This is a genomic window from Polaribacter sp. 2405UD43-2 (assembly GCF_058147125.1).
In genome coordinates this window covers 1-40,693 of record NZ_JBYVJX010000015.1, presented here as the reverse complement: position 1 = coordinate 40,693, position 40,693 = coordinate 1, and the positions used below count along the sequence as shown (strand labels likewise).

The 40,693-nt window shown below is 31.2% G+C and carries 45 protein-coding genes; 44 read left to right on the top strand and 1 reads right to left on the bottom strand.

Annotation, left to right across the window (positions count from 1 at the left end; translation table 11 throughout):
- The first annotated feature begins 141 nt into the window (after positions 1 to 141).
- The 7 genes from ACY2RX_RS14160 (at position 142) to ACY2RX_RS14130 (ending at position 7,138) form a co-directional block, all read left to right on the top strand.
- Positions 142 to 852 carry a hypothetical protein gene (locus ACY2RX_RS14160; RefSeq protein WP_490104635.1) on the top strand — a complete coding sequence of 237 codons (711 nt, stop codon included), beginning with the start codon at positions 142 to 144 and terminating at the stop codon, positions 850 to 852.
- Positions 853 to 1,253: 401 nt separating this feature from the next.
- Entirely contained in the window at positions 1,254 to 1,784 is a 531-nt protein-coding gene (locus ACY2RX_RS14155) for a hypothetical protein (protein WP_490104634.1), read from the top strand.
- Between the two features lie 165 nt (positions 1,785 to 1,949).
- Positions 1,950 to 4,154, top strand: coding sequence for an AAA family ATPase (locus tag ACY2RX_RS14150; RefSeq protein ID WP_490104633.1), 2,205 nt, complete (start codon positions 1,950 to 1,952; stop codon positions 4,152 to 4,154).
- A gap of 212 nt (positions 4,155 to 4,366) precedes the next feature.
- Positions 4,367 to 4,909 carry a hypothetical protein gene (locus ACY2RX_RS14145; protein WP_490104632.1) on the top strand — a complete coding sequence of 181 codons (543 nt, stop codon included), beginning with the start codon at positions 4,367 to 4,369 and terminating at the stop codon, positions 4,907 to 4,909.
- A 307-nt stretch (positions 4,910 to 5,216) separates the two neighbouring features.
- Positions 5,217 to 5,657 carry an SMI1/KNR4 family protein gene (locus tag ACY2RX_RS14140; protein ID WP_490104631.1) on the top strand — a complete coding sequence of 147 codons (441 nt, stop codon included), beginning with the start codon at positions 5,217 to 5,219 and terminating at the stop codon, positions 5,655 to 5,657.
- A 152-nt stretch (positions 5,658 to 5,809) separates the two neighbouring features.
- Positions 5,810 to 6,409: a hypothetical protein gene (locus ACY2RX_RS14135; RefSeq protein ID WP_490104630.1), complete on the top strand. Its 600-nt coding sequence runs from the start codon at positions 5,810 to 5,812 to the stop codon at positions 6,407 to 6,409.
- Positions 6,410 to 6,565: 156 nt separating this feature from the next.
- Positions 6,566 to 7,138, top strand: coding sequence for an HNH endonuclease (locus ACY2RX_RS14130; RefSeq protein ID WP_490104629.1), 573 nt, complete (start codon positions 6,566 to 6,568; stop codon positions 7,136 to 7,138).
- Here the strand turns inward: ACY2RX_RS14130 and ACY2RX_RS14125 are convergent.
- Positions 7,099 to 7,377 (bottom strand): hypothetical protein, encoded by a 279-nt coding sequence (locus ACY2RX_RS14125; protein WP_490104628.1) that lies wholly within the window; start codon positions 7,375 to 7,377, stop codon positions 7,099 to 7,101. The genes ACY2RX_RS14130 and ACY2RX_RS14125 overlap by 40 nt on opposite strands.
- Positions 7,378 to 7,602: 225 nt before the next feature.
- Between ACY2RX_RS14125 and ACY2RX_RS14120 the strand changes: the two genes are divergently transcribed.
- The 37 genes from ACY2RX_RS14120 to ACY2RX_RS13940 all read left to right on the top strand — a co-directional run bounded on the left by ACY2RX_RS14120 (position 7,603) and on the right by ACY2RX_RS13940 (position 40,411).
- The gene (locus tag ACY2RX_RS14120; RefSeq protein WP_490104627.1) at positions 7,603 to 7,923 is read left to right on the top strand and encodes a hypothetical protein; all 321 of its coding nucleotides are present in this window, start codon (positions 7,603 to 7,605) and stop codon (positions 7,921 to 7,923) included.
- A 169-nt stretch (positions 7,924 to 8,092) separates the two neighbouring features.
- On the top strand, positions 8,093 to 9,277 hold the full coding sequence (locus ACY2RX_RS14115; protein WP_490104626.1) for a type I restriction enzyme HsdR N-terminal domain-containing protein: 1,185 nt from the start codon (positions 8,093 to 8,095) through the stop codon (positions 9,275 to 9,277).
- A 367-nt stretch (positions 9,278 to 9,644) separates the two neighbouring features.
- Complete coding sequence (locus ACY2RX_RS14110; protein WP_490104625.1) at positions 9,645 to 10,244, top strand: hypothetical protein; 600 nt, start codon at positions 9,645 to 9,647, stop codon at positions 10,242 to 10,244.
- A gap of 442 nt (positions 10,245 to 10,686) precedes the next feature.
- Positions 10,687 to 11,085: a type II toxin-antitoxin system tRNA(fMet)-specific endonuclease VapC gene (gene vapC, locus ACY2RX_RS14105; protein ID WP_490104624.1), complete on the top strand. Its 399-nt coding sequence runs from the start codon at positions 10,687 to 10,689 to the stop codon at positions 11,083 to 11,085.
- A gap of 322 nt (positions 11,086 to 11,407) precedes the next feature.
- The gene (locus ACY2RX_RS14100; protein ID WP_490104623.1) at positions 11,408 to 12,022 is read left to right on the top strand and encodes a toxin-antitoxin system YwqK family antitoxin; all 615 of its coding nucleotides are present in this window, start codon (positions 11,408 to 11,410) and stop codon (positions 12,020 to 12,022) included.
- A 325-nt stretch (positions 12,023 to 12,347) separates the two neighbouring features.
- Positions 12,348 to 12,905, top strand: coding sequence for a hypothetical protein (locus ACY2RX_RS14095; RefSeq protein WP_490104622.1), 558 nt, complete (start codon positions 12,348 to 12,350; stop codon positions 12,903 to 12,905).
- A gap of 319 nt (positions 12,906 to 13,224) precedes the next feature.
- On the top strand, positions 13,225 to 13,608 hold the full coding sequence (locus tag ACY2RX_RS14090; RefSeq protein ID WP_490104621.1) for a DUF3997 domain-containing protein: 384 nt from the start codon (positions 13,225 to 13,227) through the stop codon (positions 13,606 to 13,608).
- 148 nt (positions 13,609 to 13,756) lie between these two features.
- A complete protein-coding gene (locus ACY2RX_RS14085; protein ID WP_490104620.1) occupies positions 13,757 to 14,350 on the top strand; it encodes a hypothetical protein in 594 nt (197 codons plus the stop codon).
- Between the two features lie 157 nt (positions 14,351 to 14,507).
- Positions 14,508 to 14,999 carry a hypothetical protein gene (locus ACY2RX_RS14080; protein ID WP_490104619.1) on the top strand — a complete coding sequence of 164 codons (492 nt, stop codon included), beginning with the start codon at positions 14,508 to 14,510 and terminating at the stop codon, positions 14,997 to 14,999.
- Between the two features lie 303 nt (positions 15,000 to 15,302).
- On the top strand, positions 15,303 to 15,854 hold the full coding sequence (locus ACY2RX_RS14075; protein WP_490104618.1) for a hypothetical protein: 552 nt from the start codon (positions 15,303 to 15,305) through the stop codon (positions 15,852 to 15,854).
- Positions 15,836 to 16,549: a hypothetical protein gene (locus ACY2RX_RS14070; RefSeq protein ID WP_490104617.1), complete on the top strand. Its 714-nt coding sequence runs from the start codon at positions 15,836 to 15,838 to the stop codon at positions 16,547 to 16,549. Before ACY2RX_RS14075 ends, ACY2RX_RS14070 begins: the two co-directional genes overlap by 19 nt.
- Before the next feature lie 806 nt (positions 16,550 to 17,355).
- Positions 17,356 to 17,760 (top strand): hypothetical protein, encoded by a 405-nt coding sequence (locus ACY2RX_RS14065; RefSeq protein WP_490104616.1) that lies wholly within the window; start codon positions 17,356 to 17,358, stop codon positions 17,758 to 17,760.
- Positions 17,761 to 18,210: 450 nt separating this feature from the next.
- The gene (locus ACY2RX_RS14060) at positions 18,211 to 18,915 is read left to right on the top strand and encodes a hypothetical protein (protein ID WP_490104615.1); all 705 of its coding nucleotides are present in this window, start codon (positions 18,211 to 18,213) and stop codon (positions 18,913 to 18,915) included.
- A gap of 160 nt (positions 18,916 to 19,075) precedes the next feature.
- Positions 19,076 to 20,209, top strand: coding sequence for an FAD-dependent monooxygenase (locus ACY2RX_RS14055; RefSeq protein WP_490104614.1), 1,134 nt, complete (start codon positions 19,076 to 19,078; stop codon positions 20,207 to 20,209).
- Complete coding sequence (locus ACY2RX_RS14050) at positions 20,206 to 20,637, top strand: DUF3995 domain-containing protein (RefSeq protein ID WP_490104613.1); 432 nt, start codon at positions 20,206 to 20,208, stop codon at positions 20,635 to 20,637. The genes ACY2RX_RS14055 and ACY2RX_RS14050 overlap by 4 nt, the downstream gene beginning before the upstream one ends.
- 213 nt (positions 20,638 to 20,850) lie before the next feature.
- A complete protein-coding gene (locus ACY2RX_RS14045; RefSeq protein WP_490104612.1) occupies positions 20,851 to 21,894 on the top strand; it encodes a hypothetical protein in 1,044 nt (347 codons plus the stop codon).
- A 150-nt stretch (positions 21,895 to 22,044) separates the two neighbouring features.
- Entirely contained in the window at positions 22,045 to 22,743 is a 699-nt protein-coding gene (locus tag ACY2RX_RS14040) for a hypothetical protein (protein WP_490104611.1), read from the top strand.
- Positions 22,744 to 22,889: 146 nt separating this feature from the next.
- Complete coding sequence (locus ACY2RX_RS14035) at positions 22,890 to 23,405, top strand: hypothetical protein (protein WP_490104610.1); 516 nt, start codon at positions 22,890 to 22,892, stop codon at positions 23,403 to 23,405.
- Between the two features lies 1 nt (position 23,406).
- Complete coding sequence (locus ACY2RX_RS14030; RefSeq protein ID WP_490104609.1) at positions 23,407 to 23,715, top strand: hypothetical protein; 309 nt, start codon at positions 23,407 to 23,409, stop codon at positions 23,713 to 23,715.
- A gap of 219 nt (positions 23,716 to 23,934) precedes the next feature.
- Complete coding sequence (locus ACY2RX_RS14025; protein WP_490104608.1) at positions 23,935 to 24,690, top strand: DUF2971 domain-containing protein; 756 nt, start codon at positions 23,935 to 23,937, stop codon at positions 24,688 to 24,690.
- Positions 24,691 to 25,152: 462 nt separating this feature from the next.
- Positions 25,153 to 25,494, top strand: coding sequence for a type II toxin-antitoxin system RelE/ParE family toxin (locus tag ACY2RX_RS14020; RefSeq protein ID WP_490104607.1), 342 nt, complete (start codon positions 25,153 to 25,155; stop codon positions 25,492 to 25,494).
- A gap of 3 nt (positions 25,495 to 25,497) precedes the next feature.
- On the top strand, positions 25,498 to 25,827 hold the full coding sequence (locus ACY2RX_RS14015) for a helix-turn-helix domain-containing protein (protein WP_490104606.1): 330 nt from the start codon (positions 25,498 to 25,500) through the stop codon (positions 25,825 to 25,827).
- Positions 25,828 to 25,982: 155 nt separating this feature from the next.
- Positions 25,983 to 26,588 (top strand): hypothetical protein, encoded by a 606-nt coding sequence (locus ACY2RX_RS14010; protein ID WP_490104605.1) that lies wholly within the window; start codon positions 25,983 to 25,985, stop codon positions 26,586 to 26,588.
- 165 nt (positions 26,589 to 26,753) lie between these two features.
- On the top strand, positions 26,754 to 27,008 hold the full coding sequence (locus ACY2RX_RS14005; protein ID WP_490104604.1) for a hypothetical protein: 255 nt from the start codon (positions 26,754 to 26,756) through the stop codon (positions 27,006 to 27,008).
- Between the two features lie 368 nt (positions 27,009 to 27,376).
- Entirely contained in the window at positions 27,377 to 28,294 is a 918-nt protein-coding gene (locus ACY2RX_RS14000) for a T9SS type A sorting domain-containing protein (RefSeq protein WP_490104603.1), read from the top strand.
- Between the two features lie 160 nt (positions 28,295 to 28,454).
- Complete coding sequence (locus ACY2RX_RS13995; protein ID WP_490104602.1) at positions 28,455 to 29,036, top strand: hypothetical protein; 582 nt, start codon at positions 28,455 to 28,457, stop codon at positions 29,034 to 29,036.
- Between the two features lie 11 nt (positions 29,037 to 29,047).
- Positions 29,048 to 29,461, top strand: a complete 414-nt coding sequence (locus ACY2RX_RS13990; protein ID WP_490104601.1) for a hypothetical protein — start codon at positions 29,048 to 29,050, stop codon at positions 29,459 to 29,461.
- A 207-nt stretch (positions 29,462 to 29,668) separates the two neighbouring features.
- The gene (locus ACY2RX_RS13985) at positions 29,669 to 30,451 is read left to right on the top strand and encodes a hypothetical protein (protein WP_490104600.1); all 783 of its coding nucleotides are present in this window, start codon (positions 29,669 to 29,671) and stop codon (positions 30,449 to 30,451) included.
- Between the two features lie 287 nt (positions 30,452 to 30,738).
- A complete protein-coding gene (locus ACY2RX_RS13980) occupies positions 30,739 to 31,725 on the top strand; it encodes a bacteriophage abortive infection AbiH family protein (RefSeq protein ID WP_490104599.1) in 987 nt (328 codons plus the stop codon).
- 393 nt (positions 31,726 to 32,118) lie between these two features.
- Positions 32,119 to 32,736, top strand: a complete 618-nt coding sequence (locus ACY2RX_RS13975) for an energy transducer TonB (protein WP_490104598.1) — start codon at positions 32,119 to 32,121, stop codon at positions 32,734 to 32,736.
- A gap of 173 nt (positions 32,737 to 32,909) precedes the next feature.
- Positions 32,910 to 34,004: a DUF695 domain-containing protein gene (locus ACY2RX_RS13970; RefSeq protein ID WP_490104597.1), complete on the top strand. Its 1,095-nt coding sequence runs from the start codon at positions 32,910 to 32,912 to the stop codon at positions 34,002 to 34,004.
- Positions 34,005 to 35,065: 1,061 nt separating this feature from the next.
- Positions 35,066 to 36,844: a hypothetical protein gene (locus ACY2RX_RS13965; protein ID WP_490104596.1), complete on the top strand. Its 1,779-nt coding sequence runs from the start codon at positions 35,066 to 35,068 to the stop codon at positions 36,842 to 36,844.
- Positions 36,845 to 36,939: 95 nt separating this feature from the next.
- The gene (locus ACY2RX_RS13960; RefSeq protein ID WP_490104595.1) at positions 36,940 to 37,239 is read left to right on the top strand and encodes a hypothetical protein; all 300 of its coding nucleotides are present in this window, start codon (positions 36,940 to 36,942) and stop codon (positions 37,237 to 37,239) included.
- Positions 37,240 to 37,399: 160 nt separating this feature from the next.
- Positions 37,400 to 38,041 carry a hypothetical protein gene (locus tag ACY2RX_RS13955; RefSeq protein ID WP_490104594.1) on the top strand — a complete coding sequence of 214 codons (642 nt, stop codon included), beginning with the start codon at positions 37,400 to 37,402 and terminating at the stop codon, positions 38,039 to 38,041.
- Between the two features lie 86 nt (positions 38,042 to 38,127).
- Positions 38,128 to 38,658: a BRCT domain-containing protein gene (locus tag ACY2RX_RS13950; RefSeq protein ID WP_490104593.1), complete on the top strand. Its 531-nt coding sequence runs from the start codon at positions 38,128 to 38,130 to the stop codon at positions 38,656 to 38,658.
- A 121-nt stretch (positions 38,659 to 38,779) separates the two neighbouring features.
- On the top strand, positions 38,780 to 39,487 hold the full coding sequence (locus tag ACY2RX_RS13945) for a DUF2971 domain-containing protein (RefSeq protein WP_490104592.1): 708 nt from the start codon (positions 38,780 to 38,782) through the stop codon (positions 39,485 to 39,487).
- 204 nt (positions 39,488 to 39,691) lie between these two features.
- Positions 39,692 to 40,411 (top strand): hypothetical protein, encoded by a 720-nt coding sequence (locus tag ACY2RX_RS13940; protein ID WP_490104591.1) that lies wholly within the window; start codon positions 39,692 to 39,694, stop codon positions 40,409 to 40,411.
- Positions 40,412 to 40,693: the final 282 nt, after the last annotated feature.

The following is a 40,693-nucleotide window of genomic DNA, read 5'->3' as shown; positions in this document are numbered from 1 at the left end:
GGAATTGCTAACGCCTGTGCTAAACCGAAAATTAACGCATATTAACCCGTAACTGACGGTTATACGAGACCGTTGTGCTTCATTATGACCAACCATTAACCAATGATAAAATTTTTTAGAAAAATTAGACAAAATCTGCTGATGGAGAACAAAACTGGAAAGTATTTTAAATACGCAATTGGAGAAATTGTACTTGTTGTAATTGGGATTTTAATAGCATTATCAATCAATAATTGGAATACTAATAGAATTGAATATAACACTATCAAAAATTATTATGAACGAATAATTGTTGAGTTAGACCAAGAAATTAATGAAGCAATGTCTTTAAAAGTTAAAATAGATTCATCTATTCATAAAAACAAAAGAATCTTAAAAATAATAAATTCTAAAAACACAGATTCAATAAACGTAATTAAAAACCTATTAGGAAATACGGCAACATATTTGGTTACTGATTACAAATTTCCCATTACAAAAGAATTTATCAGTCAGAATTATTTATCCAAAATAAAGAATGATTCAATCAAAATGGATTTTGAATATCTCTCGAGTTTATTCAATTATTCTGCATCAACTCTAAATTATGCGAATTCGCAATATGTAAACACGATTGAACCTTTTTTTATTAAGAATATAAATTATAGCGAAGTCGCTTTACCACAATGGAAAAAAGGATTGATTCAAGGTGGTCCTATAATAAATTATGAATCATTGTTTACAAATCTTGAGTTATGGAACATAGTTACATTTAAACTTGAATCCTTAAATGGAGAATCTTTAAAGCTAGAGTATTCTATTGAAGATTTTCAAAAAATAAAAGAACGTTTAAAGGCAGAATTAGATAATTAAAACCCATTTATTCTGATATATAAAAATAACGAAAGCACAACAACGTGTATAGCTCATTGCGGTTGAATTCCTAATCGGAATTCAACGCTTATTCGCTATCTTTGGGTTATGGCGGAAAGAATCCTGCGGATTTTTCCGCAACAAGCCATACACAGAGACGTTCGGCGGCATCAAGCCCTAGCGGGCTAATGCCGCCGAACGTCCGCGCAGCTACGCTGAGCATTCTACGGCGTTTGACGCCGCAGAACACTCAGCTATACGCAATTTGCACAAGTCTAAAATACTCCGTATTTTCACTCGTACAAAATGCGCATAGCTGCGCGGACGTTGTAGGTAATTTAAGAAATACGAGAACCTTGAAAAAACAGATAATATTTTCGCTGATAATCTTATTTCTATTTTTGACTATAAACACGAGTTATTTATGGGAAGATAATAGCGGAGTTTTTGCTTTTTTTTGGGGAGCCTTTTTAATGATTTCATTTTTAATAATTGGAATTATCCAACTAATAAATATTGGAATAGTCATTTTTAAGAAAACGTTTGAACTAAAAAGAATCTTTCTGAATATTTTTAATATTGGACTTTTAGCAGTTCTATTCTTTAACCCAAATGGAATTATTAAACCGAAAGAAACTCGTGAAATATTTTTAGAAGCATTTGGAGAAGGAGCTGCAAATTGTACGACTACTCTAAAATTATTTAAGAATAATGAATTTAAGGAATTGAATATTTGTTTTGGAATTACAAGTGCAAAAGGAACATATCGAATTGAAAATGATACTGTTTTTTTTGATACCAAAATAATCCCAAAACATTCTGATAGATATTTTGACTTCGCTGTAATTAAAAAAACAGAAAAAGAATCTGAAATTATTAGATTCTATGAAAAAGATAGTATCGGAAGAGAACTGAAAATTAAACTGAATTAAAAAACTACCTACAACAATGGCTATAAGTAATTGCTTGTTCTCGCCTACTTCTGAAAATCCTCTCGGATTTTCAGTTTGGTGTGTACTTGCAAAGTTTAGTGCTAACCCACGCAACTACTCATAGCCGAACCGTTACCAACAAGCTAAAAATCAACCATACCTTAAATGATAAAATCTATATCCATAAAACAAATTGCAACATTTGACAATGATGGAACTACAATAGATGATCTAAAAAAAGTAAACTTTATTTATGGAGCAAATGGTTGTGGAAAAACAACTATTTCAAACTATTTACAGGATGCAGAGGAACCAAAATTTGAGCATTGCTCATTAAATTGGGAAAATGACCCAATAAAAACCTTAGTTTATAACAAAGAATTCAGAGAAAGAAATTTCGGAAAGGGAAAACTTGGTGGTGTTTTCACATTGGGAGAAGCAACCGCAGAGCAAATACAAGTAATTGAAGAAAAAGGAATTCTTTTAAAAGAACTAAAAACCGAGAGAATTAAAAAAAATGAAACTCTTGAGGGTTTAATATTAAAGAAAGAAGAATTAACAAATACTTTCAAGGAATTTTGTTGGTCAAATATTTATAAGAAATATGAAACCACTTTTAAAGATGCCTTTGTCGGTTTTCAAAATAAAGAGAGATTTAAAACAAAAATTTTAGTTGACAATAGTAGCAACACTTCTGATTTAAAACAACTTGACTACTTAAAAGAGAAATCAAAAACTGTATTTGGAGAAAGACCAGAAAATTTAACATTACTAAACTCTATCCAATTTAGCAGAATTATTGAAATTGAAAAATCTAGTATTTGGCAAAAAATAATTATCGGAAAGGCTGATGTTAATATTGCAAAATTAATACAGAAATTAAATATTAACGATTGGGTTAACCAAGGTCAAAGTTATCTTCAAGAAGATGAAACTTGTCCTTTTTGCCAAGAAAAAACCATAACAGAAGATTTTAAAAAACAGTTAGACAGTTTTTTTGATGGAGAATTTATAGAAGATATTAAAACCATTAAAAGTTTAAGAGAAGAATATCTTGCATTAACTTCTAACTTGATAAATGAACTAAATCAATTAGAAACAAATCAAAAGAACGACAAAAACAACAAACTAGTATTAGAAAAATACTCTGCATACTTAAAAACACTTATAAGTCAAATTGTAGCAAACAAGGAATTATTAAGCAATAAAGTTAAAGAACCTAGCAGAAGTGTTGACCTAATTAATTTAGAAGAGCAATTTGGTCTTATTTCAAGTCTTATTGACAATGCAAACTCTGAAATAACTAAAAACAATCTTATTGTAAGTAATTACAATTCCGAGCGAGAAACATTAATAAAACAAGTTTGGAAATACTGTTGTAACGAATTTACAACTCAAATAACAAAATTCAATTCGGACAGCACAGGTATTGAAACTGGGATTTCGGCATTAAAAATACAAATTCAAGAAAAACTAAATGCCTATAATTCATTAGATACTGAAATTAAAAATTTAAGTAAAAATGTCACTAGTATTCAACCAACTATTGATGAAATCAATAGGCTTCTAACAAACTATGGTTTTGTTAATTTCAAAATTGTACCAGCCACAGAAGATGGATTTTATCAAATACAACGAGAAGATGGAACAGTTGCTGAAAAAACTTTAAGCGAAGGAGAAGTTACATTTATCACCTTTTTATATTACCTACAATTAACCAAAGGCGGACTTAATGAAGAAAGTGTAAATGACGAGCGAATACTTGTGATTGACGACCCAATATCAAGTTTAGATAGTAATGTTCTTTTCATTGTTAGCACATTAGTAAAGGAAATAGCAAAGAAAATAAAAACGGATGAAGGGAATATTAAACAATTAATCTTGCTCACTCATAATGTCTACTTCCATAAAGAAGTATCTTATGAAGGACTTAATCGAAAAGGTCAAAAACCCTCTTTTTGGATTTTAAGAAAGAACAACAATCAATCTATAATCCATTCATATGGAGAGCAAAATCCGATTCAATCTTCCTACGAATTATTGTGGCGTGAAATTAAAGAATGGGAACACAATTCAGGAATAACTATTCAAAATACTATGAGAAGAATTTTAGAAAATTTCTATAGTATATTAGGTAATAAAAGAGATGATTTTCTAATTAACAAATTTGAATCTAGAGAAGAAAAAGACATTTGTCGTTCACTTCTAAGTTGGACTAATGAAGGTTCTCACACTCTTCCTGATGACTTATATATTGAAGCACCTGATGATACGATTGTGAAATATATTGACGTTTTTAAAAATATTTTCTATCACACGGAAAACAGAGGACATTACTTAATGATGATGGGAATAGAAGATGAAGAATAAAGCCAGTTGGTAACAATGTATAAAAATAATAAGGGTTAAGTGCCAAACCCAAAGTTGGTTCATATTAACAAAGTCCGCCAAATTTACAATTTGACGGTTAAAAGAAAAATAACGTTAAAATTGTAAATTTAGCTAAGTGCAAAACCGAAAAGTAAGTGCGTTTTTAATCCCTTACTATTCTTATACTAAACGTTAGCATTAATTAAAACCGAATGTTTAGTTTTCTAAAAAAAGACATAGGAGAGAGATTTAAAACAGAAGCATCTGAATGGTTAAGTTTCTATCCTGAAATCAAACATAAGTGGAATGATGGACAATTAGCAATATCACATCCAAAAAAACTGAACGAACAGATTTTATTTCAATTTAACTCAAAAAAGCTGACAATAAAACATCAAAATAAATCCAAAACCTTTTCTGACGGAATTACAAACAAAGTTCCGATTTATGAAATATTAGGATTTATGACAAATGAAATTCTGACTGAAAAAGACACCGAAATTATAAAACCAAGCCTGATTGAAAAAGAAGTTGCTCTATTAATGACTAATGAATACGGACAAGTTTTAACGAATGATTTGAATCAATTTAACGGATGGGGAAATGTTTACAGAAAATTTAAAAATATCGAATTAGCGAAAGAATATCTTAGAGAACTAAGACCTGAAAAGAAAATAAATCTTGAGGTAAGTATTTTTGACAAGAATTATAAAATCATAGAACAACAAAAAATAACTAATGCTAACAATGTATAACCGCAATTACGGCGGATTCGACTACGTCCGAATCCACTCGGAATTGCTAACGTCTGTGCTAAACCGGAAAATTTGAGTACTTTAACCCGTAAACTGACGGTTATACGAGTCCGTTCGGCGGCATCAAGCCCTAGCGGGCTAATGCCGCCGAACGTCCGCGCAGCTACGCTGAGCATTCTACGGCGTTTGACGCCGCAGAACACTCAGCTATACGCAATTTGCACAAGTCTAAAATACTCCGTATTTTCACTCGTACAAAATGCGCATAGCTGCGCGGACGTTGTGCATAATTTAACCAAACCGTGAAATGCCATTTCCATTAGACGAAAAATATATACAAGAAACTGAATCGGAATTGAACGTAAAATTCCCAACTGAATTTAAAAACCGAATGATGAAATCAAATGGCGGTGAATTATTGATTTCGGACGAGTTTGAATTTGAACTGTACCCATTTTTTGATAAGACTGACCGAAAAAGAATAAGTCGGACTTGTAACCACATCGGACTTGAAACAAAAAATGCGCGTGAATGGAATGGATTTCCTGACAATGGAATCGCGATTGGAGCGGACGGATATGGAAATCAATTAATCTTGACTCACAGCGGAAATGGGAATTTAACTGACGAACTGTTTTTCTGGAATCACGAAACAAGAAAGGTGGAAAAAATAGCTGATTCGATTAATAAACTTTACGTTGAAAAAAGCTCATTTTGGAATAAAATAAAGTCAAAATTTAATGGGTAAAAAACTATGCACAACAATGTATAACCGCAATTACGGCGGATTCGACTACGTCCGAATCCAATCGGAATTGCTAACGCCAGTTCTTAACCGAAAATTAACGCATATTAACCCGTAACTGACGGTTATACCAGACCGTTGGCAATAATTAACGAATGAACTTAACGCACGAAGAATTTCAGAAAGCAAGAAGAATTAGTCGTGAAATTCAAAACCATTTGGAAAGTACAAATTCTGACGGTTTGAGAAGTACTGACTTATATCCAATTTTAGCAAGAAAAAAACTCATTGAAAAAGATAAATATAATGGAATTCATTTCCGAAGGTTTTTGAGAAAACTTAAAGAAAACGATTTACTAAAACTTATTCCTCAATGTAAATTCCAGTACAATCAGAAAAAACCTGAATTTCTTGAATGGTATTTCTATCAAATAAAAAAAGAACCTGAATTGACTGAAAGTGAGGAAAAAAGTGAGCGAAAGATTATTTTACCAAAACTACCAGAGAATGAAATTAACGAACTAATTGAGAAAGCAAAACCCCATATTGAGAAATTACCGAAAAAGGAAATAGGAAAATTTACAGTACCACAATTAGAAACAAGAAAATTATACCAAAGAGCCTATGAATCGTGGACTGAAAGAGAAATTGAAATAATGACAAGAGCTTATAAAAAATTTGGAAGAATAGATAAAGTTGCAGAATTGTTGAAAAGACAACCAAACGTAATTAAAAAAAGATTGAATATTAAATAAAAACTATTGCCAACAACGTGTATATTTTATTGCTTTCTTTTAGCCAACTTACGAAAATCCTCGCGGATTTTCTATTCGGTTTTTATTTGCTAAATTTACGCTAAACCAACGCAACAAAGCATACACAAACACGTTGGCTGTAATATACCAGAACCTATGGAGGAATGTGAAAAATGTGAAAGCAGAAATATAAGTGTGGTAAAAAGTTATGAATACCATAATATTTATGAATGCCAAAATTGTCATTTTTGGAAATTTTCAGAACTGAATGATTGTTGTAGAAATTCATATAAAATTTATGTTATTGACAGAAAAAATGAAAGCTTATATTTCATTAGAGAACAATGTTTGAATTGTGGTGCTTGTAAAAACAAGAGCAAACCATTAAGTAAGAAATATCTTCATTTGGTTGAAAGTGACTTGAATTTAGAACGAGAACAGGAATACAAAGACAATTTTCAATTTGAAAAAAACTCTCTATCTGAATCTTTTTACAATTCCAGAAAGGGAAAATATAATGAATACTTACTTTCAGAAGAATGGAAAACGACACGAAACCAAGTATTAAAAAGAGATGGCTCATTATGTAAAGTTTGTAAAGAAAAAAAAGCGGATGATGTACATCATTTAACATATGAAAATTTATTTAATGAAAAACTTGAAGATTTAATCAGTGTTTGCAGAGAATGTCATTTAGAAATACATTTTCCTTCATCGTCAAATTTGTGATACTTTTTAGGAAATGAAATATTTAGTTTAAAATTATAATTATCAGTTTCAACTTTAATTTTTGAAAAATCATTATCAAAAGCCATTTGCAACCAAAACTGGAATTCACTTGAAAGAACTGTTAATTTTGCGTGAATTATATGATCTTGTGCTTCTGTTGAAAATTTGTAAAAATCTTTAAGTCTTGAATTAGGATTATTTAAAAAGTCAGTATAATCTTGAATATCTTTTTTAGTCATAATAATAAAAATTTGAAAATTGAAAAAAATACTACAGCCAACACCGTATAAACTTTATTGCTGGCAAATAGCTTACTTGCGAAAGTCCTCGCGGACTTTCTTGGTTCTTAATTATTTACTAACTTTACTGCAAAACCAACGCAACAAAGATTATACAACAACGTTGCCACCAATATGAAAAAACTGCTTGCAATAATGATAATTCTGACTTTGAACTCGTGTTTTATGTTCAAAGAAAACGGAATTGAAATGAAAGTTAAAAATGACTCAAGCGAACCAATAACAAACGTGGAATTTACTACGACCGAAAAACTGGACGTGATAAAAATTGACCGAATTGAGCCGAATGAAAGCGTGACTGAATTTTTATCGATGCGGAAAAATAAAACTGACGGAGCTTACTCGTTGACTTTTACTCGTGCGGACGGAAAAAAGGAAATAACTGGTGGCGGATATTATACAAATGGAGGCTCGTTAGACCATTGGGTTGACTTTACTGTGAAAAACGACACAACGATTGTGAAATTTGATGGACCGATTTACTGAAAAAATACTGGTGGCAACAATGTATAACCGCAATTACGGCGGATTCGACTACGTCCGAATCCACTCGGAATTGCTAATGTCAGTGCTAAACCGAAAATTAACGCATATTAACCCGTAACTGACGGTTATACGAGACCGTTATGTGCAAGCCGACCAAAAATTTTACAAATTGAAGAAATACTTAAAAGACGGAAAGGAATGTGTTCTTTGCTCAACGAGGAAAAAACTAATTCAAATCACACCTGAAGAAATTGTTCGGCAGGAATTTGTATCTAAACTGATTACCGACTATAAAGTGCCACCTGCTTTCATCGATGTTGAAGTACCACTTTCACACTATCAAAAAGGAAAAAGAGTAAGAGCAGATATAATTGTTTCAGGTTTAGACAAAAAACTAAATGAAAAAATTCCACTCATAGTAATTGAATGTAAAGCACCGTCAGTAGCTTTAACGGACAAAGTCTTTGAACAAGTTTCAAGTTATGATGATTTCTTATTACCTAAAATTATGACTATGACTAATGGACTGAATACCGAAAGTTACACTTGGAATGAAGAAAAACAAGACTATAGAGAGATAAAGCAATTACCAAAATATGCAGATTTAATAAAAGGTAATGGAATTGAATTTGTAAAACAATTTGTGAATAATTGGAAAAGACCAAATCACAAAGGCGATTTAACAGTTAATCGAGATTTACTTTTATTGGATGGTAATATTGGTGAAGATACAGAAGTAAATTTAGTTCCATTTATAACGAATTTAGTTGGTCTCATTTATGACGAAAATGATAAGACCAACAATCTGGAATTGACAGAAAAGAAATTTATTACAGATGGTGGTTTGAGATTTACAACTTTCGGCAATTCCGCAGGTGGTGGATTTACAGGAGAATATCGTTATTTCATTGTCGAAAACGAAAAACAAGAAAATGAATTGGTAAGTATTTCAATTATGGGGAAAATTTCTGCAAGAAATCATCCGAAATGGGGAAATAGTAAAGGATATACTTTATTCAATGTTGCAATAGATGATTTTGAGAATAGTCATATGTCTCTGGAATACGCTCTTGATAGATTTGTAAAAATTGAGAATAACAGTTACTCTTTTTGGCACGATGGAACATTAACTGTTGGGAATTTGGGTCGTGCTAAAAATATTGATGTATTGAATTTTATCAAAGAAAATTGTCCTCACTTGATTAAAGAGAACAAAATTTATTTAGGAACAATAGACAACTCTAAAACTTTCACGTGGGAAGATAAAGATGTAAAAAAACTTATTGCAAATTTCATTGATTACGGATTTGTGAGAGATAAATTTAGACAAATCAGGAAAATGGCCAGCACATAACAACGTGTATAGCTCATTGCTAATGAGTTGTTTAAACCGAAGTCAAGGCGTATTTGGAAAGTCGCCAAATTTTTAAATTTGACGATTTCCAACAAAAAAGATAAATAGTAAAATTTAAAAATTCGGCTTGTGCCTAAACCGAAAAATAATCGCTAATTTGCACGCAACGAGCCATACACAAACACGTTCGGCGGCATCAAGCCCTAGCGGGCTAATGCCGCCGAACGTCCGCGCAGCTACGCTGAGCATTCTACGGCGTTTGACGCCGCAGAACACTCAGCTATACGCAATTTGCACAAGTCTAAAATACTCCGTATTTTCACTCGTACAAAATGCGCATAGCTGCGCGGACGTTACCACACATTAAATGGAAGATTTAAACGAAATTAGAGAGAATTATAGAACTTTTGAGGATTATCAAATTGAACAAATGGCATCCGAAGAAGCTGATTCTTTAATTCCAGAAGCTATTGGTGTATTAAAAGATGAAATTAGGAGAAGAAACCTAAATCTGAATTTGATTGAAAGTATTGATGCGCAAAGAAGAGAATTGACAAATATTGAACTTGACGAATATTGTGAAATTTTGAGAAACCATACTTGTCCAAAATGCAAATCTAAAACAAGGAAAATCAATGCTACTTTAGTCGGTAGAGTTGAAAGTATATTAATAATAACAAATTACGATAAGTTTTTGAGAGTTGCCTGTTCTGATTGCCTCGATGAAATGCACAAAAAAGCGAATAAAAGGTCAGCACTTTTAGGTTGGTGGGGAATTCCTTGGGGACCAATTCATACAATTAGGTCTTTTATTTTCAATTCAAATATGAAAAAATATAATTGGACTGAAAAGCCGAATGAAATATTTGTAAATTTTATAGTAAATAATGTCGGAATTATGGAATCAGCGAAAAAGAATCCTAAAGAATTAACTGATTTTATAAACCGAACAAATAGTCTGATTTAAAAAAACGTGTGGTAACACCGTATATAATTTATTGCTGGCTTCTTACCTACTTGCGAAAATCCTCGCGGATTTTCTATTCAGTTTTTATTTACTAAATTAGGTGCTTAAACCACGCAACAAACCATATACACCCACGTTGTAAATAATGCTGAAAAAGCATTGTGCTAAAAAATAAGTATCTTGCATAAAAAAGAATAAAAATGGGAAGTTTAACCATATCGAACAAAATTTTAGACAAGTATTTCGGATACTTGAAAAGCTTGGATAATAGTGCCAAAAAAAATTTGATTATCAAATTGACTAAATCAATTGAGATAAAATCAAAAGAAGCATTTGACATTAACTCTATTTTCGGTGCGTGGGAAGACGATAAGTCTTCAGACGAAATAATCAGCGAAATAAAGTCTTCGAGAATTGAAAAAAGAAATAATCCGAGTTTAGGATGAAATATCTTTTAGATACGAATATTTGTATTCACCTGTTTCGTGGAAAATTTAATTTGATTGAAAAATTCCGAGAGGTTAACTTGAGTGATTGTGCTATTTCAGAAATAACTCTTGCCGAATTGATGTTTGGAGCGGAAAATAGCTCAAACCCTAAAAAGAACTTCAAAATAATTGACAGTTTTTCAGAACAAATCAAGATTCTACCGATTTTTAATTCATTACAAATTTATGCGTCAGAAAAAGTACGCTTGAGAAAAAAAGGTAAAATGATTAGTGACTTTGACCTTTTAATTGGTTCGACAGCAATTGCGAATGAATTGATAATGGTAACTGAAAATGTTAAAGAATTTGACCGAATTAAGGGAATAGAAATTGAAAATTGGGTTCAGCGATAAAGCACTATTTACAACAACGTGTATAATTAATTGCTTGGGCAAGTGCTTACTTGGAAAATTCCTTCGGAATTTTCTCTGTTTCGTGATAGTTTACTAAATTACAGGCTAAACCACGCAACGAGCCATACACAAGACCGTTCGGCGGCATCAAGCCCTAGCGGGCTAATGCCGCCGAACGTCCGCGCAGCTACGCTGAGCATTCTACGGCGTTTGACGCCGCAGAACACTCAGCTATACGCAATTTGCACAAGTCTAAAATACTCCGTATTTTCACTCGTACAAAATGCGCATAGCTGCGCGGACGTTAGCTACAATGCCGAAAATGAGAATCGCAATTATCATATCACTATTAATTTTCCAATGTCAGATAGCAATTGGACAAGAAGACACTATCTATATTTCGGACAATAAACTTTATGGAGAATTAAAAGATGGACTTCCTGAAAACGACACAATTATTGAATTAAAAAAAGACGGAATAATTATTGGAAAAGGAGCTCTAGCTCTTGCAGTTAGTAAATACGGAGTTAGTGACTTAAAAGTTGGATATTGGAAAGAATACTGTGAAAACGGAACTTTGCAAATGGAAGGGAATTATAAGTTAGGTTCTTACATCAGTTGTTGTACTGGAGGTGCTTGTCGACAATTCCATTATTATCGGACTGGACTCTGGAAAATCTATGATGATAATGGAAAACTGAAATACGAACTGACTTTTGAACCGACCGAATTAAGTATTGACACTACTTGTGAAGGCGGAGATAAATTACTGTTTGGAATAATTAAGGAAATACCTCTAAAATATTGGGGAGACTTGACCAGCGACAAAGTGTTTGAATTACAAAGAATCCGAACTGAAGATGATTATGCGATTGGAATTTGGACACCGCTAAACGGACGAATATTTATTGAATCAAAAAGAAAAAAAGCACAGTAGCTAACAATGTATAACCGCAATTACGGCGGATTCGACTACGTCCGAATCCACTCGGAATTGCTAACATCAGTGCCTAATCGAAATTTAGTAAATTTAAACCCGTAACTGACGGTTATACGAGACCGTTCGGCGGCATCAAGCCCTAGCGGGCTAATGCCGCCGAACGTCCGCGCAGCTACGCTGAGCATTCTACGGCGTTTGACGCCGCAGAACACTCAGCTATACGCAATTTGCACAAGTCTAAAATACTCCGTATTTTCACTCGTACAAAATGCGCATAGCTGCGCGGACGTTAGCGGTCATTTAAAACGAAAATTGAGAAAGAATGAAAAATGTGATAGTATTTATACTAATAGCTTTAGTTTCTTGTCAAAATAGAAAAAAGCAGAAAAACATTTCAAATGAATCGAGTTCCATACAAACCAATACTTCTATAAATAACAAAGAGAGTCTGTTTATTCTCAACGAAAGGATAAGCGAAAATTTTGTACAGATCATTAAACCTAAAAATTCGGACTTTGAATTACCTGACAGTTCTGCGAAAACAGAACCTTATAAAAATGGTGATTTTAATGCTGATGGAAAAGAAGATATATTAGTTTACTTAGGTGCTTGTGGAACAGGAGGCTGTATGTATGGTTTATTTTTAAACCAATACGATAATTTTTACAAATTAGTTTTTATGGATTATTTGAAGAATGCTGAATTTGAAGTAGAAAAAAATGGTTTATGGACTATTGAATCATCTGAAGAACTTAAACCGTACAACCCTTCAAAAATCCAAATAACCACTTTTAAGTTTGACAAAAGTAAATATCAGTATGTAGTAGACACCACTTTTGTTTATTATGACAAAGAAGTAGAGCAAATAATAAATAAATAAAAACGAACCAACCGCTAACAAAGTGTATAGTTAATTGCTATTTCTTGTTAAACCAAAGGTAAGTGAATTTTTATAAAGTTAGTTTTTAACTAAAAAATTGTACATTTAAACACGCAACAAACCATACACCGAACGTTCGGCGGCATCAAGCCCTAGCGGGCTAATGCCGCCGAACGTCCGCGCAGCTACGCTGAGCATTCTACGGCGTTTGACGCCGCAGAACACTCAGCTATACGCAATTTGCACAAGTCTAAAATACTCCGTATTTTCACTCGTACAAAATGCGCATAGCTGCGCGGACGTTGTGTGTAATTAAAAAATGAAGAAAACTTCCATACATATATTGATTTTATTGTTCATCTGTTTTTCTTGTAACGACAGAGAATTAGGAAACGACTACTACTTTCTTCCAAAATACGAATCAATTGACGTTGGATATCCCAACAGTGAAGCAATTGTTTACAAGTCGAATCAAGAATATGTTTATAGTGATATTAAAATTCAAGGTGACGTTTTAGAGGTTAATTTTAATTCAAAATATATTATTGCCAAAAGAGACCCATTAATAAATCGAGACGAAAATTTAGGTGTTATTGAATATTACATTATTGAAAAGAAAAGAGACAAAATCTTTGGGCCACTGACTGAAGAAGGTTTTGATAAAAAAACTGTTGAATTAAAAATAAACCTTGAATTTGAATAAAAAAAACTACACACAACAAAGTGTAAAAATAATTGCTTGGTTCTAGCCTACTCGGAAAATCCTTCGGATTTTCCTCTGGTTCGTTCCATTTTTGTTAAGTTAGTTACTTAATCACGCAACTATCCTTACACAAACCGTTGTAGCACATATGAGAAAAGCAAAATTCATAATACTAACTCTTGGAATTTTCACATTTTTTTTCTCTTGTGGAAAAAGAACAAAAATTCCTGAATATGCTTACGGAATAATTCCTTACAAAGGAAATGAAACACTTGTGTTTAAGTCATCAAACAATGATAGAGATACAATCTTTCTTAAAGGATTTGACCGATTTATGGCTGGTGGAAATCCATTAGATTTATTTCCAGATAAATCAGAAACTTATCAACTTAAATGTGTTAGGTCTGACCCGAATCCACCAAATGGAGAACATAGATATTTAGAAGGAAAGTATCTTATGGAACTTTATCCAGTTGGAAAAAATGATTTTGGTGTAAATTTTGACATTATTGCAAAATGGTCTTGGTATTATGGAAAAACACACTTTTCGAAAACTGAATTAGATAGCATTCCAAACTCTAAAATTTCAATAAACGGAAAGGAATACGATGATGTCAAAATAATAGAAGCGGACGGTTCTTATTCTAACAGAGACGATAGAATTGAAAAATTCTATTGGAGTTTAAAAAATGGACTTTTAGGTTGGGAAAAGAAAAATGAAAAATGGGAATTAATAAAATAATACGTGCTACAACAATGTATAACCGCAATTACGGCGGATTCGACTACGTCCGAATCCACTCGGAATTGCTAAAGTCAGTGCTAAAGCGAAAATTAACGCATATTAACCCGTAACTGACGGTTATACGAGACCGTTGTGCAACATTTGAAAAAAAGCGATGACATTAATATTAGAAAACACAAAACAAGTTGAATTTCACACGGATTTGTATGAAATAATAGAACCGTTTGAAAAGGAGTTTTCTGAATTAAATTGGTTATTAACAAATCAAGATTATCGAATTTTAGATTACGACCAAAAAGGCGGAATTGAAAAACTGGATTTTGAATCGGACAGAATAACTTTTAGCGGAATTGAACTTTTGGAAATCATAAGAAACCGCAAAATTGATTTTACTTGGTGTGTGTTTTGCGGATTTAAAAATGACATTCCAAAACTAAAAAAATCGGAATTGCCTTTTGCGGACTTAAACTCTGATATTTGGAATAAACCGAATGAATTTTTAAATAAACAAAGTGAAATTGAAATTATAAGTTTTGACGGAACAGCAACAATTTTTAAAACAAAAAATGTGGAAATTGAGAATAAGTTTCGTGAAAAATTTACTGATGCGATTGAATTAAAAAAAACGTTGCACAACAACGTGTAAACGCAATAATGGCTGAATTTCCTAATCGGAAATTCTAGCCTTTTTAATAAATTAGTAGCGTCAGCGGAAAGTACTCGCGCACTTTCCCATTACTGACGCTTACACAAAACCGTTCGGCGGCATCAAGCCCTAGCGGGCTAATGCCGCCGAACGTCCGCGCAGCTACGCTGAGCATTCTACGGCGTTTGACGCCGCAGAACACTCAGCTATACGCAATTTGCACAAGTCTAAAATACTCCGTATTTTCACTCGTACAAAATGCGCATAGCTGCGCGGACGTTACCCACAATTAATACCAACTTTATGGCTGAAACAATATACATTATAAAATTGAGTGGTTATGGCTACAAAAATGGAAACATAACTATAAATAAAATTATTGAATATGATAATGTTAACGACTATCAAAAATTTCTTGGAGCAAATAGACTTGACGAAATAACAAGGGTAATATCTTATCATTATCCTGGAGTAGAATTTGATCCAAATAAAATTATAGTAAATACTGACTCAAAGAATAAACCAAAACAAAAAAAGGAAACAAATACATTACTAGCAGGAGCTGTAATTGCAGGTAATTTATTAAAGAAAAAAGGTGAAAAAACTCAAAAAAAGGAATTAAGTGCAAGTGAAATAAGGAGGCAAAACGCGAGAAAAAGGTCAGATGAAAGAGTAAAATTAAGAAAACAAAATAAAGGAAGTAATGAATTTGAAAAAATTATAAAAAAGAAAATTTCTGAAACTGTATTTCAAAATAAATCATCAAAAAAAGGAATAAAAAAACTATTCCCTTTATTTGGTCTAATATTAATGTTCCTGATTTTATTATTGCTTTTATGGTTTCAGAAAAATTAAATAATCAGAAAATATATTCAAGACTTGAGGAAATTTTTAATTATTCTTCAGATAATTATGAAATAAATAATATTATATCTAGAGGTTTTGTTTGTTCTAATTTAAAAAAAGCAAAAGCATTATTTGTTGGTATAAATCCCTCTTTTACTGCAAAAGCAGTTAAAGAATCATATATGTATGATATTGAAAATGCTGTAAAAGAATATTCAAGACATTATAAGAAATTTCAAGAGTTAGTTACAAATACAAAATATGAAAGTGATTGGTCTTATATAGACCTATTTCAATTTAGAGAAACAAATCAAAAAAGAGTTTATGACTTTTATGAAAATGATGTAGAATTTCTTGTTTCTCAATTAAAATTAACTCACGAAATTATTTGCGAGATAAATCCAGAAATTATTATTGTTTGTAATAGTGGTGCATCTGATTTTTTTGGAATTAATAAAAAACAAAAGAAAGAGGATTGGGAAAATATTTGGTTCGGTTACGAATTTAACTACGATAAATCTTTTGGTATAGATGTTATCTCTGGAATACATAAAGACAGTATAATCAAAGACCAAAAGCTTAAATTGAAAAATATACCTATATTATTTACGAGTGCTTTAACTTATAAAAGTAGATTTGACAAAAAAAGACTGAATTGGCAACTGAATTTAGTAGCTAAAAATTATAATCTGAAAGAAAAATAACTGTGGGTAACACCGTGTAAAAAAAATTGCTGGTAAAAGCCTACTTACGAAAATCCTCTCGGATTTTCTTGGTTCGTGTTTTATTTACTAAATTTACAGCTTAAACCACGCAACTTTCCTTACACAACAACGTTCGGCGGCATCAAGCCCTAGCGGGCTAATGCCGCCGAACGTCCGCGCAGCTACGCTGAGCATTCTACGGCGTTTGACGCCGCAGAACACTCAGCTATACGCAATTTGCACAAGTCTAAAATACTCCGTATTTTCACTCGTACAAAATGCGCATAGCTGCGCGGACGTTGGCTTTAATGCTGAAGCAAGTTTACGCAATTGAAAAAAAGTCAGTTTTTTTTCGATTTTTTTTTTGAATTTTAAGTTAGGAAAATCAGAAAAACTCTCGTGCTGAATTTCGAAAATCACGCTGAATTATCACTCAAACGCTGACTGAATTGCTGAACGGAATTTGGTAAAAAACGGAACTGAACACAAATAAACGTCTGACTTCCACTCTACCGAACAAAAACTTTAATCGGAATTTGAGCAAGTTTGCGAAATCGGAAACGGGCGAATTCAATCAAATTCAAAAAAACTTAAATCAACGGAAAGCCAAAAATGCAAAACGGAATTTTAAGCGGACAAAAAAGCACTAAAAGCCAACAACGTGTATAATTCATTGCTTCTGATTTTCCTATCGGAAAATCCTTGCAATTTTGCTATCTTTGAGTTTCGGCGGAAAATCCTCGCGGATTTTCACGCAACGAAATCATACACAATACCGTTAGCAACAAACTAAAAACCAAATTAATATGAAAACAACACTAACAGGACGAGATGGAGTAGCTATAATTATTCCAGATGGATATATAGGACTTCAAGGTAATGATGGTAGGATGGTTCCAATTCCGCCCGGCGGAACAGGATTACAAGGCAGAGATGGAAGAATGGTTGCTATAAGAGCAGGTGCTATGGGACTTCAAGGTAATGATGGCAGAATGATCGAAATACAATCTGGGTCAATGGGACTTCAAGGTAATGATGGTAGAATGGTGGAGATTAGTTCAGGTTCAATTGGATTACAAGGACGCGACGGAAGAATGGTTGAGATTAAATCTGGTTACATTGGGCTTCAAGGTAGCGATGGGAGAATGGTTGGAATTGCACCTGGAAAGGTAGGTGTTGAAGATAAAAACGGAAGAATGCGAAATAAATAGAGTTATCCAATACCTAAAAACAAAATTGAAATCACAGAGATTTAAAGATAGGTACTGCGAAAAGCCAGTTGCTAACAATGGCTATAATTAATCCGGGTTTTGGTGTTTTACGCCAAGTACAGTTATATTTATAGTGTCCGCCAAATCTTTTGGATTAGGCTTTTTAAATAGAAAAATAAAAACAAACAAAAAGATTTGGCTAATCGCTTAAACGGAAACAAAGCGCTCTTTTATTCCCGTACTAATCATAGCCGAAGCCGTTCGGCGGCATCAAGCCCTAGCGGGCTAATGCCGCCGAACGTCCGCGCAGCTACGCTGAGCATTCTACGGCGTTTGACGCCGCAGAACACTCAGCTATACGCAATTTGCACAAGTCTAAAATACTCCGTATTTTCACTCGTACAAAATGCGCATAGCTGCGCGGACGTTGTGTGCAATTTGACAAAACCAATGAAACATCTTTTTCTAATCATATTTTTTCTCACTTTTTTGGCTTGTAATTCCAAAAAGGACAATGCGGTTTCTAAAATCAAAAACCCGAATCCAGAGAAAGTAATTCAAAAGAAATTAAGTGGAAAAGAAGTCGTAGCGGAATTAGAAAAATTAGGGTATTTCAGTCTGACCAACGAATCTGAATTGGATACAGTTAAAACCGACTTTCAAAAGGCTTATACGGACTTGAACTTCTTTCAAGGACCAATGCGTGGCGAAACTCTGAATTTTATGGACAATCGCTATCATTGGGTAGACTGCGAGGAATTATTTGAGGTTGGCGGATTGACTGAATATTTGAACCAAGTCAAACCGACTTTTGACAAACTTGGACTTGAATTAAAATTTGCAAACGAAAAAAGCGAACAAGACCAAAATAGTTGGAAACACACAATTGAATTGAACGGAATCGAATACACCGCATTTGACGGACAATTTTCCGACTTGGATTGGGGAATTGCTTATGTGAATTTTATAGAAATGTTGAACGCTGAATTAAGGCGTCAAAATTCAGACGAGCAGTTTTATCCAATAAATTGTGGAAATGATGGAATGTTCGTCTTACTAACACCAAAACAGTTGGACTTTGTAAATCGGAATTATCCAATTGACAATGAACATCCAACAACAATGAGTAATTGGAAAACCAGAAATGGAATATAAAAACTGCACACAACAATGTATAACCGCAATTACGGCGGATTCGACTACGTCCGAATCCACTCGGAATTGCTAAAGCCTGTGCTAAACCGAAAATAATCGCTAATTTAACCCGTAACTGACGGTTATACGAGACCGTTACCACCAATTAGAACGAACAACTATGAACATTGATATTATTGGAGCAGGAATAGGAGGATTAACTACTGCAATTGCACTTGAACAAAAAGGAATTAAAGCAAGAATTTTTGAACAAGCTGAACAGATAAAATCAGTTGGAGCGGGAATAATTCTAGCCAATAATGCAATGCAAGTTTATGAAAAGTTAGGTTTACGAAAGGTTATTGAGGAAAATGGAAATCCAATCTCTTCAATGAATATTACCAAATCCAACCTAAGACCACTTTCGAAAATTGACTTGTCCTATTTTGAACAAAAACACAACACAAAGAACATTGCAATTCATAGAGGAAAACTACAACAGATCTTGATTAACGAATTAAAATCAACTGAAATTAATCTTAATAATAAACTTACTTCAATAGTTAAAAGTGAAAATGGGTACGATTTAAACTTTGAGAATGGGAAACAAATTCAATCCTCAACCATTTTAGGAGCTGATGGACTAAATTCAGTAGTTAGACAAGAACTATTTCCTAACAACAGTATTCGAAATGCTAATCAAATATGTTGGAGAGGAGTTACAGAATATGAATTGCCTATAAAATTTAGAAATGAATTGAATGAGGCTTGGGGAAAATCAGAACGCTTTGGATTTGTTCAAATCGCAGAAAATAAGGTGTATTGGTATGCTTTGAAATCATTCAAAAAAAACACAAACGAATTTTCAATCAATGATTTACACCAATATTTCAACAATTACAATTCAATAATTAAGGACATCATAAATTCAACTAAAAAAGAACAAATAAATACTGCCGAAATTTCAGATTTAAAACCGACCAATATTTGGCATAAAGAAAATGTATGCTTAATTGGAGATTCTGCTCACGCAACAACACCAAATATGGGACAAGGTGCTTGTCAGGCAATAGAAGATGCTTTTGTTCTCTCGGAATGTTTATCCAAATATGGAATAACTAAAGCATTTTCGGAATATCAAAAATTAAGATTACCAAAAGCACATCAAGTTGTTAAAGCAAGTTGGATTGTTGGAAAAATGGCACATCTTAAAAATCCTATATTAATTGGTTTACGTAATCAAATGTTAAGATTAACGCCTTCTTCAGTTAATAGAAAACAGAATGAACAAATTTTTCAATTGGCAGAAATATGATATCAACAATATTATCTATTATACTAATAGCCATTTTCACTTCACTTGGTTTTATACATTTTTATTGGCTTTTTGGTGGAAAATGGGGTCTTGAAAAAGCTTTACCTACAAAAGAAATTGGAGTTAAAGCAATAGAACCACCAAAGACTGCTACTGCAATTGTTGGTCTTGGTTTAATTTCATTCGGTTTATTTTATTTGATAAAATCGGGTTTTATCAATTTTCAAGTTCCGAATTGGATAATCACCTACGGGAGTTGGATAATTCCTTCAATTTTTATTTTAAGAGCAATTGGAGATTTTAGATATGTTGGATTTTTCAAAAAAATAAAGAATACTGAATTTGCTAAAGCTGATTCAAAATGGTTTGCCCCTTTGTGTTTGACAATTGGAATATTTGGAATACTGATACAACTTATGAATAAATAACTGGTGGTAACAATGTATAAAAATAATAAGGGTTAAGTGCCAAACCCAAAGATTGGTGCATATTAACAAAGTCCGCCAAATTTACAATTTGACGGTTAAAAGAAAAATAACGGTAAAATTGTAAATTTGGCTAAGTGCTAAATCTGAAAGTAAGTGCATTTTAATCCCTTACTATTCTTATACGAACCGTTAGCAAATATTAAAAATAACAATTTGAAACAAAATTTTCTTACGATATTGACCTTACTAATCTGTTCAAGTTCTTTCGGACAGTTTGCTTTCAACAACATTGAATTTAAACTAAAAGAACCGCCCAAATCAGCTTACCGAATTATCCAAACTGAAAAGGGGCAATTAAAGAAAATTCTTGAATTCAACTTTGAAAACAAAATCATATTTGACTACCGAGAAACTGAAATTCCACCTTTTTTCAAATGGAAAGAACCTCATAGATTTATTTACGCAAATGAATATGACAAAAATGGTAGAATTGTAAAACGATATGACTTTAATTCAAATGCAGGCTTGTCAATTTACACTTATGAGTATGGACAAAATCCGGTAACAAAAACATTATTTACTCAAGAATATCCAGAATCAAAAGATTTCAAGAAGAATACTAATGCCTATGCTTACATTTCAAAGTTCAAAGATTTTAAGCAATTAAAGAGTTCAAAAGAAGTTGAAAAAATCATTTCCTCACCTAAAATAAAAGGTTATACAGAAATCCTTAACTCTCAAAACAAACCAATCGAGAAAAAAGAGTACAGTAAAATGTATCGTGATACGATTGTGACTTCTTTTCTATACAACTCAAATGGAGATGAAACTTTTAAGAAAGTAGTCGGGACTAGTAATTATGAAACCAAAAGAGAAATAAATAGCACCTTCGGACAAAACTCTGAAACAACGGAAATAAAGAATTTCAGAGATGGAGAAGTAACTTCGATTTATCGGTTTGCTAATTCAAAAAATCAAGATAAGAACACAAAGACAGAATATTCGGAAAGAAAAGGGATTTTGAACATTCGCCATTACGAATATGACCAAGACGATTACTTGATTAAAGTTTCGGTTTACGAAACAGAATACAATGGCAATCTGATAGTGCCAATTACATCAGACTTACAAAAAACATCTGAAATGATTTACGAATACAACAAAGATGGGCTTCTTGAAAAAGAGAAAATGACGGATTTTAAAAAGAATAAGAAAGACATCAGAAAGTATAAGTATAGAATTGAAATAATTGAATAAATAACATTTGCTAACAATGTATAACCGCAATTACGGCGGATTCGACTACGTCCGAATCCACTCGGAATTGCTAACTTCAGTGCCAAACCGAAAATTATCGCTAATTTAGCCGTAACTGACGGTTATACGAGACCGTTGGGTTTAATACGAATGAAACATACAATCTACATTTTAGTTCTTTTAATTTTAGTTGGTTGTTCGTCAACAAAAAAACTGACCGAAAATAATTCTAAACCGACAAAATTTATTTTCAAGAAATCTATAGTTGCCACCCAAAGTGGAATCTCGAATTTGGAATCAAAAACAGATTCTTTAATTGATGCTTCTTACAATCCGAATGGAACAGATTCTTTGATTAACAAAAAGATCAAAGGAATTCAAATGACGGATTTTCTAACTCAAACCCCTCAGACAGAAATTTACGTGGAAGTCATTAACGATTCTATTTGGCGGCATACTAAACAAAATGGAAAAATGATAGGTGATTACTTTATGATTAATAGAAGTAATGGAATTTTATATTATTACGATAAATCAAAATCTGTTAATTATAGGAAATACGATTTGTTTGCCCAAAATGATGAATACATAGTAACTGAAAACAGAAAAGATAGAAAAGATATAAAAGGTTTTGATTGTTATAAATTAACTTTAATAAGAAAGGATTTGGAAAGTGATTTGGGCAATACGGTGTATGAAATGTATGTAACGGAATTGATTGATTTACCTGCTCATTCAGTTATAAATTTAACTAAGCAAATTTCAAACATCTTTCCAATGGAAATAAAAGTCTCGGAAAAAAATCTCCCTGGAATGACAGAATCGTATGAACTAATCGAAATAAAATAAAAGTACTAAACCCAACAACGGCTATAATTCATTGCGGCGGAATTTCCTAAACGGAAATTCTTATCTTGCAATGATGGCTAGGTTCTCTCGGAATGTCCTTGCGGACGATTCCGCAACGAAACCATAGCCCAACCGTTAGCCACAATATGAAAAAAAATCTCGAAGAAATTAATGACCAGTCTTTAAATCGACTGATTGAGTTTTTAAATTCGGGATTTGAAATACTAATGGAATCGGATTTAGTTGCTCTTCTATTCCATTGTTATTTGCTTACCGAAAAGGAATTGCTGAATAAAATCCATATTGAAACTCGGATTTTAAATATTGACCGGAAACGAATTGATTTTGCAATTGGAAAAGTAACAAACGAAAATAAAAGACCATCTATAAAACCAGAGTTAGTAATAGAATGTAAGATATTTTCAAACGGCTTTACAAATAGTCAATTAAGTAAGCGATTTAAAGAATTGAAAACAGACATCGAGAAACTCGGACTTCTCAAACTGAATGTTCCTAAATTTATTTTAGTTTTTGATTATCACGATTATTTAAACAAAATCCGAAAGACAGAGATAATCGAATTGAGAAACTTAACGGACAAAAAGATAAAAATCATCCGAATTTTAAAAGAAAATAATCAATACATAAAACAAGAATTTTAAAATGGCAATAAGGAAAAGTAAAGAACAGAATTTCCAAGTTAATGGAAACGTTTCCGAAATAAAGGAAAAGTGTTTGAATGCACTTAATAATGACGGATTTAGCAAAATATCATCGAATGATTTACTAAACGAAATTTCAGCAAATTATAAAAAAGCGACAGTAGTTGGAAAAATACAAATCGTATTAGCTGAACAAAATGACAAAACGAATATAAACGTTAAATCAACTGCGAATTCGGACAATATTTTTGCTCTATTTTCATCACCAAATGACAAAATAATGAACGTATTTAAAGACAACTTGGGATAAAATACTGTGGCTAACAACGTGTATAGTTCATTGCTAATCAGTTGCTTAATCGAAGTTAAGGCATATTTGCAAAGTCGCCAAATTTTTAAATTTGACGATTTCCAATAAAAAAGATAAATAGTAAAATTTAAAAATCTGGCTTGTGCTCAACCGAAAAATAATTGCTAATTTGCACGCAACGAGCCATACACAAAACCGTTGTGCGCAAGCTAAAAACCAATGATAATCAAAAACAAAAATTTAGATATTCCACACGGAAATACTGTCATTTGGCGATATGTTGGAATGGATAAATTTTTAGATTTATTAATCTCTCAAGAACTGTTTTTTACTAACGCAGGAAAAATGACCGATAAATATGAAGGGCTTGTTCCCAAGAGAAACCAAGAATATATTTTAAAGTCATTTAAGAATAGTGGTTTAAACAGAGAAGATGCTGAAATAGAAAGACAAATAAGATTACGTAAAATTCACTCTTTACGTGAATTGACTTTACTTAACTGCTGGACGATAAGCCAAACTGAATCGTATGCCTTGTGGAAAATTTATTTGGGTGGTTCAAAATCGGGAGTAGCAATTAGAACAACTGTTTCTAAACTACTAAAGTCTATAAAACAAGAAAAGAATGAATATCAAGATGATATTTACTATTCAAAAGTAAAATATACCGACTTTATAAAAGAAGAACCTGAAAACAGATTTAATGTAATTACAACTAAAAATAAGTTTTATGAATATGAAAAGGAGTTAAGGTTGTTCATATTTCATTATCCATACTCAGAAGGTGGAATGAAACCGCCATATGATGTTTCAGTCGGAAGAAGACTAAAAGTAAACTTAGACGAACTAATTGATGAAATATATTTAAGTCCATTTGTTGGAAGATGGTTCGATAAAACATTGATTGAAATTATAAATAAGGTCAATCCAAAACTAAGCGAACGAATTAAAAACTCGGAAATACTGGATGCATAAGCCAGCGCACAACAAAGTATAAAAACAATAGGGCAATTAGTTGTTAAACCGAAAGGTTCGGGCGCGTTTGCCAAGTCGCCAAATTTTTAAATTTGGCTATATTTAAAGAGAAAAATAAACATAAAAATTTAAAAATTCGGCTTGTGTTTAACCGAATGGTTTGCGCTCATTTTCAGCCCTACTGTTCTTATACAGAGACGTTCGGCGGCATCAAGCCCTAGCGGGCTAATGCCGCCGAACGTCCGCGCAGCTACGCTGAGCATTCTACGGCGTTTGACGCCGCAGAACACTCAGCTATACGCAATTTGCACAAGTCTAAAATACTCCGTATTTTCACTCGTACAAAATGCGCATAGCTGCGCGGACGTTGCCTGTAATACGATTGAAAACCGTAAAACAATAAAATGTTTCCATATATTGAAACTTTTAACTAACTTTGTCGTCTAAATAGTAAGAAAAGGAATGAAACCTAAATTTGATGTTATATTTTTAGAACAAGCTATTGAGTTTGTAGAAAATTTAGACAATAAAACAAGAATGAAAATATTCTACAATATTGATAAAGCTAAATTGATAAATGACCCGAAACTTTTTAAAAAACTAAAAGATGAAATTTGGGAATTCAGAACTAAGTATAACGGAGTTCAAATTAGACTTTTTGCTTTTTGGGACAAAACAGAGAAAACTGAAACGTTAGTAATATCAACTCACGGAATTATTAAAAAAGTAAGTAAAATTCCAAAAGGAGATATTGAAAAAGCTGAAAAATTGAGAACAGAATATTTTAATCAAAAAAAACTTTAGAAAATGGCAACTACTAAAAAAATGAGAATGATGAGTTTAGACCAACTTAAAGATAAACATCTTGGAGAAGTTGGAACTATTGAAAGAGACAAATATGAGTTTGATTTAAAGATTGAAGTTCTTGGAGATATGATAAAATCTGTAAGAAAAGAAAGACAGTTAACTCAAGAACAATTAGGAGATTTAATTGGAGTACAGAAATCTCAAATATCTAAACTTGAGAGAAATACGAGAAATGTTACAATTGAAACAATTTTAAAAGTATTTCGAGCTTTGAAAGCTAATGTAAAATTTAGTATAGAAATGAACGAAGGAGAATTTAAAGTAGCATAAGTACTACAGGCAACAATGTACATAAAAAATAGCTTCATTTAGTTAAATAGAATGTTTCTAAAACAAAAAAATATTAAATTTAAACATCGGAAAAGAACGTTTTCATAAACGCTACTTTTCATGTACTAACCCGTTACCAAACATAAAATTCTATTATGAAAAGAACATTATTATTTCTCACTATGATATTAACTATAAGTTGTTTGAATAAAAAAAAAGAAACTCAATTTCTTGATTTTTATTTAGGAATGTCTAAAAAGGAATTTTTCAAAGTTAAAGATACTCTGAAATCCCAAAAAAAGATTTTCGATAAAAGTTATTCTAATTATCCAGACTTTTATTACAGTTTTGAATTTGGAGATGATAAAATTTTTACGTCAGTAGATTCAAAATTTTTATTAAAGGAATTAAGTTCTATTAAAATAAATATTGGAAAATACTCAAAACCTAAAAACTACGATTCAAATGGATATGTAATGTTTTATATGTCAAGCAAGAAAGATGTTGAAAAAATATATAATTTATATTTAAGCAAATATGGTGAACCTGAAAAGATATCTAACTATCAAATTCCGAATCAAATCAAAGAGTGGTATTTTGAAAATTATGTTTTGAGATTTGATACAGGTTATTCTGAAGATAAAAATTCTTATTCAGTAAAAAACGCAAACGTTGAATATGAATATACTTCAGAATTTTTAGAAAATAGGAAAAATGAATTACTTGAGAAAGGAAAGAATAAAAGTCTGAAAGATATATAAAAACGTTTGGTAACAACGCATAAAAAAAATTGCTACATTAGGCTTTAGTTAAGATCGTTGCTTTTTTACCAACTTCTGATTTTCCTGCGGAAAATCCTCGTCGATAAAATCGCAACTATTTTTATACAAAACCGTTGCAAGTAATTAACCAATCAAACTTTTGAAATGAAAAAAACAGGAAAAAACAATTGGAATGTTGACTTTGATAGCATATTTCTAATAGTTCCTTTTTTTCTATTTACAATTATTGGTTCTTTAATAAAATTCACTTTTTTAAATTTAATTGCCTTATTATCTTTTAACAATTTTATAAAGTTTAATGATTTGTGGAAAAAGGAAAACATATCAGAATATTTAGGCAACACAATGAATTTTATTTTAGGTTTAGTTTTGTTAATTGGTATAATTGTATGTTTTTAAAATCAAAGAATAAATTCAAAAATGCTGAACAGACTCTCGCTCGTGAAATTCTAAATTGCGGATCTTTCACTCAAATGTTGAATTTAGAAAGTTTGCGGAATTGAATAAAATATGGAAAAACAAAAATGCGGAATTTTTACTCGAAATCTGAATTATAAAATTGGCGGAATTATTACTCAAATGAAAAAAGGAAAATAAAAAAGGTTAGAAATCGAAATTACAAACTGAAAAAAAAAACTACTTGCAACACCGTATAAACTTTATTGCTGGTTTTAGCTCACTTGGGAAATTCCTCCGGAATTTCGCCGTTCGTGTTTTATTTAGTAAATTCATTGCTTAAACAACACAACAAAGCTTATACAACAACGTTGGCATTAATTAACGTGAAATCCCAAGAAAAACTAAAAGATTATTTAAAAACATTTAGAATAAAAATTATGAACTTAAAAAATACCGAAATGAAAAAGACAATTTTAACAATTACAACAATCCTAATTACATTTTTATCTTATTCACAAATTACATTAGAAAAAACAATCGAAAAAAATGAAAAAATAAATTTTGTGAAAATTGATAATGATATGAAATATTTCATATTTGATTTGAATACATTAGTTATGAAAATATACAATTCTAATCATTCAATATTCAAGACTATAGCTATTGATACTAATAATTTAGGTTTTTCATATGACGTTAATGACTATTATTTTTCCGAATATTTTCCAATAATCGGTTTGAGTAAAAATATTTTTGATACAGATTCTGAACTTGAGTTTTTATTCACTTTATACGGAAATAACTCCAATACAAAAACATTGGTTGTGAATGAGGATGGAACTATAATATCAAATATTCCGAACAAAGTAGGACTTTATAGAAGTGATATTGATACGCAAAATCCTACTTGGATAAAGAATACAGATTCTGGAATTAAAATGATTTTAAGAGATGTTAATTCTTCAGATAATAAAAAATATATTTACTCATTACCAGGAAACGCCACTCTTTCTTCAGCAAAAGCTAATTTGAATAATATAAAAGTGAAAGCCTATCCAAATCCGAGTAATGGTTTTATAAATTTAGATTATAAACTTCCTGAAAATATTGAAAATGGAAAAATTTTAGTCTACAACTTAAATGGAATAAAAGTTAAAGAATATAAAGTAGATAATCACGTCAATTCTTTGAAACTTAATAATGAAAACCTAAGTTCTGGAACATACATTTACTCAATAATAGCTGGGAATTATAAATCGAAACCTTTGAAGTTAATAATAAAATAACTAATGCCAACAACATATATAATTTATTGCTGGCTTCTTGCTTACTTACGAAAATCCTCGCGGATTTTCTTTGTCAGTAATTATTTACTAAATTAGGTGCTAAACCACGCAACAAACCATATATAAACACGTTGGCAGTCATTAACACAAAACTCAATCTATGAAAAGAAACATTGGAATGATAATTTTATTTTTAGGAATAAGTTTTGGATTTTCTCAACAACAACCTTCAGAAAAAGAAACTTTTAAATTTATTGCACATTTCATAGAAAATGAGGTTGTAGACGATATAAATACAACTTTAAAGCTTCAAAAAATAAAAGTGGATAATGAAAAACTAACAATTGACTTTGAGGATAGTTGGATACAATTACCAAGAACACCAAAGTCCTTTCGAATAACAGAAAGAAATGTTATAGATTTTAACAAAATTAAAAGTGCAAAAATAAAATTTAATGATTGGAGTGAATTCTCTAAATACAATTTAAAATCTTTTTGGAGTATAAATGTTACTTTTAAGGATAAAGGAGTAAAGAAATACACACCAAAAGATGGAGTGTTCGACAATATGAAATATAAAGATATTAGTTGGGATGATGGAGAATATGAGACTAAATTTATGACTTCAAAAAGCTTCACTTTTCATCAAGAAAATGAAGAAAACGCCAGAAAACTTTTAAAAGCCTTTAAACATTTAATTAAATTAAAAACAGGAGTAGACGTGAATTTATTTGACGATTAACATTAAAAGCGATGAGAAATACGATTGGGAGTGTTGCTTGGAATATTGGAATTCGGAAAGCTACAATAAGACATTTTTGTAAAAATTTCAACATTGATTTAAAAAAACAAATATCCAAATCTGAACAATCAGAAATTTATTTAAAAACTGATTTTATTGATTTTTTGTTGAAAAACAAAGATTTTCTAATTAATTACCAAAAAGATTATTATCAAGATAAAACTATTGAAAAAATATCTAAAACTATAAATCAACACAAAAAAGCAATTGAGTTATATTTAAAGCATTATCATCCAAAATATTACGTTAAGGACAAGTTTGTACCAAAAAAGAATTATTCATTGAGGTATATATCTTCTTATCATATTGATTTTGTTCTTGGAGGTAATTATGAAATATTGGAATATGATAATCGGAATAAATAACGAACTGCCAACAACGTGTATAGCTCATTGTTAATCAGTTGCTTAAACCAAAATTAAGGCATATTTGGAAAGTCGTCAAATTTTTAAATTTGACGATTTCCAAAAAGTAAGATAAATAGTAAAATTTAAAAATTCGGCTTGTGCCTAACCGAAAATAATCGCTAATTTGCACGCAACGAGCCATACACAAAACCGTTGGCAATAATTATGAGAAAAATAATTCTATTTACATTAATTTTTATTTCATACGGAATTTCATCACAAAATAAATTCTTGGATTTTATTATTACTCACAATAATGATACTATTTATGGAAGATATAGAGGTAATAAATTAATTGATTCAAACAAAAAATCTCATAAAATAAATAGGAAAAGAATTAAAACAATAAAATCTGATGATAAAATATATCATTTAGCTTTATTGAAAAATAAAGAGTTTTTTAGTGATAAAAACGATAGCCTTATAGGAATCTCCAAAAATCAAAAACCTTTATTTAAAGAAGAAAGTTATTATTATGTAACAAAACTGAATGAAAAGGAAAGGAGAGACTTTATAGTTACATATAGCAATGACACAGTATTTGGAAAAATCAAACAAGCAACTTTTGGAGAAAAAAAACTTGTAACTAAATTAGGAGAAAAATATTCTGTTTCAAGTTCAAAATTATATAGAGAAAAAGGTGCGATTTTTTTAATTAGAAATGATTTAAGAACTAAAGAAAACCTCACTTCTCTAAATGAAGTAGAACTTCTATACAATGGTGAAAAAGCTAAACTTTTTATACAAATTATAGAAAATCTAAATTATTATAACGTTCATTATTATATTGAAAAAGATGGGAAAATGGAATTAATTATACCAGAACGTTTTACAAGAATAATAATGCGTATAATGCCCGAAAATAAAAAGTTATTAAATAAATTGAAAAAGCGGGAATACACATTTTATGATATCTATTTAGTTGTAAAGTATTTCAATGAATCCTAACAAAATTAACTATTGCCAACACAGTATATAGCTTATTGCTACAAATCGCTAAACCAAAGTTAAGTGAGTTTTTATAAAGCTATTGCTTTGCCGAAAATTTAGTCTATTTCTATATGCAACAAACCATATACAACAACGGTATAATTAATTGCTTGGGCAAGTACTTACTTGGAAAATTCCTTCGGAATTTTCTCTGGTTCGTGATAGTTTACTAAATTACAGACTCAACCACGCAACTAATCATACACAAGACCGTTACCTGCAAGCTAAAAAAACATCCGTCTAAATTGAAAAACTTATATATAATAGGAAATGGATTTGATATGTATCACGGACTTGATACTAAATACCAATCATTTGCTAAATTTCTTTCCAAAGAAAATAACGAAATTTATGAACTCATACTAACCTATTACGGATTACCAGATATTTCTGAAAATCCAATTAGTGATGATGATTACAACTTATGGTCGACTTTTGAATTGGCTCTAGCGGATTTGGATTACGAGCAAGTCCTAGAAGATAAATCAGATTATGCTGCCAATCCTGGAAGTCCCGATTTTAAAGACAGAGAATGGCACGCTTATCAAATCGAAATGGAATTAATAATTGAGAAATTGACTAATGGTCTGATTTCCGTTTTTAATTCATTCATACTTAATGTCGAATTCCCAGAATCTATATCTGATTATCAAATCGACATAGAAACGAATAGCGTTTTTTTAAATTTCAATTATACGAATACACTAGAAAGGTATTATGAAGTTTCTGAAGGAAATATTTGCTACATACACAACAAAGTAAAAGAAGATAAGAGCGAGATAATTTTAGGTCACGGAACTGACCCTGAAAATTTCATAGAAGAAAAAGAAGTTCCGCCATCTGGACTTTCTGACGAGGAAATGCAACAATGGGAAGAACATATGGCTGACCAATTTGATTTATCCTACGAGGATGCAAAAAGCGAAATTCTTTCATATTACACTCACGCATTCAAGAATACTCAAACAGCAATTGATAAAAACATTGATTTTTTCAATAGTTTAGAAAATGTTGAAAACATTTACGTTTTAGGTCATTCAATGTCGGAAGTGGACATAAAATATTTTGAAAAAATAGTAAGTATAAGTAAAGGAAAACCAAATTGGATTGTTTCCTACCATAGAGAAGTTGAAAAAGAAAAGTATTTAAAAATATTGGCTGATTTAGGAATTGAAAAAAATAAAGTACATCAAATAAAAATTGAGAACTTGAAAGGAAAAGCCAGCAGGTAACACCGTGTATAATTAATGGCTGGTTTTAGCTTACTTACGAAAATCCTCGCGGATTTTCTATTCAGTTTTTATTTGCTAAATTAGGTGCTTAAACACGCCACTAATCATACACAAACACGTTAAAAACGAACTATGAGAAAATTTAATATTACAATTATTCTTTTAATTATTTCAATCAATTTTTTCGGACAAACAGCTCTGAAAGAAAATGAAATAATTGGAAAATGGAAAGTTATCGATACTAAAATTACTATGAAAGGTGCTGAAAGTAATGAAAACTTCAAAACACTAAAAAAAGGTTTTATAAATACAATTTTCTACTTTAAAGGAAATGGAATTTTCAATATAAAATTCAAAAACAATGCACCTGCATTTTTCAAAGAATTAGAAACAATGAATAATGTAAATTGGATTTATGTAAATCAAAATAATTCTATCAGAGTTGGAACAAAAAAAGATAAATATACGGAAATGGAGATTTTTCCAGAGAAAAGAAAAAATAGTTTCTTTTTCAATATTACTGGTTTAATTTTGGAAATGGAGAAAGTATTAGCAGAAGAGAAAACCTCATTTGTTGAAATAGAAGGAAAAAAAGAGGAAAAATTTGAAACTGGAAAAGTAGTTTTAAAAAAAGAGAATATTGAAAATTCTGAAATTTTACAATATGAAAAAGTTGAAATAACACCCACGTTTTCAAAATGTAAATCAAAAAATGAGGAGAAGAAAAAGAAATGTTTCAAAAAGGAATTATATCAACATTTTGGAAAGAAATTTAATTCAAATTTACCAAGCGAATTGGGTTTGATTGCTGGTGTTCACAAAATAAAAAATTCATTTACAATAAATAAAAACGGAGAAATTGTAAATATTGAATCAACTGGAACAAATGAAAAATTAAATAATGAATGTAAAAGAGTAATTAGCTTATTACCAAAAATGAAACCAGGAATTAATAAAGGAAAAATTATAAATGTAAAATATGAAATTCCATTTACAATTAGAGTAGAATAAATAACTGGCTACAACACCGTATAAAATTAATTGCTGCTTTTTGCCAGTTTACGAAAGTCCTCGCGGACTTTCTATCTGTGATTTATTTGCTAACTTTAGTGCTTAAAAAACGCAACTAATCTTATACAACAACGTTATGTGCAAGGCGAAAAAAAATCCGAACTAACAAGAAAATGAGTTTTTTAAAATCAATATTTAGTGCAAAAGAGAAACCTATAAACTCATACTCTGACTTTTGGAATTGGTTTGAACAGAACGAAAAGAAATTTCATAAAGTTCTTAAAGAGCAAGGCAATATCAAAAAGGTGTTTTTTGATAAACTCTCACCAAAACTCAATGAATTGAAAGATGGATTTTGGTTTCTTGCAGGAATGTATAATGACGACACAGCGGAATTAATATTAACAGCTGATGGGATAATCAAAAATATTGTATTTGTTGAGGAATTAGTTCAGTCAGCACCGAAAATGAATAATTGGAAAATTACTGCACTCAAACAACCGTCTGACCTAAATCAATACGGAATTGAAATGGACGGCTATAAATTCGACGAAAGTAAAATGGACTTTTATTCAACTGACCATAAACAAATGCCTGACGAGATTGACATTACAATTACTCACAAAGATTTTAGTGAAGAAAACAGAGCTGTAATGACAAATGGCGTTTACCTTGCTTTGGATAATTCTCTTGGTGAATTAAATTCAGTTACCACGATTGACAACGTGAATATAATTAATCCGAAAGATGCGACATCCGAATTAATTCCGTTAGAAAAACTAAAGGATTTTTTGATTTGGCGAGAAAAAGAGTTTGTGGAAAAATATAAAGGTTTCAGACACAACACAGAAAACGACAACTATTCCGGACTTGACGCCACTTTAAAAAATGGACTTCCATTAGTTGCGGTTATTAACACAGATTTATTGAATTGGGACAGTAAAGCTTCTCATCCTTGGATTGCAGTAATGGAAATTAAATATGACGGAAAAAATAACAATGGAATGCCTGACAATTCCACCTACCAACTTCTGAACGAAATTGAGGATAAAATAATGGAAAAATTAAAAGATTCTGACGGCTATTTAAACATTGGAAGACAAACAGCAGATTCTGTCCGAGAAGTATATTTTGCCTGTATTGAGTTCAGAAAACCATCAAAAGTATTACACGAAATAAAAAAAGAGTACAAAAATAAAATCGAGTTGGACTTTGACATTTATAAAGACAAATATTGGCAATCATTTAACCGATTTAGTCCGAATTGAAAAAAGCCCAGCACATAACAACGTGTATAGCTCATTGCTAATCAGTTGCATAACCGAAGTTAAGGCATATTTGGAAAGTCGCCAAATTTTTAAATTTGACGATTTCCAAAAAATAAGATAAATAGTAAAATTTAAAAATCTGGCTTGTGCCCAACCGAAAAATAATCGCTAATTTGCACGCAACGAGCCATACACAAAACCGTTATGCACAAGTTTGTGCGTGCAGCGAAATTCGTGCTTTTTCAAAAGGTCAGTTCTTTTTTTGGTAGATTAAAAATGAAAATCTGAACTGTGAAATAACAACACGGAATTTCACGCAAACGGAATAAAAAACATCACGGAAAATCAATTTGAATTTAGACTTAACAAAAGTCAGTTTTCGCATCGAAAATTTAGCAAACCCAAAAGTTTCGGCTGAATTTTATAAAAAAAGGGTTTTCCCAGGTTCCGTTTTTATTGAGGAAAATTAAGAAAGCCAAAAGTTCGAGCTCAAAAGAGGAATCTCAAAACGTTCGGAAATAAAACAGAATGAAAAGTATTGCGAAAAATTAAACTGATTTTAGGCTTACCAAAAGTCAGTTTTCGCGTCGAAAATTTAGTAAACCCAAAAGTTTCGGCTGAATTGAACAAACATAAAACTTATGGCTGACTATATAAAAAAAAGACTTTCCCAAGTTCCGCTTTTATCGAGGAAAATTAAGAAAGCCAAAAGTTCGAGCTCAAAAGAGGAATGAAATTCGGATATTTTTGGAGTTTTAAAGAAAAAATGAATAAATTGAAAATATATAAAAGTTCGTTGGATTTAACTCTTGCGGATATAAAAAGATAAAACCAGTGCATAACAACGTGTATAGCTCATTGCGGCTGAATTCCTATCGGAATTCAACGCTTATTCGATATCTTTGGGTTATGGCGGAAAGAATCCTACGGATTTTTCCGCAACAAGCCATACACAGAGACGTTGTGGTTAATATTTGGCTCATTTATGAGCTGAATTGAGTACTAAAAAATTACCGCTAGTTTAACTAAAAATGAATTATTAATCGTAAATTTAAACAATAATGAAAACGAAAAAAAACAAATTATTTAACTTTTTAAAAGTTGGAGTTCTTTTTCTTGGAATTTCTCTACTTCTATCTAATTGTGAGAGGAGTGATGAAACTATCAACCAAGAAATTCAACAAAAAAATAAGGTAACTAGAATCTCTTTCAATGAATTTCAATCCAAAACAAATTCTAATAAGGTAGCTCAGAAGTACAACTCTTTTTTTGATATAAATCAACCCACTAAAAAAAACAATTTCCTAAACAAATCTAAGATCTCTAATAATGCTGTTATTTTAACAGATCAAATTCTACGAATTGAGGAAGAACAGTTTACAACATATACTTTTAAAATACTAACGAAAACCAAACAAAATAAATTCTACAATCTTATTATTTATGTTGATAAATACAATGATAATAATAAATCGTATATATTAGAATATACCCCTTCTAAAAAATGGTTAACGGATACTTCTAAAAGCTTTAGTGGAAACATCAAAATAAATAAAAACAATATTTTTAATGTAACGAATCTTTTACAATCAAAAAACAGTGGAAAATGTATTAGTGGGGTGGATTCATATTGGGAATGCAGTTTTGGGAATACGGGACCCAAACATGCCCCTGGGAAATGTGATGGTTCTTCTTTTACTAAAATATACATTTTTGAATATAACTCTTGTGTTGAAGCAGGAGGTGTTGGAAATTCTGGGTATAGTTTTGGTGAGGATAGCAATAACAGCAACCCAAATCAAAACATTGGCTATGGAAGTGGTAGTGGTGGGAATCTTGCTACTACTCCTGTTATTACTAGTACCAAAATTATATCGAAAAGACTAACTTATGTTTTAGAATTGTCAGCAGCAGAAAAAGAGTTTCTTGAAAAAGAGGAAAACACTGGACTTTTATTTCAACTAGATTCTTTTGTTGAAACTGGAGAAAACTTCAAAAAAAATGAGTTTGCTAAAAGAACTATTGAAAATTTGACTAATGCAGCAAATTTCAACCTTAATAGTCAAGAACGGGCAGCTATTAACTCTAAAGCAAATGAAATATTTAAAATAATAAAACTAAATAATTATACTGATATTGATAATTATTCTTTAGAACACCAAAAAACTATTGCGCAAAATTCTTTATTTATCTCTTTTTTACCCAACCTAAAATCACTTGGAATTGAATTACCACAAACAGCAGAAGAATGGAAAGAATTTGGAGAAATTTTAATAACTGTCCTTAAAGAGCTTGTTCCTGAATTAATACCTGGTGTTAGCGAAATTAATTCCTTAAGAAACGCAATTGCTTCTTTTAATGTGGGTAATTATACAGATGGAACAACTGAATTAGCATTTGCCATAGTTGGAATAATTCCTGCAGGTAAAATTTTAAAAGCGTTAGCTAAATTTACTAAAGGAATAAAAATCGTTGTTAGACTTACTAAAGCTTTTAGAAATGCTAAAAAAATGAGGAACCTCATTTCTTCAAATTATAATGATGCTTTGCAGGCATTCAATCAAATTGGAACAGCAGGTAGTCAAGGTGTTAGGCAAATTGCTAACTCGTCTAAAAAACAAGGAAAATCTTTTTTTGAACTTCTTACTAAAAATGCGACTGGTACAAATACAATATATCCTAATGGCAAACCCATAATTATTAAAACTATGCCTGATGGTAGTAAAATTCAGTTTAGAGACTGGGCAACACAAAGTGATGGACATAATACTAAAGCTACTATTCAATTCATTGGAGGTAATTATAATAATCTAATTAAGAAGTTAAAATTTAATAACTAAAGGAATTTATGAATAATCAATTTATTAGCTTTAAAAGCCCTCATATAATCTTAATATCTTACCGTCTATTATATGAATTCGGGACATATGAATTTTTGAGTGAATTTCTTTATTATAGTAAATACTATTTTTCTAAAGAAAATGAAAGAAAAGAAGTGATTCTTGAATTGATAACTTATACGCTATCAAAAAATAAAATTATTATCTCAAAGGGATATTCCGATAAGGAAGGAATTGAAGTAAAATATACCAAAAAAAATTATAATGAATTAATTTCAGTATTAAAACAAAATTGGAATAAGTTTAACAACCCTGATGAAGTTGGGATATGGTATTCTTATCAAATTAACTATACTCAAGAATGGAAAAATGAATTAAAAAAACTGAATCTATAAATTTAATACAAACCACAACCACGTATATAAAAAATAGCAGTGAAGTGCAAATTACAAAGTTTGTACTTTTCTGTTGTTTATTACAAAACTGAAAAAGTTACAGCTTATTTACTCTGCTACTTTTCATACACAAACACGTTGTGTGCAAGCGTGAGAAAAAATGACCGATAAAGAATTAAAATATTACGAAAGAATAAATTCGACTTTTATAGGACGTAAAATAATTGAAGTCTATTATGAAGAGTTGGATTACGAAACTTACTCTGAATATTGGGAATATTCGACTGATATTCATTCTGTGGATATGAATGTGATTTTTCGATTGGACAATAACGAACTGATTCAAATTAAATGGAACAATGAATTTTACTGTTACGGAATTGGATTTGAAAAACTGACCGAATTAAACAAAAGACAAGGAATTAAAACAATTTCGCTGACTGAAAATGCGAATTGGAAAAACTTGACGAACAAAAAGATAACGGAGATAATTGTTCTTTGGGATGAGAGTTATAGTCAAGAATTGCACCAAGTGAATAACGAATTTGTGGCAAAAGGAGAAAAAAAGAAAATTATTTTACCTCAAACTTGGCAAGTCGAATTTGGAAATGAAAAATTGTGGATTTCAGCACTTGAAATAAAAGAAGATGGAACTGACTCATATTGGGCTGACCATTTGACTATTTTATTTAATAATAGTGGACAAGAAAAATATCAACTGATTAAAAACGCCAGCACACAACAATGTATAACCGCAATTACGGCGGATTCGACTACGTCCGAATCCACTCGGAATTGCTAAGGTCAGTGCTTAACCGAAAATCATTAACTTTAAACCCGTAACTGACGGTTATACGAGACCGTTAGCACACATTAAAACACAAACCAATGGCAAAAGTCGAATTTGAAGGCAAGAGTTTTTGTTTCACGGGGAAATTAGCCGAATTGAAAAGAACTTTAGCGGAGAGAGAAGTAAGAGCAAGAAACGGATTTTCTCAAAAAGTAATAAATAAAGAACTGAACTTTTTAGTTTTAGGTTCAATCCCATCTTCAGGTTGGAAACACGGAAATTATGGGAATAAAATCGTAAAAGCTAAACAACTAATTGCAGATGGAGCTGAATTGAAAATAATTTCAGAAAAGGACTTTATGCAAGGACTTGAAAAATATGCTTCAAACGACAGCGGAGAAATAGACGAAAAATTAATAATCTGCAGGTATAAGGCTCTATTTCAAAACGGAGAAATTGACCTTAATGCTCTCGAAGATTATTTAGAGTTGCTAAAAGAAACTTCCAATTCTCATATTACGGCAACGATCGAAGAACCATATATTTACCAAGATTTGTATAACGAATTTAGCCAAGAAGACATTGACAATCTTTTATTATTTCAATGCCGAATTATTAATTGCTATTAAGTGCTTAATTCATTGGCTTTTTCATATTTTTAAGGTCAATTACAATCCGAAAGGTTCGTGCTTATTTACACGCAACTAATCATACACAAAACCGTTAGCAAAAATATAAAAACACACTTCAATGTATAACGAACATCCAGTATTCCAAACTGAAAAATCTTTTGACAAACCAATTTGGAGGTATATGGATTTTTGGAAATTCTTAAATCTATTAGAAACCCAATCATTATTCTTTTCAAATTCGGATAATTTAGGAGATAATAACGAAGGTCGAATTCCTCAATTTATCTTAAATCGAATGATTGAGGAGGATAAATCAAAAGGGAATACCCATAATATGGATTTAAACAGTTTTTTAGAAAGCTCATTAAGAAAAACACATCTTATATCATCTTGGAGCTTTGCTGAAAGAGAATCTTTTGCAATGTGGAAAATGTACGCAAAAGACAAAATGGGAATTGCAATAGAAACTGATTTAGATTCGTTAAAAGATTCGTTTAAAAACACACAGAGGAATATTTACATTGGAGAAGTTAATTATATCAATGAAGACAATTACTATTTTTCAACCTCAAATATGTTTTATCCGTTTATCACTAAATTAGATTTTTACAAATTTGAAAATGAATTAAGGTGTATGACGACCTTAAAAGACGATGAAATATCAATAAGTAAGTTGATTAAAGTAGATTTAAAATCTCTAATTAAAAAAGTTCACATATCACCAAATTCAAAACCTGAATTTTTAAAATTGATTGAACTATTGAAAAAAGAATATGAATTAGCTTTTGAAATATGTTATTCGAAAGTAAATGATAGTTGGCTATAAATACTTTTGCTAACAACGTATATAATCCATTGCTAGTGAAAGCTTACTTACGAAAATCCTCGCGGATTTTCTATTCGGTTTTTATTTGCTAAATTACGTGCTAAACCACGCAACGTATCATATACAAAACCGTTCGGCGGCATCAAGCCCTAGCGGGCTAATGCCGCCGAACGTCCGCGCAGCTGCGCGGACGTTGCCACACATTTGAGAAAAACAATATACATAACATTAATATTAGGGATTCTGATTTCTTGCAAACAAAAAAAAGAAACAGAACAGACGGAAAATAAACCGACTGAAATTCCTGCGTGGAAAATTGATTTAGACACTATTTTGGAAAGAAATAATCCGAAAAGTCTTGACTTAACGAAACACCAACTTTTTATAGATACAACAAGAAATTCGGAAATTTACGAAAAGGTAATTAACTGGAAACCGAATCGAATGGATAATGACGCAATTTCATATTACGAGAAAGAAATTTCCAAAAAATACAAACCGAATAAAGTTTACTTAAAAGGATTTCCGAGACATTGGATTAGTTTAAAAAAGTTAAACAATGAATTCGTGATTTACGAACCTTGTGACGGAAATACACCATCATACGAAATCAACGAAAGTTCAGTTCTTTTCTTTCATCAACTCGAAGCAGATGCTGACTTAATATCTGAATTGAAAAAATTGAGAGAAAACGAAATCGCTTTAGAATTAAATACTATTCCACAAAAAACTAAATCCGAAAAAGCCGAATTAACAATAAAACCAACTGAATTTAAAAACGTTTATGAATTGACTTATAGTTTTGATAAAGTTGTGAATAAACAGTTCGTTACGCCAAATAATAGAGTGTCGGAATTTGATATAATTGTAAATAATTGTCCGACAATGAAAAGAATGGAATTTAATGGATTTGACAAAGATTAGCGGAATAAAAACGTGTGGCAACAACGTGTATAGCTCATTGCTATTCAGTTGCTTAAACAAAATTTAAGGCGTGTTTGGAAAGTCGCCAAATTTTTAAATTTGACGATTTCCAAGCAAAAAGATAAATAGTAAAATTTAAAAATTTGGCTTGTGGCTCAACCGAAAAATAATCGCTAATCTGCACGCAACGAGCCATACACAAGACCGTTGTAGCACATTTTGACAAACACGAATCAAATATCTAAAACACCCAAACTTCCTCTGATTTCAATCTACAAAAAC

Excerpts from the sequence above, each read along its gene's own strand:
- ACY2RX_RS14160 (WP_490104635.1), top strand. The coding sequence starts at position 142 with ATGGAGAACAAAACTGGAAAGTATTTTAAATACGCAATTGGAGAAATT.
- ACY2RX_RS14150 (WP_490104633.1), top strand. The coding sequence starts at position 1,950 with ATGATAAAATCTATATCCATAAAACAAATTGCAACATTTGACAATGAT.
- ACY2RX_RS14145 (WP_490104632.1), top strand. The coding sequence starts at position 4,367 with ATGTTTAGTTTTCTAAAAAAAGACATAGGAGAGAGATTTAAAACAGAA.
- ACY2RX_RS14140 (WP_490104631.1), top strand. The coding sequence starts at position 5,217 with ATGCCATTTCCATTAGACGAAAAATATATACAAGAAACTGAATCGGAA.
- ACY2RX_RS14135 (WP_490104630.1), top strand. The coding sequence starts at position 5,810 with ATGAACTTAACGCACGAAGAATTTCAGAAAGCAAGAAGAATTAGTCGT.
- ACY2RX_RS14130 (WP_490104629.1), top strand. The coding sequence starts at position 6,566 with ATGGAGGAATGTGAAAAATGTGAAAGCAGAAATATAAGTGTGGTAAAA.
- ACY2RX_RS14125 (WP_490104628.1), bottom strand. The coding sequence starts at position 7,377 with ATGACTAAAAAAGATATTCAAGATTATACTGACTTTTTAAATAATCCT.
- ACY2RX_RS14120 (WP_490104627.1), top strand. The coding sequence starts at position 7,603 with ATGTTCAAAGAAAACGGAATTGAAATGAAAGTTAAAAATGACTCAAGC.
- ACY2RX_RS14110 (WP_490104625.1), top strand. The coding sequence starts at position 9,645 with ATGGAAGATTTAAACGAAATTAGAGAGAATTATAGAACTTTTGAGGAT.
- vapC (WP_490104624.1), top strand. The coding sequence starts at position 10,687 with ATGAAATATCTTTTAGATACGAATATTTGTATTCACCTGTTTCGTGGA.
- ACY2RX_RS14100 (WP_490104623.1), top strand. The coding sequence starts at position 11,408 with ATGAGAATCGCAATTATCATATCACTATTAATTTTCCAATGTCAGATA.
- ACY2RX_RS14095 (WP_490104622.1), top strand. The coding sequence starts at position 12,348 with ATGAAAAATGTGATAGTATTTATACTAATAGCTTTAGTTTCTTGTCAA.
- ACY2RX_RS14090 (WP_490104621.1), top strand. The coding sequence starts at position 13,225 with ATGAAGAAAACTTCCATACATATATTGATTTTATTGTTCATCTGTTTT.
- ACY2RX_RS14085 (WP_490104620.1), top strand. The coding sequence starts at position 13,757 with ATGAGAAAAGCAAAATTCATAATACTAACTCTTGGAATTTTCACATTT.
- ACY2RX_RS14080 (WP_490104619.1), top strand. The coding sequence starts at position 14,508 with ATGACATTAATATTAGAAAACACAAAACAAGTTGAATTTCACACGGAT.
- ACY2RX_RS14075 (WP_490104618.1), top strand. The coding sequence starts at position 15,303 with ATGGCTGAAACAATATACATTATAAAATTGAGTGGTTATGGCTACAAA.
- ACY2RX_RS14070 (WP_490104617.1), top strand. The coding sequence starts at position 15,836 with ATGGTTTCAGAAAAATTAAATAATCAGAAAATATATTCAAGACTTGAG.
- ACY2RX_RS14065 (WP_490104616.1), top strand. The coding sequence starts at position 17,356 with ATGAAAACAACACTAACAGGACGAGATGGAGTAGCTATAATTATTCCA.
- ACY2RX_RS14060 (WP_490104615.1), top strand. The coding sequence starts at position 18,211 with ATGAAACATCTTTTTCTAATCATATTTTTTCTCACTTTTTTGGCTTGT.
- ACY2RX_RS14055 (WP_490104614.1), top strand. The coding sequence starts at position 19,076 with ATGAACATTGATATTATTGGAGCAGGAATAGGAGGATTAACTACTGCA.
- ACY2RX_RS14050 (WP_490104613.1), top strand. The coding sequence starts at position 20,206 with ATGATATCAACAATATTATCTATTATACTAATAGCCATTTTCACTTCA.
- ACY2RX_RS14040 (WP_490104611.1), top strand. The coding sequence starts at position 22,045 with ATGAAACATACAATCTACATTTTAGTTCTTTTAATTTTAGTTGGTTGT.
- ACY2RX_RS14035 (WP_490104610.1), top strand. The coding sequence starts at position 22,890 with ATGAAAAAAAATCTCGAAGAAATTAATGACCAGTCTTTAAATCGACTG.
- ACY2RX_RS14030 (WP_490104609.1), top strand. The coding sequence starts at position 23,407 with ATGGCAATAAGGAAAAGTAAAGAACAGAATTTCCAAGTTAATGGAAAC.
- ACY2RX_RS14025 (WP_490104608.1), top strand. The coding sequence starts at position 23,935 with ATGATAATCAAAAACAAAAATTTAGATATTCCACACGGAAATACTGTC.
- ACY2RX_RS14020 (WP_490104607.1), top strand. The coding sequence starts at position 25,153 with ATGAAACCTAAATTTGATGTTATATTTTTAGAACAAGCTATTGAGTTT.
- ACY2RX_RS14015 (WP_490104606.1), top strand. The coding sequence starts at position 25,498 with ATGGCAACTACTAAAAAAATGAGAATGATGAGTTTAGACCAACTTAAA.
- ACY2RX_RS14010 (WP_490104605.1), top strand. The coding sequence starts at position 25,983 with ATGAAAAGAACATTATTATTTCTCACTATGATATTAACTATAAGTTGT.
- ACY2RX_RS14005 (WP_490104604.1), top strand. The coding sequence starts at position 26,754 with ATGAAAAAAACAGGAAAAAACAATTGGAATGTTGACTTTGATAGCATA.
- ACY2RX_RS13995 (WP_490104602.1), top strand. The coding sequence starts at position 28,455 with ATGAAAAGAAACATTGGAATGATAATTTTATTTTTAGGAATAAGTTTT.
- ACY2RX_RS13990 (WP_490104601.1), top strand. The coding sequence starts at position 29,048 with ATGAGAAATACGATTGGGAGTGTTGCTTGGAATATTGGAATTCGGAAA.
- ACY2RX_RS13985 (WP_490104600.1), top strand. The coding sequence starts at position 29,669 with ATGAGAAAAATAATTCTATTTACATTAATTTTTATTTCATACGGAATT.
- ACY2RX_RS13975 (WP_490104598.1), top strand. The coding sequence starts at position 32,119 with ATGAATAATGTAAATTGGATTTATGTAAATCAAAATAATTCTATCAGA.
- ACY2RX_RS13970 (WP_490104597.1), top strand. The coding sequence starts at position 32,910 with ATGAGTTTTTTAAAATCAATATTTAGTGCAAAAGAGAAACCTATAAAC.
- ACY2RX_RS13965 (WP_490104596.1), top strand. The coding sequence starts at position 35,066 with ATGAAAACGAAAAAAAACAAATTATTTAACTTTTTAAAAGTTGGAGTT.
- ACY2RX_RS13955 (WP_490104594.1), top strand. The coding sequence starts at position 37,400 with ATGACCGATAAAGAATTAAAATATTACGAAAGAATAAATTCGACTTTT.
- ACY2RX_RS13950 (WP_490104593.1), top strand. The coding sequence starts at position 38,128 with ATGGCAAAAGTCGAATTTGAAGGCAAGAGTTTTTGTTTCACGGGGAAA.
- ACY2RX_RS13945 (WP_490104592.1), top strand. The coding sequence starts at position 38,780 with ATGTATAACGAACATCCAGTATTCCAAACTGAAAAATCTTTTGACAAA.